Genomic DNA, 57,671 nt, shown 5'->3' with positions numbered 1-57,671 from the left:
TTACTTGAAAAAACGAATGAACAATTTTTTTGCAATCGCTTTATTTGCTTCATTTCTTTTAATGTTAGCTGGTTGTACCGAAAAAAAGGAAACGCAAACTCAAGATGAAAATATAAAAACCATTGAATTTGTATTGCAGAATAGTCTTACAGGTCCAAGTGATGAATTGATTCAAATATTGGATAAAGAAAGTGAAGAAAAGTATGAAGAGTTAAATCAATATGAAGAAAAGTTATTTAAAGATTATTTTGCAAATGAAACGTCTTACAGAGATTTCGTTAATAACTTCGGTTCAACATTAATGATTCAATCTTCCGTGAATGGTGAACAGCTCAATTATTACAATTTTAAGATAAAAAACATTGAATACGAAAAGATAGATGCAAAAGATAGCGTTTATAATTTCTCAGTAGAATTACAGCTCCAAAAAGAAGGCAGTGAAGAAATAAAAGTTGATATTGTCAAGGGGCAAGCGAATTTAACTGAAGAGCACAAAATTGAGGGAATGGTAATCCGTGATAGAGATTTATTGAATTCTATGGATTAGTTAAAGGTAAATTCTAAAGACCGTCATTTTTAATGCAGTGCTGGTTCCGCAAGGATAATAATTTAAATTAAAAAAACGCTCGGATTTTTATATCTGAGCGTTTTTACTTGCTATTTATATTGATAAAATGCTGTTGGAATATATGCTAATTATGTTGCTATTTGCAATGTTATTAGCATTTTTCTCCCCATCAACCGAACCCGTTAAGCTGCTTCGGCGGCTTTTTCTTGTTCCACTAACGAAGCAGGATAGTGAAAGAAGGAATAAATCCAGATAATGGAGAATTAACTAATAAACAAATTGGATTGTGGGGGGGGACGTATGAGGAAGAAACTACTGCCTAGATGGATAGTTCTCTTAGTTTTATTGGTGATTCTTATTATTTATTGTTGGGAACTTTTTTCAACTGATTGGAGCTATTCTTTAGCAAGACTTCCTTCCGTTATTTTGTTTTTACTTGCCAGTATATTAGGGCTATTCATTTACTTTCCAAAGAGGGATAATAGGAAATAATTTTTAATCTCTCTTAAAATTATAATATTGTGAAGAGTTTCACTCAAGCTAACGGGTGCTTTACTTTAATAAAGAGTTAAAGACCTTTTCTTCTTTAACTAAAGAGGGCTTATCTACAGTATCCTTATAACAAGGTTGATAGAATAGCTCTTTTATCTGATGAAACAACTGCTTCAGCCTTTCAAGACAAATCGTACCCCCAGAGGCTCCAAGTCAAGTCCTTAAATACCTTATCAATGCTCCAAATAGTCAACCTTTTTTTGTTTTCGCTGATTTCCTTTTGCCAGCACTTTCGTTTTGTCCAGGAACCAAACCAGCCCAGGAACACATATGAGTTGCACTTGGGAACTGTTTTTTTATCATCAGTCCCAATTTCGGATAGAATCTAATATAATATAATAGTTGATAAAATTTCCTCCCTCCAATTTTTTGCTACCCTATTTTTTTGTATTCCTCAATGAAATACATAGGAGAACTGTTCCTGTCCAAAGCATAATCTCATTATTATGTAAATATCATTAGTAATAAAGTCACCATGAAGGAGGTTAACCATTCAAAATCAGCCTCAATTACCTGGTCATGTAAGTATGAGCTGTATAATAAAATGTTAGCTGCACCCGAATGGTTTGCCGATAGACTGAGTCGCTTATAAAAACAGCTTTAAAATTTGGTGATGATTTTGAAACACATTTAAATCAAGCAAGAGATGTAGAATCGATGTTATATCACAAACAACCCACCTCCCCAATTTTAGGGAAAATGAACAAAGATAGTGAAAGTGCAGCTAAAGAAATTCGTGCATTTAAGCAAGCAGGGCTAGACCTAATTAAATCACTCAAACAATAAATTTAAGGAAAAGCAATTACAATAGTGATCTTAGCATTAGCCCGAAAAACATAATGCAAAATTGAAATTAATTTAAACTGGCATGCCCTCATATTACCTAATAGAGATGTATTTAAAAGTTAAGAATTTATTAGGAGAGAAAATTATGACATATACTTTTAAAGAGCATAACTTCTATCAAAGAGAATCTTATCTTGAAGCCATATCTACTGTATTAGAAAGAGGAATGGCTGCAAAAGAGGTGGTCTGCTCGATTACCACAGGTTTTCGATCCATCCCCTCCTTGAGAACAAAACCTGGTCTTAATCCTTACCATGCATCAGTTGCTGATATTGGTTATGGTTTTGATTCAGTACAGGGAACCATTAATCGGCTACGAATGGGAGAATTTATTTCCCTTGCATATGAAATGCTTGTTTTTGATCTTGATACATTGAGAATTAGTGAAAAACAATTAAGTCCGAATTTTGAATTAGCAGTAAATGGGGCATCGCAAGATGTATATTATTTAGTCGAGCAAAGCCGATATTTCAACAAACAAATAGGTGAAACGATAGGAGAAGCAATTAGATTAAGTCAAGAGTTACTGGGTGATAAATGGTATGAAATACATTCTCGTATCGAAAATATTCAAGCAATCCCACGACTTTGAGAGGAGAGGGAAAAGTGCTAAATAAACCATTGGTAATGGATACGGACGAGAGGCAGCGGTTGCTGGAATGGTGGCATACAATGGATGCGGCAAAACCAATGGTACGAAGATTAATGTCATTAATAACCGAACTACGATTAAATCCAGAATCAAGTCATGCAGATGGAATGATCTTATTTTACAGAGCTGCATCGGAGATTTCATATGGATACGCAGGTGTTAGAGGGTGTATAAGGAGAGCATTTGCAAACGAATATCGTGAGGCGCTTCGGATTAATATGGCAATGTGTCATAGTTTTGCGGAAAGATTCTCAGTTGATACCAAGGTTCTACTCGAAAGGGTAGCCCAACAAATTTCTGGTCAAAATGCCTTACTACTTATACAAAAAATTAGAGAAACGTTAGCTGAAAATGATGTAATGCTAAAAGAAATAAAAAGTAAAGCGGATGCTTTTTTTGGAAGAGATACGTTCAATTCGATCCAGAATAAAGTGAAACAATCCATCACATTGCCTAAATCCTAAGTTATATTTAAGGCTGGGTTAAAGAATTATGTTTGATAATTTATCAAAAAGCAAAGGACCCACATAAAGGTCCTTATTTCTTTAAAATTAAACCAACCAATAAGGCATTATTCCAAATGGCATTCTTAACATTTCCTCTGATTGATTAACTAATCTAATATATTTTCAGAAAAAGAAGCGTTTCTAGTTTAAGTGGAGACGCACTTTTCTTATTGAAGGAACGGAGCGTTAACTTAATAAGGAATCTTTAAATGATCTAAGCAAGTGAAGTGAACAAGTAGGTGTTCCGAAAGTATCGTAAATCCTACTTGGATCAAGACCCATGAAAGTAAGCAAGGGTCAGTAATAGGGCCATTGAATAGAGCGAACAGAAAATTTTAAAGGAATATCAATTATGAAAGGATTTACTAAACTCATGTAGATAGGTGAAGAAGGACTATGGATTGTTCTAATTTAACTAGAACAAATTTAATTGGTAGGGTGCAAAATGTTCGTTCGTCATTTTTTCTAAGATTTTGGACAACCTCTTAGTATGTAGATTACTAAGGAGGAAAGACGATGACGAAAGAAAATGAAGAGTAACCAGAAGTTATACTATCTATTTTTAGGATTACAGCATACTGGCACTCGGATGGAGGCGAAAAATGAAACGAATTTTGTATATCTTCTTATCTGTATTTTGTATCGTCTTATTAACCGCTTGTGGCGACCAAACAAATGAAACAGATAATAATACAGATCAAAAAAATGTTACACAGAATAATATTGGTAAAACAACCAATGTTAATTATTCCAATAATCTTCAAAATATACAAGTTCAATATGAAATGAAGTCGCAACTGGAAAAATTGGATTTCACTGAAATTGATTTAAAGGTATCTTACGGCGAGCAAAAAGAGTATGAAGCGAAGATTAATCACGACAACTCAGGTTTTATTGGAGGAGAAGTTGATGATGAAATAAATAATGAACACCTGAGCGGGGAAGCTGCATTCGATAGTATTTATCCAAAAGTTAAAAAACTGACTATTTCTAAAGACACGAACAAAAAGGATGCTATAAATCAAATTCTAAACTCATTTGACCTCCCTGCAGACTATACCCAATTCATGTGTGAAATAATTTTTAATAATGGTACTGAATTGAAATATGTTGATTAAAAAGAGACAGCCGAGGAAAAGTTCCTTAGTTGTTTGTTTATAAGGCTTCTGACCTTCCCAAAGTTCTAAATTAACGGGAGCTCCTCTCGAATTGAACTTAGCTCATAAGAAAATTTATTGGTTAACACTGTTCTTATCATGCTTTCTTTTATATAATAGAGAACTTTAAATGCCCCCTCATTAATGAAGGGGTCTTTCAAAAATAATCTCAAAAAATGAAGATGAACCGTTTCCAGATGTAACAGGGGCAAATAATTGGACGAATCTCCAACCATCCTTCGCATGGTTGGCAATGATTTCATGATAATTTTCTTTCGGTGCGTTGTTCCATTTACTAAGTTTAATTTGAACAAATTTATATTCGTACATAATTCAAACCTCCATTTTCAGAATAATAGTTATTAAAGTGATATTAAATTTAGGTAATAGTCCGGAAAATTAACAAATGAGTTGGGAATTGATTTGTTTGAAATGATACACCCTTTAATCATTACTTTTTATCAACCATTCACCGAGCGTCCAATGTATTCCGCAAAAACACTTTATGGTTTAGCCCGCTTCTATTCTGTATACTTAAAATGCGTATTGAATAACAAAATTGCTAAAAAACAGAAGGGCAATCAAATAAAGTGCAGGGTGAACTTCCCTTCCTTTCCCCATTAAAAGCTTCAACAATGGATATAGAACAAAGCCGATTGCCATACCATCTGCAATGCTATAGGTTAAAGGAATTAATACAATAATGAGAAGTGCTGGTAAGCTCTCTGTCAGATCATCGATGGAAATATTAACAATGTTTTGCAACATAAGAACCCCTATTAATATCAGAATAGGCGAAACCGCACTTGTCGGAACCATTTTAATAACTGGAATGAACAATATCGAAACAAGAAACAATAGTCCTGTCACGATGCTGGTTAACCCTGTTCTTCCGCCGGCTGTTATTCCAGCTGCTGATTCCACAGATGCTACAGTGGGACTCGTACCAAATATTCCTGATGATAATACCGAAATCGCTGTAGCCTGTAGTGATGTCTTATCACTCTCATAACGATTTAACATCTTGCTATGACCATGAATCAAACCAATATTTTCAAAGACAATCACCATTGCAAAAGAGATGGAAGTCAGCCAGAAGACCAAGTTCCCTGCTTGTGCCCACGATAATTGTCCAAAAACGCCAATGTATTCTTGTAAAGATGGAATCGTAAGAGATATCCCTTCGAAGGTAGCTCCTCCAAACCAAATCGATAGCAACGATGTAATTAAAATACTTAGAAGAAGGTTTCCCGGTATATTTTTAACAAATAATATAACCGTAATGATCAAACCAATAAATGTAGTGACAGCTTGGGGACTGCTTAAATCTCCGATTGCAAGCAAGGTGTGCTCAGAACCCGTAATAATACCAGCATTGTCAAACCCAATTAATATCAATAAGATTCCGATCCCAATGGTTATGGCTTCCTTTAAGGAATTAGGAATCGAGGACGTAATCACTTTTGCAAGGGGTGTAAAGGCAATTACAATGAAAATCAGCCCTGCAACGAAAACCATCGCCAACGCCTCCTGCCAAGTAAATCCCCCAGATTGAACGATTGTATAAGTGAACATCGCATTGAGCCCCATACCTGGAATAAGGAGTATAGGGGTATTACTCCAAAAGCCAATTATTAAACATCCCATAAAACTAGTTAATATGGTTGCAATGATTCCTGCCTCCAAGGGAATACCAGCTGCAGCCAAAATCGTAGCATTGACAATAATAATGTAGACCACGGTTATGTAAGAAATAAAACCTGCAGAAAATTCTTTTGTAAGTGTCGTACCATGTTGCGTTAACTTAAATAGACGATCCATGTCAGTCTCCCTTCTAGTTCGTTCGTTATCGTATCATGGACAAGGGGTATATTAGAAATATATAATTTATATAAAAACCATATATTTTTTAAATAGAAGGAGAAATTTATGGACATTAAAAAATTGCGGTATTTTATCGCTATTGCTGAAGAAAAGAATATAACTGCCGCTGCTAATAGGCTTCATTTGTCGCAGCCACCTCTAAGCATACAATTGAAACAAATGGAGGATGAATTAGGTGTTAAATTAATCGAGAGAAATGGGAAGAGTATGGAGTTAACCGATAAGGGAAAGCTACTCTATCAACGGGCTTTGCATCTCGTCAATAGTTTTGAAGAAATGAAAAATGAAATACAGGATACGGAGGAGGGAAAAAAGGGCGCACTCAATATAGGAATAAATACCTTATCTGTTTCGGGATTTTCAGAAATGCTCCAAACCTTCCACAGAAACTATCCCCATGTATCGTTAAAAATTGTCCAAAATGATTCATTTTATTTAGCAGAAATGGTTAAAACCAGAGCGATTGAAATGGCATTTGTACGTCTTCCGCTTGAACATCGAGGTTTGGTTTACCATCATCTTATAAATGAGCCTTTTATTTTCGTCAGTAATAGGGAAGTTCACACTATATCCTTAGAAGAGGTTGCACAAATGCCCCTTATTTTACCTAGTACAGAGGGGCTGGGTATATATAATACGATTCTTGAAGCATTTACTAGTCAAAAGCTTCAACTAAAAAATATTGCGGAATGCTCTGATATGCATGTATTAATGGAATTGGTGAAGGGGGGAACAGGGGTAACAATTGTGCCAAAATCTGTTTTTGATGTCTACGGGACAAAAAGTCTTTACTCGGCACCTTTAAGCAATGCCAATATGACATCTTCTTTAGGAGTCATTTTGCTTGAACATCATTATGTCTCAACACCAGCCAAAAATTTTATGGATCTAGTAAAGGGATATTATAGACATTCACAACTTTAACATTGTCTTTAATTGAAATAGCCTAGTAACGAGAGCATAGTAAAACAGCGGGGTTGTTGTGGCAACCCTTTTTTATTGAACTAAACCTAAATTGCGTCACAACAGAAGAAAAATAGAAGCGTCTCTTGACACTTCTATCTAGTTAGATTGGTGTTTGTTTTGATGTAATTTGAGTAGTTAACTTTCAGGACATTCTGGACAATCTTCACAATCATCAACCAGGGTTGAGCCAGTTGATGGAATAACAAGATCCTCACATGTTTGATCTGCTGGAATGCATCGTCTTATTGTTATACCGCAAATTTCATATTCGCAACAACGCATTTTTCTTATTCCCACATCATTCACCTCGATTCTATATATTATTATTGTGTTCACTATATAGTACATGCAGTAAGAGAAGGAAAGAAACGGCGGTTTCATCAAAAATAAAAAATTATTTTTCAGTATTTAACGGGGGGCATTGGTGAAAAGGCAGCGTATTGCAAATCACCAGTAACATAGACAAATAATCCAAATATGGTATTCTTTTGGTATATTGAAAGATTGAAAGGTTGAATGTGATGTACAAGAAACAAGATTTATTAAAGCAACTTAAAGAATTGGGGATCGACGAAAATGGATCATTACTTGTTCATTCATCCATGAAAAGTATGGGACAAGTAGAGGGTGGGGCGGATACTGTCCTTGATGCACTTTCAGAATATATGAAAAATGGTCTTTTGGTTTTTCCTACCCATACATGGTCGTATATTAATGCGGAGAATCCTCGATTTAATGTCAATGACTCACCATCATGTGTTGGATTATTAACGGAACTGTTTCGAAAACGTCCGGGTGTTGTTCGCTCATGGCATCCAACGCATTCGGTAGCTGCCCTGGGGAAAGAAGCAGATGAATTTATTGCGGGAAATGAACAATTCGACACACCTTGTGCACGCGAATCGAGCTGGGGGAAATTACTCGATCAGAAGGCAACCATCTTGTTAATCGGAGTCGATTTACGAAGATGTACATATATTCATGGAGTCGAGGAATGGCTTGATATACCAGGTCGATTGACTGATGATCACGAAATGCTTTACACAATCTTACCGGATAAAACGGAAATTTCCATACCGCAAAGAAGGCATATTGGTCATACCTCTGAAAAATACAATCGAGTGGAAGATATTTTTCTAAATAACCAAGTTATGTACAAAGGACAATTTGGTGATGCAACAGTAAGAGTATGTGACACAGTAAATATGACAGACTTGCTAAATCACTTACTAATAGAAAAACCAGATTTATTTTCTTGATTTATTGGGGACAACGTCAAATCCAATCCTGTAAGAGTGCATAATTGTAAAAATTATGCACTCCATTACGTTTATTTCAAAAATCATCAATATAAATCAGTAAACCCATTCCTTTATATTGATGATTATCCTCTAGGTAAATAGATTGGAAAGACAGGGAACGAGATGGAGAAAGTTTTTGCGGTGAAAGGAAATAAAGATTTAATAGCCGAAAAGGGCTTATGAGTGTACCTACTTATTTTAAAGTGACTAAGGGTCCTAGTTTTTTATTAAGCTCTTACGAAAAGGAATGACCTCACAGGAAGAAACGAATACTAGAACTTGCATATATATTTCGGAAAAGGGAGTGCTATTCATGCGTGCAGTTGTCATCAATGAATATGGCAATAAAGATGTGTTGGTAGAGCAGGAGCTGCCAAAACCAGAAATAAAAGCAAACCAAGTACTTGTTGAGGTTTATGCAACCTCCATTAATCCGATTGATTGGAAGCTTCGTGTAGGTTACTTAAAGCAGATGCTTGATTGGAAATTCCCCATAATCCTTGGCTGGGATGTTGCTGGTAAAATCGTTGAAGTGGGGAGTGAAGTGAAGGAATATCATGTCGGGGATGAGGTTTTTGCGCGACCGGATACTACCGCTAAAGGTACTTATGCGGAATTTACAGCTGTTGATGAGGAATTGCTTGCGAAAAAGCCTAGCAACCTGACATTTGAAGAAGCTGCCTCTATTCCATTAGCAGGTTTAACAGCTTGGCAGTGTCTTGTGGATAATGCAAAAGTTAACCAAGGAGATAAAGTGCTCATCCATGCTGGAGCTGGTGGTGTAGGAAGTTTGGCCATTCAAATGGCAAAACATTTAGGTGCCTATGTTGCTACAACAGCGAGTGAACAAAATGAAGCATATGTAAAAGAGCTAGGTGCAGATGAAGTTATAAATTACCGTACACAACAATTTGAAGAAGAATTAAGTGATTATGATGTAGTTATTGATACAATGGGCGGCGATATTTTAAATAAAAACTTCCAGGTATTAAAGCCTGGTGGCAGACTAGTAACGATTGCCGGACAGCCCGATTCCGCATTAGCAGAAAAGTATCAAGTAACGGTAAGCTCCTATTGGTTAACGCCAAATGGTAAACAGCTAGGTGAATTAGGCGAATTACTTGAGAAAGGTATACTTAAGCCTCAAGTGGGAAGTATATTTGGTTTTTCAGCAGAGGCGTTACAAAAAGCACATGAATTAAGTGAGACACATCATGCCAAAGGGAAAATTGTAATTAAAGTTAAATAATCAGTACACAGTCCCCACTTATTAATTGTTTCATTTCCAATAAATACCCAATACTGAAATCGATTTTTTAATCACACCGAAATTAATTGATAAGCCACTCTTAAACGTTGATATATCAATGTTTAAGAGTGGCTGTTATTTTTTTATTAATGGGGTAAACACACATAGTCTTTATATCTTTTTGATCAATAAAAATTTTTGGTTAGTCGAAAAGATATAAGTGAATTATAATGAAAACAATGAATGTATTAGAATATGGAGGAAAAACGAATGAAATTCCCAAATGATGCTGATGGAGATGCCTTACATAGTCTATATAAAGATGGATTAAATTTAAAAAAACAACACTCAGTGGACTTTTTTGTTGCCGTGCCTGATAAAGCAATAGGTGAAGTATTATCGCAAGTACTAAAGAAAGAAGGATTCAATTGTTTCTTAGAGCAAGACGACGAAACGGAAGAGTGGGCATGTTGCTGCTCTAAAAGAATGTTATTAAATTATAATGAATTAATTAAAATACAGAATAAATTAAATAACTTAAGTAAACCACATGGTGGTTATTCTGACGGTTGGGGCGTTTTTGTAGAATAAAAGGATTGAAGGGAATCAAAAAGACGTCTCCGACTTCTTATCGGAGAATAAAATTAACAATCGATCAAGTACTAAAACCTTTGCAGCAATTGAAGGAGAAGTAGCGCAAATGGTTGAACAAGGTTAATGGGATAAGCTGCTTAGACTCTGAAGCTGATAAATCCTTGTGGTAGTGATTGCTTGTTATAATAAGCATATACTTTAATTTTGGCAAATGGAGGGAAATTTGTGATTCGTTTTGGAGTTATCGGTACCAACTTTATTACAGATGCATTTTTAGAAGCAACAAATGGGATTGAAGATTTTTCATTAACTGCTGTTTATTCACGTACTGAGGAACGCGCAAAGGAATTTTCTGAGAAATATCAAGTACCATTTACCTTTACTTCAATTGAAGAATTAGCTCAATCTAATGAATTGGATGCTGTATATATAGCAAGCCCCACTTCCTTTCACGCTTCTCAAGCAATCATTTTATTAAATCATGGCAAACATGTTCTTTGTGAAAAGCCGATTGCCTCAAATTCGAGGGAACTTAAAGAAATGATTCAAGCCGCAAAAGATAATAAGGTGCTCCTAATGGAGGCTTTGAAGTCAGGATTTCTACCTTCCTTCTCAAGTATTCGTGAGAATTTACATAAAATTGGTTTAGTACGCCGCTATTTTGCGAGTTATTGCCAATATTCATCCCGCTACGATGCTTATAAGGAAGGAACTATTTTAAATGCCTTCAAACCTGAATTTTCAAATGGCTCGATAATGGATATTGGAGTGTATTGTGTTTATCCAATGGTGCAACTATTTGGAAAGCCAGATCTAATCAAAGCAAGTGGACTGATGCTTGAATCAGGAGCAGATGGTGAAGGTAGTATTCTTGCCCACTACAAGGATATGGAGGGAATGGTTATGTTTTCGAAGATTACAGACTCCTATATCCCGTCTGAAATTCAAGGGGAAAATGGCAGTATACTTATTGATAGAATCTCAGTACCTGAAAAAGTAGAAATTCACTATCGGGATGGGACAGTAGAAGATATCTCCATTTATCCTGAGCACCACACGATGTATTACGAGGCAAAGGAATTTATAGAACTTATTAAAAGTGGTTCCTTAGAATCAAATGTAAATACATATGAAAACTCGATTTCGGTTATGGAAATTCTTGATGAAGCCCGAAACCAAATGGGGGTAGTGTTTCCCGCAGATCGATAAGTAATAACACTTTCGACAATCTTCGGAAGGCAAGAAATTATAGATATAAAGAATCATCATCTTTTAAAAATAATAATTGCTTCTAACATAAAAAAGGATAGGGCAATGCAGAAGTGCAACTTGTATCGGATTTCAACCATTCCCTAAAATAGAAAAAGTATAAAAAGTTAATAGACACCACAAGTAGTTAATATGGTGTCTATTTTTTATGAAACTAACTTTCCCTGTTGCTCTTATTCTATAAATCGTTATTTCATGAGGGTAGTCATATTTATGAATGAACTTAAGAGGGTGAGAAAAATGTTAATCCAATGTACGAAATCCTTGCTTGATCAGCTTGGAATAAAGAATAGTGAGCTGTATTCTCCAGAAGGACATGAGCAGTTCCCTAATAGCTTCATGGCATGGCATGCTAATATTGCCACGATTGATAGAAAAAAAGCGATTGTTTTGATGAATAATGAAACAAGGTATTCGATCGTTATCTACAGACCAAGTAAAAAGGATTATTCCAAAATAAATGAATTAATTCGTGAGGCAATCAGTACGGCTTTACGTATGGAAGGTGTCCGTAAAGAAGTCATTGAAGCATATATGGAAACTGCGGGTGAAATCACATTTTCGAAAACGGCAAGTAGAAGCATGGTCGCAAAGATGAATAATGCGGTGCGTGAAATTGAGTTTATGCAAGAATATTTAGATGAAAAGATAAGAATTCAGCGATATATCAGCATTATTACCGGTAGATTTATCCAATTGTCTGGTAACGATCCAGGGTTTTATCCGATTGAAAAAATGCTCAAATGCCTCAGCCTTATTTTGGGTCAGGAAGATCATGAAATTGTGGAAGATGTTCTTGAAATCGAGCTGTATCAACTGAAAATAAACATCAATCTAAAGGGTCATGAAATTTGGCGACGGGTTTTAGTGCCTTCGACTTATTCCTTTAGACATCTACATAATATTATTCAAACCGTTTTTGATTGGCATAACGCTCATTTACATGAATTTGTTGTGGAAAGAGAGGATAGGAAGGACCTCAAAATTGTAATGGATGACGACCCCGAGACGATGGAATATTTGGATTTTGATGCATTTGAGATTCGTCAGGAACGATTTGTTGGTCTTGAAGAAATTTTTACAACCTATGGTGAAGTCGTATATGAATATGATTTTGGCGATTCCTGGGAACATACGATAACATTGGAAAAAGTCGTAAAATCAAATGAGTTTCGTGCAACATTTGTTGAAGGAATCGGAGAGAGACCTCCTGAAGATGTAGGAGGAGAAGGGGGTTATGAGGAATATCTGCGAATTATAGCAGATGCAAACCATCCAGAACATGAGGACATGAATACATGGGCTGATAATCAAAAGGAAAGAAACATAAGCCAGGAAAAGATTAATCATAGACTTAAACAAGTAATCAAAGGCTATCATTATTCGTATTTTTTGTGATTTGATAGAAAAATAGGGGATTTACCAATCGGAATCAGCCAGGAGATCATATTCGCTATTAGCACACAGAGTTTGGGAAAAAATTGCGGCTAATCCAGGTAGTTCGCTTGTAAACAAGTGAACTATTATTTTAGGGGATAATTGGAAAAAATATGATATCCTTAATTTAAGGGGGGATTTACCTGAGAAAAAGAACGAAGAAATTTTTTGCAACTACTTTCTTTAATTTACTTCTATTAATGTTATTTGGATGTACCGAAAAAAAGGAAACTCAAGATGAGAATATAAAGACCATTGAAGCTGTATTACAGAATAGCCTTACAGGTCCAAGTGATGAATTAATACAAATATTGGATAAAGAAAGTGAAGAAAAGTTTGAAGCGTTAAATCAATATGAAGAAAAGCTATTTAAAGATTATTTTGCAAATGAAACGTCCTACAGAGATTTTGTTAATAGCTACGGTTCGTTAGTAATGAATCATCCGAATAGTGATTATTACAATTTTAAGATAAAGAAAATTGAATATGAAGAAGTAGATGCAAAAGATAGCGTTTATAATTTCACAGTAGAATTGCAGTTCCAAAAAGAAGGCAGCGAAAAATCAGAAGCTGGGATCGTAACTGGGCAAGCGAATTTAACTGAAGAGCACAAAATAGAAGGAATGATAATTCGCACTAAAGATTTTTGGAGCTCAAGGAGTAAAGAAATTAAAGAAATTAGAGATATATATGTAAAAGATGGGGAAGTGTTATTGTTAGTTGCCCCAGACCCATCTCTTTCAGCAGGAAAACCTTATGGATACCTATTTGATTTCACGGCACCATTTGAGACTTTTAAAGGGAAAGAATTAGCTATTTATGCTTACCATAAAGAAACCGGAGAAAAAATTACAGGATTGTCCCCGGAAACAATTAAAGAGCCGTCAACAGGCTATTCCACTTTAGAACGCTTCACTGCTACCTTTGCGGTTCCAAAAAGCGGCTTGTGGCGTTATGAAGTGGTAGTAGATGGCGAATTTTATGCTGATGTTGTTTTAGCTGTTAAAGAATAATCAGTGTGTTTCCATATTTTTAATAAAAAGGCTGTGTTAAAGGTAAATGTAGATTTTAGATTTCACTCAATTTGAAAAATAGGCGGAGAAATTCCGTTTATTTCAGGAAATTCCCATATTTCCCTTAAAATAAGCGGAGTTTTTCCGGTTATACGTTCCAAAACGATGGCTTTTGTCTTATTGTGAACAGTTAGTCGGAATATCTCCGCTTATATCTGCTCCTTAAGCCTCCATTATCGACATTAGCCGGAAATTCTCCGCTTAAAAATTTTTCTACACGAAAATCAACAATGAATAATAACAGAGCTAATAAAAAAAAAGCAACTGAGCGAATTCAGTTGCTTTTTATATGCTTTTTTACTGTTAAAAGATGTTCTGATTAAGGTACTAATTAAGTTGTTAATTTGAGTTTTCTCCCCAATAAACAAACCAGCTAGGTTGTGTGAGCGAATGTTATTCTCCATTTATTTGGATTGTAACATTCGCTTTTGTTTTTTAGTGTTATGGTTAAAGTTACTAGTATATTATTTTTGACAATTCGGTTTGATTTGGTTAAGTTAACTTAGGTACTGGAAAAATAGTGTGGTAGTCTCTTTTATTACATTTTTCATGATAGGGTTAAAAACTTTTACTATAAGAATTTTTGAGATATAGTATTCTAGCATTATTAGGAGGAATTGTTATGGCAAACTTACAAACTTTAGAAAAACTTGAACAGCAAATGTTCCTAGATGTTATTCGTGATCGTCGATCAGTTCGTGAATATGATCCAACAGTGCAGATTTCACGCGAAGAAATGACCGAAATGCTGGAGCTAGCAACGTTAGCTCCTTCGTCTTCGAATCTGCAGCCATGGCGTTTTCTAGTCATCGATAAACCGGAGTTGAAGGAAAAGCTTTTGCCAATTGCATTTAATCAACAACAAGTAGTCAAAGCATCTGCGGTTATTGCTGTGCTTGGCGATGTGGAAAGCTACAAGAAAGCTGAAAAAATTTATGGACAGGCTGTTGAAGCTGGCTTTATGCCAACTGATACGGCTAAATCATTCATCGAACGAACAGTGGGCATGTACTCAAACCTGCCGCCTGAAGTGGCTCGCCAAATCGTATTTACGGATGGCGGACTAATCTCGATGCAGTTCATGTTAGTCGCTCGCTCCAAAGGTTATGACACTGTTCCAATGGGAGGATACGATAAAGCGAAGTTCATTGAAGCTTTCGGAATTTCCGAGCAGTTTGTCCCGGTTATGCTCATTGCTATCGGTAAAGCAACGAAACCAGGACATCCTACTACACGTCTTCCTATTGAAGATGTAGCATTCTTTAACGAATTGCCATCTGAATAAGCATGGTATAAGACAAAAATTAGATAAAAAAATATTGCTAATAAAAGCTGACAGGTATTAATTTACACCTGTCAGTTTTTGTTACAAAAAGTAAGTATTTTATCAAAATTGGTTTTTCCGACCCATACATGGTCGTTTATTAATGCGGAGAATCCTCGATTTTATGTCAATGACTCACCATCTTGTGTTGGATTATTAACGGAACTGTTTCGAAAACGTCCGGGTGTTGTTCGCTCATGGCATCCAACGCATTCGGTTGCTGCCCTAGGAAAAGAAGCAGATGAATTTATTATTAATCCAATCCTGAAGTATGTCATAATTGTAAAAATAGTCAAAATTTAATATAGTTAATCTGAAGGTTCTTTTCTAATTAACCAGGGAGGTATGATTTCGATGAAATACAGACGTTTAGGGAATAGTGGGTTAAAGGTAAGTGAAATAAGTTTAGGCAGCTGGTTAACCTACGGGAAAACGGTTGAAGATAACACGGCTGAGAAAACAATACATAAAGCATATGAACTGGGGATTAACTTCTTTGATTCTGCCAATGTTTACGAGCGTGGTGAAGGTGAACGAGTTATGGCTGGAGCTTTAAAGGAATATCCGCGTGAATCCTATGTCATTACGACAAAAGCGTTCTGGCCAATGGGTGAAGGTCCGAATGATCGCGGATTATCGAGGAAGCATGTGATTGAACAAGCCAATGCGAGCTTGAAGCGAATGAACTTAGATTATGTTGATATTTTTTACTGTCACCGTTATGATCCACAAACGCCAGTGGAAGAAACGTTGAGAGCCATTGATGATTTAATTCGTCAAGGGAAGATTCTTTATGCGGGCGTAAGTGAATGGAGTGCGGCTCAGATTGAAGAGGCAGTCCGTGTGGCGGATAAATTCCTTTTAGATCGAATTGTCGTGAACCAGCCTGTATATAACATGTTAAACCGCTATATTGAAAAGGAAGTAATTCCGGTGAGTTCAAAGCATGGGATCGGACAAGTGGTTTTTTCTCCACTTGCTCAGGGGATTTTAACAGGAAAATATAAAGGAAATACCATTCCAGAGGATAGCCGTGCCTCAAATACAGAAATCAACAACTTCATAAAGGGTATGTTGACTGAGACTACCTTTACGAAGGTGGAACAGTTAGAGAAGATCGCCAAGGAATTAGAAATCACTCTACCTAGCCTTGCGTTAGCATGGATTTTACGTCAGCCAAATGTTTCAAGCGCATTAATTGGTGCAAGTAGACCAAGCCAAGTAGAAGAAAATGTCAAAGCCATTGAAATTGAACTTACGGGTGAAGTTATTGAAAAAATTGAGGGGATTTTGGCATAGAAACAATTTTAGATCAGACCCTTGAAAAGTAAGTAGTTCAATTAAACAAGAGACATTGATCTTAAAAATCAATGTCTCTTTATTTATTATCTGAGTAGTAGATAGTATGAAAATTTTGATTTTAGGTGCAACAGGTCAAATAGTCCGTATGCTGACAAATGGTTTACTCCATAAACCTACCATTCCTGGATCCAACAAATGTTGCAAAAGATGAAACTATTATTAAAATAAACAGTATATATGTAGAGGTATATAAGGGGGATTGAACTTGAGTATTCTTTCAAAATTTACTGATATTATGGAACGTAAAATCAACTCATTATTAGATAAGGCTGAAGATCCGGAGAAAATAATTAAGCAGTATTTAAAAGAACTTAACAGCGATTTGGGAAAAATCAAAGCGGAAACAGCAGCAGTGATGGCTGAAGAGCAGCGGACACAAAGAGCATTAAATGAGTGCCGCGATGATATGGAAAAAATGGAGCGCTATCGCCTCAAAGCATTAGAAACAGGTAATGAAAGGGATGCGAGGAGGTTTCTCGAAAAGAAGGCTTCTTTGGCGGTAGAATTATCGCAATTTGAAGTCTCATACCAGTTGGCATCATCAAAGGCTCAGCAAATGAAACAAATGCATGACAAACTGACCGTGGAGATTAATCAACTAGCCGCGGACTAGTGGACAAGGTGCCTGTCCCAATTCGATAAATAGAAAGAAAGTCGGACAAGGTTCTTGACCCCATGTCCCAAAAAGAGGAGATGAAAGTATGATTCTTCATTATAAGTGTCCCGGTTGTGGGAATGATATGAGCTTTGATGCTGAGTCAGGCGAGTTATCGTGTCAAGCCTGCGGCAGACACGATAGGATTGAAAATTATCCTGAAGAATTGAAGTCGGTAAGATTTTCGGAGAACGAGGCGAACGAATACCATTGTGAGAATTGCGGGGCTGTTCTGATGACAGATGCAGACACGGCCGCAACAAACTGTAGTTTCTGCGGAGCGGGTGTTGTCATTGCCGACAGATTATCGGGAATTCTTGCGCCGGCAAAAGTCATTCCATTTATGATCAGTAAGGAAGAGGCGAGGAAGGCGTTTCAAAAATGGTGCAGAAAAGGGCTGCTTACCCCGAAAGGATTCATGACGGCGGACCGGATTAAGAGTATTACTGGGATGTATGTCCCGTTTTGGTTATTTGATTTAAATAGTAAAGTTCAAGTAAATGCTACGTGCACAAAGGTTAGAACCTATACACAGGGTGATTATATTTATACGGAAACGAAATATTTTGATGCCTTCCGTGATATCAATCTCGATTATGTCAAGATCCCGGTTGATGCATCCGCAAAAATGAACGATGGATTAATGGATAAATTGGAACCATACCCATACGATCAATTAAAAGATTTTAAAACACCGTATTTGGCAGGATTTATTGCCGAGAAATACAATTATACTGACGAAGAACTGCTTCCACGGGCGAAAGACAAAATCAGCGGCTATATTGATTCCTATATTCGTTCTACATTAACAGGCTATCATTCTGTCAATTATACAAATAAATTTATTGATACGAGAAATGTTAACACTGATTATGTTTTATTGCCGGTATGGATGGTCAACTACGATTATAACAATACGGTGTATACGTTTGCGATGAATGGTGAAACGGGAAAAATTGTCGGCAAACCACCAATCAGTGCCTCTAAAGTAGCGATGTGGTTTAGCGGCATCGCTGCAGGATCCTTCTTTGCGTTAAAATGTGTCTCTTATCTGATGGGAGGAGGTTTCTGGTGAGAGGGAACTATCTGCAAAGACGAGGAATCATTGTCTTTATGATCGCGCTACTGTTGCTGCCATGGGGAATGCCGGCTAAAGCAGAAAGCTTTGACCAGGCCCAGTATATTTATGATTATGCCCATTTACTAACGGATCAAGAGGCGGCAAATCTGCAAAATTTGGCAAAGGAACTGGGCGAAGAGAGGGAGACCGCTTTTATTATCATCACGCTAAATGGTACGGATGGAAAGGATATTGTTCAATATGTGGAGGATTTCTATGATGATAAGGCTCCCGGCTATGACCAGTCGCATGGAAATACCGCGATCCTCGCCATCGACATGCAAGAACGGGATATTTATTTAGCGGGCTTTAAAAAAGCGGAGCAGTATTTGGATGATGGCAGGCTTGATCAGATTCGCGATAATATTACCCCCGATTTATCAGAGAGCCGTTATTTTCAAGCATTTTCACTTTTTTTAACAACTTCTTATGAGTATATGGGCTATGAGCCGACTGACGGCAACAGCTCGGATGGGTATTCGGGCTATGGTCCCGGTGGAAGTTCGGAAGGGTATAATCGCTATGAATCAGGGGTTGGTCATGAGAATCTATTTTTTCAATGGTGGTTCCAATTAATTGCTTCGCTCCTTGTAGCGGCTGTGGTTGTCGGGATGATGGCCTATCGTTCTGGGGGCAGGGTTACGGTTAATGAGCAAACATATATGAATAATGAGCGATCAAAAGTACTAAACCAATATGATAACTATGTCAGACAAACTGTGACGAGACAGAGGAAACCGTCTAATGATACAAAAAGCGGCGGTGGTGGAGGAATCACTGGTGGCGGTCACTCACATAGCGGTAGTAGAGGTAAATTTTAATAGAGGAAGGGAGCAGCTAAGCGATGTCTTTTTTTAAAAATCAATTTGCAAATGTAGTCGAATGGCAAGAATTTAGAGATGATATGATTTTCTATAAATGGAGCAATCGTGAAATCAAAAAGGGGAGCAAACTGATCATTCGTCCTGGTCAAGATGCGATCTTTTTTAACAATGGAAAAATTGAAGGGGTGTTTCGTGATGATGGCGAGTACGATATCGAGTCTCAGATCATTCCTTTCTTATCGACCTTAAAGGGATTCAAATTTGGCTTCAATAGCGGCATGCGCGTAGAAGTGCTGTTTGTGAATACGAAAGAATTTGTGGTGAAATGGGGCACGCAAAATGCGATTAATATCCCGACCCTTGGACTCCCTGGCGGCATGCCGATTCGTGCGAACGGAACCTTTAATTTTAAAGTACAGGATTATATTGCTTTAATTGATCAAATTGCCGGAGTGAAGGACCAATATTTCGTGGAGGATGTCAAAATTCGCATCACGTCGATCCTTGATCAGCTCCTGATGAAATGGATTACACAGGAAGGAAAGGATATGTACAATTTGCAGGCTAACTCCTTCGACATTTCAAAAGGAATTCAAGAGGATTTAGATATGCAGATGATCAAGAGCGGTATCACCATCACGGGTTTTAATGTGATGAGCTTCAGCTATCCAAAAGAGATACAAGACATGATCACCAAAAATGCTTCACACGGTATGGTAAGTGATGTTGGCAGGTACCAGCAAATCTCGATCACAGATGGCATGGCTTCTGGAAAAATGAGCGGAGGCGGAACGGCATCCGATATGGCCGGAATGATGATGGGGATGAATATTGCGGGCAAATTGATGAATCAAATGAATCAAGAGACGCAAAATCAACCTGCATCTCCGCAAAATACACAACCTCCTGTCCAACCAAATGGGAGTGGCCAAAAGAGGCCAAACTTTTGCCCAAATTGCGGTGAAAAAACCGGCGCAGCCAACTTCTGCCCTAATTGTGGGGAAAAACTTATTTAGGCCAGTGGGTCAGCCCCCAGGCGTGCTAACGCTTTAGCGCGCTGGGGTCTGACCTTTTTTCTGAAAAAAAGTCAACAAATATCAATAACTAATCGGTAAAACTACATACAATAATCATCCAAATTTCTATGCGATTGGCTAGCGGGTGGGATGATTACTGGCGGTTTGCAGCTAGCTTTTATTGAAGGAATTTTCAAACTCTATAATATGAGTAAACCCATTCCTTTATATTGATGATTATCCTCTAAGTAAACAGATCGGGAAGACCGGGAACGAGATGGAGAGAGTTTTTGCGGTGAAAGGAAATAAAGATTTAATAGCCGTAAGGGGCTTTATGAGTGTACCTACTTATTTTAAAGTTACTAAGGATCCCGACTAGAATCCTTGATTTAAGGTCATGTTTCAACTTATTATTTATCAAAGCTTATACCAATAAGAGTGTCAAGCACCTTCCAAATTTGGTTGGTACCTGGCACTTTTTTCTATGGGAGGAGCGGATATAAGGGAAATCTTAACAGTTTTACGAAAAACTTTTCAAGTATATGCATCTCCCATATTATAATAAAAAAAAGTACATAGATTTGGAGGATGAAGAAAACAATACGGGTTCGTGAAATAGAGGAGAGGGACAATCAAAGAATGGAGCAAATTATCAAACGCTCATTAGTATCTTTTAAGTTAGACATTCCAGGAACTGCCTATTTTGATCCCCAACTAAGCAATCTAGCACAATTTTACACGGAACAATAAAATGCAAAGTATTGGGTTGTGGTGAATGAACGAGATGAAGTGGTAGGTGGTGTGGGGATTGCACCATTTGGTCAGCAGACGGGGTTTTGTGAGTTGCAATAGCTATATCTTACACCTGAAGTCCAAGGTATGGGTTTGTCGAAGGAACTCATGAAAGTAGCACTCGACTTTGCCAAGGAACATTATACACACTGTTACTTAGAAACCGTGAAGATTCTCCAAACTGCCAATCTCCTTTATAGCAAATTAGGTTTCCAGCAACTTGATAGAGCGCTAGATGGTTCAGAACATAACGTAATGGATGTATGGTATATGAAAGAATTATCATAATAGCTGGTCTTATTTTTCAAACTGAATGTTGATTACACTCAGTTTGAAAAATAAGCGGAGAAATTCCGTTTATTTTGGGAAATACTCATATTTCCCATAAAATAAGGGGAGTTTTTCCGGTTATACGTTCCAAACCGAAGGATTTTGTCTTATTTAGAGCAGCTAAGCGGAAAATCTCCGTTTATATTTGCTTCTAAAGCCTCCACTACACACAATAGCCGGAAATTCTCCGCCTATGAATCCTAATATCTTATGTGCAGACAATAGTAAGAAGCTAACCATCTACATATTGTAGATGGTTAGCTTCTTTTTCTCATTAGATGGTCTTTTTCAGTGGCTTCGAACCGTCCCCATGGTCTCCAATTTCTGTAAGGCCTTAATTACTTTGAAAAGAGTAGCATTATTTTTACAGAATTTACAAAGAATATGTTTAACACATTTCAAGGGGTCCAGTGATGAAATATATGGGGTTTAGGAAAAAAGGGGGGGATATTCCAAATATACAATTGAATGAATCGTTGAATTCAATGCCGGAAATTCCTCTAAATCCAAGATTAAATAAAAATATAGACATACTGAAATCTGCCTATAAAGATTGCTCCGACGTGGTATTTCGTGACTTTAGTATTGGCAACGAGATCAATGCTGTTCTTCTTTACATAGATGGCCTGTCAAATACCGAAGAAGTCGACCAGCACGTGCTTATGCCGCTTATCCAGCTGAAAAGCCCGGAAAACGGTCCGATATTTGAGCGAGCGAAAAAGGAAATATCGGTATCAGATATCAAGGAAATCTACACGATACCTGATATTTTCAAACAGATTTCCATGGGCAACCCCATCATTTTAATTGAAGAACAAGCAAAGGGAATTTCGGTGGGCCTGCCGAAGTGGGAAAAACGCAGTATTAAGGAACCTGACGCGGAATCCGTCATTCGCGGTCCCAGGGAAGGCTTTGTTGAAACATTACGAGTGAACACCTCCCTTTTACGCAGGAAAATTCGTCATCCATTATTAAAAATGAAACCAATCAATATTGGTGATTACACTGAAACGCAAGTCATCGTGGCGTATATCGAAGGAGTAGCCGATACCGCTTTAGTGGATGAGGTTACTCATCGACTAAAGCGAATTAAGATGGATGGTATTTTAGAAAGTGGCTATATTGAGGAAATGATTCAAGATAGCCCATTTTCTCCTTTCCCGCAGGTATTAAACACAGAACGTCCGGATGTCGCTGCGGCCTGTTTATTAGAAGGCCGTGTGATCATTTTGATTGACGGCACCCCTTTTAGCCTTATTGCTCCCTGTACGTTTACAAGTTTATTACAGGCACCTGAGGATTACTATAATCCATTTTACGTCAGCACATTGATCCGTTGGCTGCGCTATCTATTCTTTTTTATCGCTTTGCTTGCACCATCAGCGTATGTGGCGATTTTAACATTTCATCAAGAAATGCTTCCAACCTCACTGCTTTTAACGATTGCCCAAAGTCGTGAACAAATTCCCTTTCCAGCTTTGGTTGAGGCCTTTATGATGGAAATCACTTTTGAGGCACTAAGAGAAGCAGGTGTGAGACTACCAAAACAAGTTGGAGCTGCTGTTAGTATTGTCGGTGCCCTCGTGATCGGACAAGCAGCGACGGCGGCGGGATTGGTTTCATCACCGATGGTTATGGTGGTCGCCATTACAGGTATTGCCTCATTTCTAATGCCAAGATATGCGGCCGGCATCTCGATTCGACTACTCCGCTTTCCGATCATGATTTTATCCGGAATGTTGGGACTATTGGGCGTCATGCTTGGAATTACTACCATTGTTGCGCACCTGTGTACACTTAACTCCTTTGGTGTACCCTATCTCAATCCGGCAGCCGTACTAAAGCTTAGTAATTTAAAGGATGTCTTGGTTCGTGCCCCGTGGTGGGCCATGGATACACGTCCTGATTTTTATTCAAAAGATACTAGTAACCTAAGACGTGAAGCCGAGAATCAAAGGCCCAGTCCAAGCAAAGGTGATGGTGGAAGTTGATGTGTAAGATTCGATCTATAAAGAGGACTTTCACTTTATTCCTTTTGATTTGCCTAACCTTGATCGTCCTTACAGGATGTTGGGATCGAACCGAAATAAATGACTTAGCTTTTATTCTCGCGGCAGGTATGGATAAAGGGAAAAATAATAATATCGAACTCTCAGTCCTTATCTATATACCACAATCCCAGCAAAGTGGACAAGGATCTGGGATGTCAGGTGGTAATAGCAGCGGCCAATCCTTTGTGAGATCAGCTGAGGGAGAAACCGTTGCGGATGCGATGGCACGGCTTCAGGAAGCACTTACCAGGAAGATTTTTTGGGGGCAAAATGAAGTGCTCCTTATTGGGGATAAATTAGCCAAGAAAGGAATAAGCGAACAAATTGATTTTTGGATGCGGCATTCGGAACCTCGGATACATGCCGATGTATTTGTTTCGAGGGGAAAGGCAAAGACTGTTTTGAAGGCCATGCCGGAATTAGAAAAAGACGCCTCACAACAACTTCGTAAAATAGTTAAAACAAATATTGGGGTAAAAATAACGGTGAAGGATTTATTGCAAATGCTATCTGGTGAATCTATTGCAGCCGTATTGCCATGGGTGGAAAACCTATCCCCAACACATATGGATAAAAAAAAGGCGATTCCAACCATTAACGGAGCAGCGATTTTTAAGGATGGAAAAATGGTAGGAAGATTAAGTGATAAAGAAACAAGGGGAATTCTTTGGCCAAGAAATGAGATTAAATCCGGGGTGTTTACGATTTCGTTTAAAGATGAAACAGGCTATATCTCCTTAAATCTGTTAAGGAGTCATAATGAATTGATTCCTTCCATTAAAAACGGCAAATGGGGCATGCACATCAAAACAAACGCAGATCTAGAAGTCATTCAAAATACGACAAAATTCAACTTATTCGATCCAAACGTCATAAAAAAAGTTGAGCAAAAGGTTGAATATGAAATTGAACAAAGGGAACGGTTCGTTTTTACGGAAGTACAGAAAAAGTTACATGCTGATATTTTCGGCTTTGCGGATGAATTCGAGAAAAAATATCCACAAATATGGAAACAAAAAAAAGACCAGTGGAATGAAGTTTTTCCGGATGTAGCCGTTTCTTTTGAAACGAAGGTGAATATCCAAAGAACCGGTTTAGCAGATGGAAAACCTAAGCGAGGTGTCGAGCGATGAAGGTTGTTGGAATCTTAGGGATAACGGTTATATTGGTGTTTATTTTTTTGATCCAGGGGCCGGGATTGAAGAGAAGTGGCAAAAGGGTAAAGATGGCATTTTTTTCGATCATGATGGTGAATTGGATCCTTGCTGTTTTACTTGTGATGTTTCCAGAAATGTCGGGCCCTGGGCAAATGGTCGATTTCATCTATCAGTCATTTAAGCCGTTTTGGTAAAGAAACTCCTGTTAGTAAAGGAAGGAACAAACATGATTGAAAAAGGTAGAATTTCTGGTTTGGAGCTTGCCCTCATTATGTATGCAACAGTTACCGCAACAGCGATTCTTTATATTCCATATGTCACAGCACAGCATGCCAAGCGTGATTTGTGGCTGTCTCCCATATGGGGTTCTTTGAGCGGCTTTCTGATCGTCGTTATTATTGTCATACTCTCTAGGTTTTTTCCAGGGAAAACTCTAATCGAATATTGTGAACTTATACTTGGCCGGGCCATTGGAAAGATAATCGCGTTCATTTACCTATTTTTTATTTTACATGATACAGCCATTGCATTTAGAGAGTACGGTGAGTTTGTCGAAAGTGCTTTTTTGTATAAAACACCTATGCTTTTTGTGACCGGAAGTATTGCCATATCTTGCGCCGTTGCTGTCCATGGGGGCATTCAAACGATTGGACGATGTGCTGTGCTTTTTTTGCCGATTGCTTTAACGTTCTATGGATTGATTTATTTCTTTCTTATTCCTGATTTGAATGTGAAAAATATGCTGCCGATTCTGTCAGATGGAGTAATGCCCTCGATTAAAGGGTCACTGGCACCACACGCCTGGTTAAGTCAATTTTCATTGATGTCGCTTCTACTGCCGTTAGTAACGAATCAACAAAAGGTGATGAAATGGGGAATGTTTTCAGTCATTGCGAGTGTTTTAACGATGGTCTTTATGAACCTTGGGAACCTATTTTTATTTGGGGACATTATTATCAATATACAATTTCCAGTGTTTGAGGCAGCAAGATATGTTAGTATCGGATCTTTCTTTGAACATATTGAGTCCATCATCATCGCAGTTTGGGTTCTTGGCGGCTTCATCCAGCTATCCGCCTTTTTTTATATGCTTGTTCTTGGTACGTCACAATGGCTGAAATTGCCAAGTTATAAACCAATTGTGTTACCAATTGGTTTTTTAATTATTCTCTTTTCGGCCTGGTCCATCCCTTCATTTGAGGACATGATTCGAGGAATGGGTACAACTGTGCCTTTTTATTTCTTAACCGTTCAGCTGATCATTCCCATTTTACTCCTATGTGTTGCGGTCATACGTCGGAAAAGACCGAAATCGTTCTTGCAGTAAGTTTTATCCGGGGGGAGATGTGTTAGGTGTAAAAACCTCTACAGGCTTTAAGTAAATTACAAGGTGAAACTAAAATTGAACGTGGAAATCAATCAATTTTAATGTGGGTTATTAAGTAAGAAACTAATCGGAAATTTCCGGTTAGTTTTTTTGTTTTTTCTAGGCAAATTAGTAAGAATGTAGCCTAGTAATTGATTGTATTCCTTATTGTAATAAAAATTTTTGGTTAGTCGAAAAGATATAAGTGAATTATAATGAAAACAATGAATGTATTAAAAAAATATGGAGGAAAGTAGAAGAAAATGTCAAAGCCATTGTAATTGAACTTACGGGTGAAGTTATTGAAAAAATTGAGGGGATTTTGGCATAGAAACAATTTTTGATCAGACTCTTGAAACATAAGTAGTTCAATTTTTGAGAAGAAAATAACATAACATTAATAATAGAGTGCTAAACTTCAAAGGTTTTAGCACTCTATTTTTTGTTGTTTTATTACAATAATCCCGACGGTGTATTGGAACCAGCTCGGCCAAAAGACCTGTTACGACAAATTACCAATTCTCTCATGGGACTTTTTAATTAAAAACCATGAAAGATAAGGATTTTTGAAAGAATTAGCAGGATTTTTAGCATGAATAAAGAAATATATTATATACAAATTACGAGTCAATGGACCATAGAAGTTATTTTGACAGATTACGAGAAGAACTGCGCTATAAAAAAGATAATGAGTAGATCACCCTGGTTGTTTTTCCATAATGAAAATAGCTGCAGATAGATTTAGATTAAGCCATTTTATTCAGCAAATTTATCAAGGTATGGAAGAAGGGATAAGATATGATTGAAAATTTCTTTGCTGACTATAAAAAATTTGTTGTTATACCGGAAGATGAAAGCCAAGTTAATAATGAAGTATTTGATCCCAAAAAGTATGCTGGATATTATATACTAACATTGTCCATTTTTGATTCCCGTTTATCAACCTGGAAAGATGCAAGTAAATTTGAAATTGATATTGAGAAAAGTATCAAAACGGTTCTAAGGGATTTTAATCAAATGCAGCGTGAGAAGTACCATCTTCAATTACTAGAATTAGATAAGTTTAAAAACTATTTTATCTTGGCCCTTTCTACTAAAACAAGATTTAATCCAGGGGAAGAAGATGACCGTATAGCATATGTTATGGATAAAATACTAACGAATCCTTTTTATGTTGGACAAAGTTGGTTCAACTTAATTCGTGATAAAGGAAGAGTGGCCCGTAAACTCTTTTGCTACTCCTTTAAGGAATATGTAGCGGCGGACTTAAACCAGTCAAAAAGGGAAGAAAAATTTGAAAACATCAGTGAATTAATCCCTAAAAATGGAGAGATTAAGCTGATTAAAAGTGCTCAGAAAAGGGAAGTTCTCTAAATACACAGGTAACTGTTGCATAGTCCTAGGCGTGTCAGATAGGGCTATTGTCGACATTTTACGAGTTTAGAAAAGTCTGTAAACTCATTTTCATTCCTTTTCCTCATTTCTCTCTGACATCACAAGGGCAAAAAAGCCGTGAGCAAGTTAAACCTGCCCACGGCTTTTAATTTAAAGTAAAGAATGGGTTTAGAACATCCTAGTCAAACACAGAAATTTGTTTATGCCCATTTTCTTTTTGTTAGTTTTTATCTGGGCTGTTTACCTAAGATATCGTATGAAGTTAGTAAAAATGTGTGAATGCCCAGAAAGTAAAATAATCAAACTTGATACAGTTAAAGTATTGATTTTTCGACAAATTTAGAAAATACCTAAAAAAAGTATAAAAAAATCTAAAATTAGCACGGTTTCCTAAATCGATGAAAGCATTTACAATTAGTTAAGTAAGCACTTTCATTTTCTAAATGGTAAGCACAAAGAAGGAAGGGGGAGCTATTTATGAATGGGCTTAAACGGGGATTTCTATTTTTGGATAGTCTTTTTGAAAAAGTGGCGCTTGGCTCGCTTGTAATCATGATTATTATTGTAACGCTTCAAGTTTTTACTCGGAAATTGTTTAATTTTGTTTTATTTTGGTCAGAAGAAGTTACTCTTTTATTGTTATGCTGGTTTTCGTTTATGGGAATTGCCATTGGCGTTCGAGAAAAACTGCATTTAGCCATTGAATCTTTTACCGCAAAACTGCCTCCGGCAGCAATTCGTGTCCTTGATAAAGTGGTTGCACTTGGTTCCATGGCTTTTGCGGTGTACCTAATAAAATATGGTTGGGATTTTACGGTATTAATGATCGATTCAACACTGCCGGCAACAAAATTATCCAACGCCTGGGCATATGCTGTCATGCCGATTACAGGTTTTATGATGATTATTTACGCTTTCTTACAATTGATTGGTATTGATACGAGGAGACATAATGTTAAAGGAGGTGGCCACTAACGATGGATCAAACAACGGTTGCCATAATTATTTTGCTTACAAGCTTTGTTCTCATGCTGGTGCTGCGTTTTCCAGTGGCACTTACCTTGGCGGGTTCCACCATTCTCACAATGATATATTTAAGCATCCCGCTTGAGGTTATTGGGCAAAGGATGATTCAAGGAGTTAATTCCTTCGCATTGTTAACAATCCCGTTCTTCATTCTGGCGGGCCAGTTAATGAATGAGGGGGGCTTGGCCGCACGTTTAATCAACTTCGCTATGCTTGCGGTCGGCCGGGTCCGTGGCGGTTTGGCAATGGTGAACGTCCTTGCCTGTCTATTGTTCGGGAATATCTCTGGATCTGCTGCTGCGGATGTATCGTCAATCGGATCAGTTATGATTCCGATGATGAAGAAAAAGGGATATAGTAAGGAATTTGCAACTGGTTTAACTTCGGCCGCTGCGATTCAGGGTGTTGTCGTCCCTCCAAGCCATAACTTAATTTTGTACTCTCTGGCTTCAGGCGGCGTATCGATTGCAACCTTGTTTATGGCTGGTGTCGTACCGGGAATCTTACTTTGTGTAACTCTTATGATTTTTGCACGCTTTTTGGCCATTCGCAAAGGCTTCACACAAACACAAGTCATTGACAAAAAAGATGTTCCAAAGGTTGTTAAAGATGGGCTGATTTCGCTTATGCCAATTGTTATCATCCTGGGCGGGATATTCTCGGGCTGGTTTACTGCTTCGGAATCAGGCGCTATCGCTGTTCTGTATGCTATTATTGTTACTTTCTTTGTCTTCAAGGAAATTCCGTTCAGCCGGATGGGGATGATCCTAATCCGAACATTCCGGACGGTTTCCATGGTATTGTTTTTGATTGCGTCTTCAAGTGCTTTAGGTTATTTACTTGCATTCCTGCAAATACCTTCGATGGTAACAGATGCCTTGTTAAATATCTCTAATAATCCGGTTATTATTCTATTAATAATCAACGTTTTGCTTCTTGTCCTTGGATGTGGAATGGATATGGCACCGCTTATCCTGATTATGACTCCTATTCTGCTTCCTGTTGTCACATCATTGGGAATGGATCCGGTGCATTTCGGTATCATTTTAATGTTGAACTTAGGGATTGGGCTTTTGACACCTCCGGTTGGAACGGTCTTATTCATTGGTTCCGCCATCGGCGAAATACCGATAATGACGGCCGCCAAGGCAATGGCGCCGTTTGGATTGATACTTGTTGCAGCTTTGATGCTTTTAACTTATGTACCACAAATCACGTTGTGGCTGCCACATTTGTTAGGCCATTAAAAAGGGTATTGTTAAAATTTATATAACAAAACAAATTTTAAAATTTGAAAGGGGATTTACTATGAAGAAGTCAACAAAACGTTTATCCGTCATGCTAAGTGCAATTCTTGGGACAAGTTTGGTTCTTTCCGCATGTGGTGGAGCGGGAGATACTACCAAAAAAACTGATGGGTCAAAATCGGCCACAGAAGAAAAAACTTATAATTTCCGTTTGGCTGATAATCAGCCAGATAACTACCCAACAGTATTGGGGGATAAGAAATTTGCCGAGCTTGTTGAGAAAAAATCTGATGGCCGTATCAAAATTAGTGTTTTCCCGAATGGGCAGCTTGGGGATGAAAAATCGGTCATTGAACAAGTTCAATTAGGGGCTGTTGAATTTACTCGCGTAAGTACAGGTCCATTGGCCGAGTTCAGTAAGCCGCTTGGCGTTTTCGCTCTTCCATATATCTTTGACAATTCTGAACACCAATGGAATTTCTTAAACAGTGATAAGGGGAAGGAATTGTTAAAAGGTTTAGAAGCGTCTAAACTGTTGGGACTTGCTTATTATGATTCCGGTTCCCGAAACTTCTATACAAATAAACCAGTCAAGAGTGTCGAAGACTTAAAAGGTCATAAAATTCGTGTACAACAAAGTCAGATTAACATTGATCTAATCGATGCACTTGGTGGCAGTGCCACTCCAATGCCTTACGGAGAAGTATTCAGTTCCTTGCAAACTGGCGTTATTGATGGTGCAGAGAACAATTTACCAAGTTACGTATCTGCTAACCACTACCAAGCAGCGAAAAATATCATTCTTGACGGCCACCAACGGGTACCTGAAGTTGTGATGGTGAGTAAGGTTATTTGGGATAAATTAAGTGATAAGGATCAAAAGATTATCCAGGAAGCAGCAACTGAATCTGTAGCCACTGAACGCGAGGAATGGACTAAGATGGAAAAAGATTCTGAAGCAAAAATGAAAGAGGCTGGGGTAACCATTGTTAAGGTAGATGATGTTAAACCTTGGCAGGATAAAGTTAAACCTGTAATCGACAAGTATCGTGCAGATTATAAAGACGTTCTTGATGCAATCGATAAAGCAAGAAAATAAAATCATTCTTTTCTTGAAATAGGTAAAAATAACAGGAAAGACTGTGCTACTATTATGCATAGTCTTTCTTTTTTCATCTTTTAAAGAAACAAGGTGTGTTATGCAACGTTATAAAAGAAATGTGTTTAAGCGGCTGATGCATGTCATGCTTATGAAAGATCAGTCACTAGTTCGCAAGCTGTTTGTTTTTTGTGCGCTGCTTGTTGTTGTTCCGATTGGTTTTATTGGTTTTTTTACTTACGAGAATTCCGTTGAAGTGTTTGAGAATGAAGCGCGATCTAATAGCTGGCAAATCATAAGACAGGTAAATACGCATATTGAGTATTATGTGGGCGATTTTGAGATTGAGGTATTAAAAATTTTAAACAACCAGACGATTACTCATTTTCTTCAAATGGATAGCCAAGAAGAATTTGAGTCAAGTGGAATGGAAAGTAATGTCAAGCGAATCCTGCAAAATGAAGCCTACTCGAGATCAGACATAACCAATATTACGATATCCTTAAATAATGTCGCTACGGAGGATGCACTGGATGTCCGCTTCAATCGTTTCCATCCGATTGAGTCTTTTCAGACAGAGCTTTTTCAAAAAATTCTTCCGAACACTGGTGAAACTGTTATTGTTCCACGGACACTTACGGATGGTGAGAATAAAGAGTATGTTATTTCCATTGCGAGAAGGTTGTTTAGTCAGAAGACACTGAAACCAATCGGTTTTATTGTGATGGATGTGAACTTTAAGCGATTTAAGGAAATTGCCAGCCAAGTCAATATCGGGCATTCGGGGGTTATGTATATCGTTGATGCACAGGGGAATTACGTCTATAACCCAAGTTTCTCCGAACTTGGGAAAAAGGCTTCTCTTCAAGGTATGAGGGAAATTCTTCAAGGGGAAAGCGGATCATTTGTCACAAGTGGTAAGGAGAAAGATTTACTTACATATAGTCATTCCGGATTTCTTGGTTGGACCGTCATTACATCCATTCCCTATAAAGAACTAATTAAAAGTTCCGTCTATATCAGAAATACCATTTTTATTACGACTCTTCTTACCTTACTGGCTGCCGCCATTCTCGGAGTAGGTTTGGCGAGCAGTATCATTAAGCCAGTAAGAGGACTGCAAAAGACGATGAAGCGAGTGGAAAAAGGTGATTTCAGCGGACAAGTTAAGGTCTTATCGAAAGATGAGATTGGTGACCTGACAAATGGGTTTAATAAAATGCTCATCCGTTTAAATGAACTTGTCAATGAAGTTTATCTTTCTAAAATTCGGGAAACCGAAATGATGTTCCGGCAAAAAGAAATGGAATTAAATGCACTTCAGGCGCAAATAAATCCTCATTTCTTGTTTAATTCCCTGGAGACCATTCGTGGAATGGCGTTGGAATACGGAATGGAAGACATATCGGATATTTCTGCGTCATTGGCTAAATTATTGCGTTATAATATAAATAATAATTCGAAAACAGTTACATTGGCGGAAGAAATTCTCCAAACGAAAGTATACCTTAGAATTCAGAAATACCGTTTTGATGAAAAATTGGAGTATGAATTCTTCATCCCGGAATGGGCAAAAAACCAAACGATTGCTAAATTCTCTATTCAGCCAATTGTCGAAAATTCGTTTAAGCATGGGATTGAACTGTCAGGCGGAATATCAAGAATCAGCATAACGGCTTTGCAAGAATCGGATGATACTTATGTAATCAGGATTAAGGACAATGGGATAGGGATTTCTCAGGAGAGGTTGGAGGAAATTCGCCGAAATTTAAGACAAAAGGATGTAATAGATGAAGGGCAAGGGATTGGTATGGTGAACGTACACCGAAGAATTGTACACCTTTTTGGAGATAAATATGGGATTAGTATCCATAGCAGTAAAGGGAACGGTGCTACTTTAAGTATACGTTTACCAATGTACTAGCACACTGGTTAACCAATTTATTTTAGTGGCTGTACGCTAACCAATATGTTTTTCATTTTTTTGGGGAGGTGATACCATGTACAAGATACTTCTAATCGATGACGAGAAATGGGTTCGAATTGCACTTCGGCATACAATTGCTAAGACAGGGCTACCCTTTAAGGTTATTGCCGAATGCACCAATGGCTTAGAGGCTCTGGATATTTTAAAAGAACATCCTATTGATTTGGTAATGACAGATGTACGGATGCCCGTATTAGACGGGTTATCCTTCGTAACGTCATTGGAAAATGAAGAACACCGCTGTGACTGTATTATGATCAGCGGCTACGATGATTTTAAGTATGTACAGCATGCCTTGCGTTCAGGAGTGTTTGACTATCTTCTTAAGCCTGTCGAGGTGGAGGATATGAAGGAATCCCTGGAAAAATGGACGCAGCAGCGCAGGAAAGAGGAACAAAATAATCATTCGGCAGAGGCTTTCGTGAAAGAAGCAGATCCATCCGAATTATCTACTGTCGAGAAAGTGATTAAGTATGTCAAGAGCAAAGTTCCGGGAGAAGTCACTTTATCAGAAGCAGCATCCATAGTGCATTTGAATCCAAGTTATCTAAGTAAGCTTTTTAAAGACAAAACGGAACAAAACTTCGTAGACTTCGTTTTAGATATTCGCATGAACGAAGCAAAGAAACTGCTTGAGCGGACCTCCTTAAGGGTTACTGAAATAGCTGACCGACTAGGCTATTCCGATATTACGTATTTTAGTAACGTATTTAAGCGTAAAACTGGAGTGACCCCATCCGAATATCGAAAACGCGTCCGGACAAATTAAATTGGGAGCGAAATACTCCCATATACATGATAGAGAATTCAAAAATGAGGTGAATGATTTGTTTTTCTTTGGAAATAATGAAGAATTTGTTAGTACAGGAGAAGGTGCCAAGAGGAAACTTTTGGGAAGGGGTGGGAGCCTAATGATGGCAGAAGTAAGCTTCCAAAAGGATGCAATTGGTGCTATTCACTCTCACCCACATGAACAGGTTAGTTATATTGTTCAAGGAAGTTTTGAGTTTCAATTGGATGGAAAAGTACAACGAGTGGTAAAAGGGGACAGCATTTACATCCCATCAAACACCTTGCATGGGGTAAAATCGCTTGAAGATAACTCGATTATATTGGATGTTTTTACACCCCAGCGTGAAGATTTTCTTTGATTTAAGGTAAGTATAAGAACTGTCTTCATTTGAAATTTAACTATAAAAGGATCGATACATATGAACAAAAACAATGGAAAAATTCTAGAGGTTAAACGTTCCCCTCTCCTAACCCAAGTGTAAAATTAAAGGAAATTACCTACCATTCAAATGGATTAAGACTGAAAGGGATGTTTGCGGCCCCAATCGGTGATGAACCAATGGATCCCGACAACCAAAATGATAGTAAACAGTTGTTTATTTCCTATTAACGGAATCTAGTACTCATATAAAAAGAGCCCAAAAGGCTCTTTTTTCTAATGATAAATCAAGATGTATTTTGGAAGATAAAGTATAGAAGAATGCTAGGAAAAATACACAAGCTTGCCAGCCTTCATCTGAATATTCATTTTTGTCTAGAAAGTGCGTGTGTTACTCTAAAACTATCCCCTGTAATTCCTTTTCTGTGAATTACTAAAAATAAAGAGTTGATAAAACGTCAAAAAGGGTTTAAACAGCGATAAAAGTGCATGGTATCTCCCAAACTTTGAGGAGCACCCCAAAGGTTAGATTTCACTCTAACTTTCGGGGTGCTCCTCATTTTTGGTTGGTCACTGGCACTTTTTTGTTCCCAACGAGTGTTAGACATCTTTACTTATCAAAAATTTCTAAAAAAATCCATGAAAACCATCCCCATACATGTCCTTTTTTATCATTTTTCTATATATAGTCTATGAAAACATTTTTTAGGAGAAGGGCTGTGTTGTTGATGGCAAAGTTTAGAAAGGTGCGTTTTGATTTTTGGGTGGATCCGATTATTTCTGAGATGACACCGGAGGACAGGTATTTTTATTTATATCTTTTAACGAATCAATGTACGACTCAAATTGGAATCTATAAGATTACCAAGAGGCAAATAGCTTTTGATATGGGCTATTCGATTGAAAGTGTTCATTCATTAATGGAACGATTTATCCATCATCACCAGTTGATTCGCTACAATCCTGAAACGAGAGAGCTTGCGATAAAAAACTGGGGAGAAACTAACTTTGATAAAGCCGGGAAACCAATGATAGATTGTATTGTTTCTGAATTAAAAGAAGTCAAAGATACCTCATTGCTTCAATTTGTTTTGGAATCAATTAAAAAACATGAATTTCGCAGCCTATATGAATCTTTTTTTAAAAAAGACAAGGGAGTCAGTGGCCGGGATGAAAATGATACATATCTAGCACCTAAATGGGAAGAACCCGACGATACGTTAACGAATCGTAATACGATACGTGGACAAGAAGAAGATAAAGAAGAAGATAAAGAAGAAGATAAAGAAGAAGATAAAGAAAAAGAAAAACAACAAGAAGTTTCTCATCCAATAATAGATCGTAATCCAAATAGTGAGCAACACTTGATGAATAACCAAAAACTTGTTGGTGTTAAAGAAATTGTTGAATTTTGGGACAACAATGGATTTGGTTTTACAAACGAGAATGCAAAAGAGCAGCTGTTAGCCTGGTTAGATGATTCTCGCTTTTTACAACCCAAAGCCGTGATCTTAAAGGCGTTGAATATCGCATGTGCCAATAACAAGCGAAGACTAAATTATGTAGTTGGGATCCTAAGGAATTGGGAAAATGAATCTTTACTGTCGGTAGAAGAAATTAATTCGTATCAAGAGAACCAAAAGTCTGGATCAAAGTATGGGAAACCAACGGAATCGGTTCCTAGTGGAAGAGCAATTCCACGTGGATTTGACCTTGATATTTCAGCAGGTGAAGATTGGTGAGCATGGCGGAAAAAGCGTTTTTAGGCAGCCTGATGAAAGCAGAGTACTTACTCAAGGATACCGAGATTAAGCCTGAACAGCTAGAAAGTATCCGGCATCAAGAATTAATGCGGAAAATGGTAGAGTTAACCCGGTCAGGCATGAATATAGATTTGATCTCGTTAACAACCTTGACCGATCTTGAAAACTTCGGTGGAATGTCCTATCTCTCTGAACTGTTATCGTATGCAGATCTTGAGAAATTCGAAAGTTCGGAAAAGCTCATTCTTAATCAGTGGAAGGAACGGGAAAAAAGGAACATCTTAACAGTGGCAGCTGTTAATGATTGGGAGATTACTAAAGTTATTACACACTTGGATAAAATTAATCTAGTAAAAATGGAGGATTATACTCCTTTAACACAGGCATTGGCAGATATATATGAGGCCCCGTGGGAAGATCAAATCGAACGGAAAACGGCAACCACGGGGATCCAAAAGCTCGATGAGATAACCGGAGGCTTTCAGAATGGAGAAGTAATTATTCTAGCTGCGAGACCCTCAATGGGGAAAACCGATGTCATGCTTCATTTTGCAAAAATGGCGGGGTGGACTGGGTATCTGTCGCTGGTATTTTCTTTAGAAATGCCTGAAAAGCTGATTACCTCTCGACTCATTGCTTCGGTCGGGAACATTAACCGGAGAAAAATGCGCGATCCGAAAAGAATGCTTACTGAAGACCAAAAGAATACCTGGTCAGATGTGATAGGACAATTATCTGAAACCAAAATGCAAATTTTTGATGGAGCTGGACAAACAATTGCTGAAATGAGAGCGAAAACGCGAAAAATGATGCATCAATTTCCAAACAAAAAACCGATCATTTTTATCGATTACTTAACATTAATCCATTCAAGTCAAGTTTACGGAGGGAATTCCCATCAACAGGTAACAGAAATATCCAAATCTCTTAAAACGATGGCGAAGGATTTTGATTGTCCTGTGATTTGTTTGGCGCAGCTTAACCGATCGGTGGAATCAAGAGCAGATAAACGGCCGATGATGTCTGATATACGGGAATCGGGCAGTGTGGAGCAGGATGCTGACGTCATTTTGTTCTTATATCGTGAACAGTATTATCAAAAGGAATCGGAGAATCCTTCCCTGGAAATCATCATCTCGAAAAACCGAAATGGACCTACCGGATCAGTTCTTGTCCAGTACAACGTCCATACAGGGAGGATCGATGGCCAAAAGGAAGGCAATCTCCTACGTGTATAGTCTTTCATCAGCAAAGACCAAATAGGATAAAAAAACAGAGAAAAGGGTGTTATGACATGTTAATAAGAGACGCTTACCTTGATAGTTTACGGTATGAAGAATCTTCATTGGCCCATTATATACATCATTTACTGCAAGAGAAGAAAATTTCATTGGATGATGACATAACCAAACTAAATTTTGATCTAGCAAATCACGAGAAAGTGGCTGAAATGATTCGAAACAATGTCTTAGGTATTAATAAGGTTCGAGTCTACTCACTAAAGATGAACCAGAAAGATTTTGTTTTTATCTTTGCACTCTGCGACGAAGAGGCAATCCAGTATTATACAAAAATATTTCTTCAAAGACCATGGAACTGCCATGAACAATTACTAGATTATCAGTTTTATAGAGGAAATGAGGGGATTTCGTTTTGGGATTTGAGAAGGGAATGCGAGTGTTTTCCAGCAATTGCGGGATATTATACACGGGGTGATGATTATTTGATAGTAAAGGGGTGATATTCATGAAAAAACCGGGTGGTGTAGCCGTCATTACAGCAGCTACCCTTCTAGCATTCTATCCATTATCGGAACTGAATGAACAACTGGTAAAAGAGAGCAGCCTCCTAGTAATGGAGAATCCAGAAAGTGAAGGAATGAAGGGGAAGAACTTTGTCTATCCAGATGAACATGTACCAGTTATGTTAGTCGAAACCATCGATGGCGATACGATAAAAGTATGGGTAAACGGAAAAATGGAAACAGTCCTATTTATTGATCGATACACCAGAGTCAAAAAATCCAAACATGTGTGTTCAACTCTATGCAACGGAAGCGTTCTTACGGAATAGCGAGCTAGTAAAAAGCGGAAGGTTAACATTGGAGTTTGAACAGGGAAACACAAGAGATTCGTACGGACGACTGTTAGCCTATGTGTATGTCGATGGAGAATCGATTCAAGGAACGCTGCTAAAAGAGGGATACGCACGAGTGGCTTATATTATGAATCCACCTTATAAATACCTTGAATCATTTAGGAATGAGGAAAATCTAGCAAAAAGGAAAAAAATCAATATTTGGAGCAGATTTAATTTTGTAACGAACTGGGGATTTAATGGGTGTTTGCAATAAGGTAGAGACAATTATCGTTTTGCAGACATTAGATCTAGGTAAATAAGTCTGTGTTATTCGTTTCTATAAAGGAAATGGAAAAAAACAAAAAAGAAATAGAAGATTTCATTGTTTTTTTAGGATGCTATTTAATTTTTTAATCTTTTATTCATTCAATTTTAAGTTTGCTGGTTTACTATTAGGCTGTAACATCAATGGAATTGGTGAAGGAGATGGTATGGAGATGAATGAAACAAGAGGTCAGCAGATGCTAAATAAAGTTCCAGAGAGAAGCTAAACTAAAATAACCCAACTAATTCTTATTTACTTTGAAAAAGTAAATAAGAATAATATCAAAAGATTTTTACAAGAAAAGTGCTAGGGGTATCCCTTTGATGATGGTCACTTGCACTATTTTTTTCTTATTATTCCCACCAATAACAAAAATCAGAAAATTGACATTTCTAATTAACGTGCTAATATTAACCATGTAAGGTAATTATTTCAAATGAATAGATGAATCAAATCCGCTAGAGGTGCCTTTTTAAAAGGCTGAGATTGAAGTGCTACTTCGGGACTCTATGAACCTGATCTGGGTAATACCAGCGTAGGGAAGTGGGAAATTCGATATTTGGAGAGCAAATGCGTTATTTCAAATTTTTCGACCACTTTCTTACTATAGGAAGTGGTTTTTTGTAGTTACTTGATTTCAAAGATAAGTAGAATCTTCAAATAGGGGGGGACTTATATTTTAACGAGTGTTAAAGGGAAAGAGTTACATATTATATCCAATGGTAAAATGGCAATCGAACAGTTAGGGGAAATTGTTAAGGATATTCATCCATATATAACTGCAATTCATTTACGAGAAAAACAAAAAACGGCTAGGGAACTATTTCAAACAGTCGAACTTTTAACAAAAAATAACATACCATTGTCAAAAATCATGATTAATGACCGGGTAGATGTTGCATTCGTAACAGGGGCCAGAGGCGTTCAATTAGCCTTTCATAGTTTAGGTGCAGCAAGTGTAAAAGAAAACTTTCCTCAGCTTAGGATAGGGAGTTCTATCCATTCCTATCCGGAAGGTCTAAAAGCAAAAGAGAAGGGTGCAGATTACGTTCTATACGGACATGTTTTCCATTCTCAATCAAAACCAGATAAGATTCCAAAAGGTCTTGAGGAATTAAAAAAGCTATCAAATTTAGATATTGATGTTATTGCCATTGGTGGGATAACACCTGATAATACGGAGCAGGTTCTACAAGAAGGGGCAAATGGGATTGCTGTCATGTCAGGTGTTTTAGAAGCGCGTGACCCATCATTGGCAGTAAAGGCTTATAGTAAGGCATTAAATAATGGAGGTGGATAAATTGGGAAATTCATTTGATGTTGCCATAATCGGAGGAGGAATTAACGGAGCCTCGATTGCCTATCAGCTATCAAAAATAGGAAGAAAAGTAATCATTATTGAGAAGAATCAATTGGCTTGCCAAGCTTCAAGTGCAGCTGCGGGAATGCTGGCAGCACAAGCGGAGCTGGAACAAGACGGTCCCTTATACCAGATGGCTTTAAAAAGTCAGAAGATGTTTTCTGATCTCTCTAGTGAGTTATTGGAATACAGCGGAGTCGATATCGAGTATGTGAATAAAGGATTGTTAAAAATTGCAGAATCCGAAGAAATCGCATTAGAAGTGAAAAAACAGGTAACCTTTCAAAGGAATTGGAATCCAGCAATAAAATGGCTGGATACAAAAGAATTAATAGAAATGGAGCCATCCCTGTCACCGAGTTTAGCTGGTGGTATGTATCTCCCTAATGATGGTCATGTGCAGCCAGCAAAGTTAACACAAGCTTTTGCAAAAGCGGCTGTCAATTTTGGCGCGGAAATACGTCAAAATACGGAGGTCCTTTCTTTTAAATTTGAAAACAGTCAGGTGAAAGGCGTTATAACCTCCAATGGCATCGTAAACTGTGATCAAGCTGTCGTTGCCACTGGAGCTTGGTCTGCAAAATTAATGCGTGAATCAGGAATTGATATTCGTGTGTATCCAGTGAAAGGCGAGTGCTTTTCCGTTAGGACGGAAAAGCCGATTATCAACACTACGATTTTTTCAGATAAACGATGTTACCTCGTACCAAAACGTAATGGGGAAATTTATATCGGTGCAACCATGATTGAAAATACATATGATAACTCCGTTACACCTAAGGGTATCGCAAGATTGATAGAAAGAGCCACTCAACTGGTTCCGCAGATCAAGGATGCTGCATGGGAGCGAGTGTGGTCTGGAATTCGACCTCAGACAGGAGATGGGCTTCCTTATATTGGTGAGCATCCAAGATGGCAGGGGTTATTTCTGGCTGCTGGGCATTTTAGAAATGGGATTTTATTAAGCCCTATTACAGGGAAACTAGTAGCTGATTTAGTAGAAGGCAATTTGCTAAATGATGATCTACTCTCAGCTTTTCACTTAGAAAGACACAAAGAAACAGTACGAGGAGGTATAACATGAGGGTAATATTAAATGGGGAGTTAATCCAATTACCAGAACATGTAGTATATATTTCAGATGTTCTGGAACATTATGAAATCCATAATAGGGTCGTTATTGTGGAAGTAAACGGTGAAATCGTAAACAAGGTAGAGCACCAAAGTACTAGATTATCAGATAAAGATCGAATCGAAATAGTCCATTTTGTAGGAGGCGGTTGATATGTTAAAAATAGGTTCATTATCCATTCAATCTCGTTTGTTACTTGGAACGGGAAAGTATCCAAGCTTTGAAATCCAAAAGGAAGCGGTGGAAGTTTCCGAAGCAGAAATTCTCACGTTTGCGGTTAGACGAATGAATATTTTTGAAGCAAGCCAGCCGAATTTTTTAGAACAGCTAGATACCAATAAATATAGGCTGCTGCCAAATACTGCAGGAGCGAAAACAGCAGCAGAGGCTGTCCGGATCGCAAAACTAGCGAAAGCTTCAGGCCTATGCGATATGATTAAAGTGGAAGTGATTGGCTGTGATAAAACCTTACTTCCTGACCCGATTGAAACCCTAAAGGCAACGGAAGAATTGGTGAAGGAAGGCTTTATTGTCCTTCCCTATACCTCCGACGATGTAGTTTTAACCAGGAAACTTCAAGAAGCAGGCTGTCATGCTATCATGCCAGGGGCCTCACCGATAGGTTCGGGTCAAGGTATCATCAATCCTGTCAACCTTAGCTTTATTATCGAACAAGCGGTTGTACCAGTTATCGTGGACGCTGGTATTGGCTCACCAGCTGATGCTGCATTGGCTATGGAAATAGGAGCTGATGGTGTGTTATTAAATACGGCTGTATCAGCAGCCAAGGATCCGGTAAAAATGGCAAAAGCAATGAGATTAGCGATTGAAGCTGGACGATTGGGCTATGAAGCCGGTCGAATCGAGAAAAAGAGATATGCTGCAGCAAGCAGTCCAAAGGAAGGAATGAGTATCGGGTGAATAATCGGTACTCACGACAAGAACTATTTTCACCTATTGGAAAAGAGGGGCAACAACGAATTTTCAATAAGCATGTACTCATAATAGGAGCTGGGGCACTTGGAACAGCAAGTGCCGAAGCACTCGTCCGTGCTGGAATTGGTAAACTAACCATTGTTGATCGTGATTATGTAGAATGGTCTAATTTACAGCGGCAGCAATTATATACAGAGAATGATGCAAATAATCGAATTCCAAAAGTAATCGCTGCTAAAAATCGTTTAACAGACATTAACTCTACTGTGGACATTGAGGCAATCATTGCGGATGCCTCAGTCGTAGAGCTTGAAACTTTGGCTGAAAAAGTGAATCTTATCATTGATGCTACTGATAATTTCGAAACAAGAATGATCATTAACGATGTTTCACAAAAGTATGGAGTCCCATGGATCTACGGTGCTTGCGTTGGAAGCTACGGAATATCCTACACCATTATTCCAGAAAAAACCCCTTGCCTATCTTGTATACTAGAAACAGTTCCGCTAGGAGGATTAACGTGTGATACAGCAGGAATTATTAATCCAGCGGTTAGCATGGTTGTTTCTCATCAAATAAGTGAAGCATTAAAAATTTTGGTCGGTGATTGGGATTCATTAAGAGACAAACTAGTTTCTTTTGATTTATGGAAAAACCATTATACTTCCATAAATGTAGATAAACTGAAAAATGAGGATTGCCCTACTTGTGGAGTAAAACGCTCTTATCCATTTTTATCCTTTGAAAATCAAACAAAGTCAGCTGTACTTTGTGGAAGAGATTCTGTCCAGATACGACCTTCCGTTCCTGTTGTACGTAATTTGGAAGCTTTAGAAAAACTATTCATAAATCAAGGGGGAACGGTACAGCGAAATCCTTACCTATTATCTTATACAGTGGATACTCACCGATTAGTCATTTTTAAAGACGGAAGGGTTTTAGTGCACGGAACAAAGGATATTACTGAAGCAAAGTCGCTATACCATAAATACTTGGGTTAATTAGAATGAACAACCATGCCTTTGGATCGTAGTCATTTTTCTATAGTTGATATGTACAGCAATGATCGAAATTCTACTCTCGTCCTAAATGTAAGAACAGAAATAAAAGTGCCAGGCGCATTTGAGGTGCACCCCAAAGGTTAGATTTCACTCTAACTTTCGGGGTGCACCTCATTCTTTGGTTGGTCACTGGCACTTTTTTATTGCCAACTAACTTTTTTGCGGATATTTAAGAGTGGTAGTGACCTTTTTTAAATCAAAATATTCCAAAATGTGTTATCGGAACCGTCCCCATGGGTACCCCAAAATTCCTTTGTCATAAAACATTCACAATTTTATGAAATAACTATGACCTTTTCCTACCTTTTTCAATATATAGAGGATGAATGTATTTTACTAGGGGAAGGGCAGTGTTGTGGATGGCAAATTTTAGAAAAGTACGTTTTAATTTTTGGATGGATCCGATTGTTTCAGAGGAGATGACACCATAGGACAGATATTTTTATTTATATCTTTTAACGAATCAACGTACGACTCAAATTGGAATCTATAAGATTACGAAAAAGCAAATGGCTTTTGATTCGGGCTATTCCATTGAAAGCGTTCATTCATTAATGGAACGATTTATCCTGCATCACCAGCTGATTCGCTACAATCCTGAAACGAGAGAGCTTGCGATAGGAAACTGTGGGGAAAATAACTTTGATAAAGCCGGGAAACCTGGTAAACGGTAACATGGAAACAGTACGCAATTTATTAATTGATACACCAGAGTCGAAAAATCCAAAAACATGTGTCCAACTCTATGCAAAGGAAGCAATCTTACGGAATAGCGAGCTAGTAAAAAGCGAAAGGTTAACATTGGAGTTTGAACAGGGAAACAAAAGAGACTCCTACGGACGACTGTTAGCCTATGTGTATGTCGATGGAGAATCGATTCAAGGAACGCTGCTAAAAGAGGGGTACGCACGAGTGGCTTATATTATGGATCCTCCATATAAATTTCTAAATCAATATAAGGAAGATGAGAGTCTAGCAAAAAGGAGCCAAGTGAATATATGGAGCCGCACGGGGTATGTAACGAATAGGGGATTTGTTGGGTGTGTTTCTTTTGGTGGTTGATACAGTTTGAATAAGATATCCGAAAATGCACTGGGATACATAAGTGAAAAAAACAATTGTGGTTCCTGAAACCCCCGGTCGAGTAAGGAGTTCATTTCCGGGGTCAGGAGCCTTATCTCTCAATGCATTTCATTAATGAAATGCAATATCGAAAATTTAATATTGAAGGCAAAGAAAGCGTCGTTATAATTTGCTAATCGATAATCGTAATTATCGGTGGCCTTTCTAAGTATTGAAAAAAGTTCTGCCCATCTTCTTCTGCTAGTTTTGCTTCTGGACTTGCAAATGCTTCTTGTAGCTTCTCCATATTTTCAAATTCTAAAATAGTTATAAGGTATAAGTTTAAGTGAGTATTTTGCGAGCCAACTACTCGATGCACAGAATCTTTAATAATATTTGGGATATTCCTGCCAAGTGGTACATGCACATTAAAATAATGCTCGTCAAATTTTTCCTTATCCTTCGGTTCCTCATACATAATCACCATTTTTGCCAAATCATATCACTCCTTCAATTGAATACCTATTAAAATATATTACTGAACAATCAATATATTCCACTTGGGGATGGCAATTTACATCTATTTCGATGATCATGAACCGCCACATTTTCATATCAGAGGTCAGGAAAAAACGAGAATCAACATAGTAACAGGTGAGTATCTTAAAGGTGATAACTCTCTTACCAAAAATAAAGAACGTGATATACAAATTTGGACTCATTAAGAACGAGCGCAAACGGTGAGACTTATTCCATTTAATAGAGGAGTTTTGGCAGTGTTTGTCGAATAAAAAACATACCTTTAACAGGGTTTTTTATGAGTTACTTCACATTTTAAATATTTAGGCAAAATGAATAGTACTGTAACGAAGGAAAAGCAGACCGGTGGCGTAAAGTGATGATAGATTTTGGGAGGAAGTGACAATAAATGATATTTTTCAATTTAATAGAATGATTGTGAACTCTGGAAAAGATATGTATTAAAGTTTTGGGTAATAAAGAGCGGGAGAGTGAGGAAGTGTCGAACCAGCAAAATAAATTAAAGGAAGAAACGGAAAACACCATGGTAGTCGGTGGATCCAAATTACATAATGAAACACAACAAAATGAAAATGAGGAGACAGGTTCGATCAAGACAAGAGGTAAAGAAAGAAGCTTAGAGGATGAACAAAAGGCATTGTCAGTTTTGTCCAAAGTCATCGAAAAGGTTGAGGAATATGTAAATGAACTAAACCTAAAAAAACATGCAGCAAACAAACAAACTGCTAATATGGTGCTTCCAGAAAATATGTTTCGAACAATTTGGGAATGGTTACAAATGCTAGTAAAATGGAGAACGCTGTTCCTGTTATTATTTTCCATTGCACTATTTTTCTTGTTGGATACTACAATAGCTGATTTTAAGAAAAATATTATCGATGCATTTGTAAATAATTCAGTATTGGTATTATCAGTGCTTCTGTTTTTATCAATTATCGGGAATGTTGCATTAAAAACCATAATGGACATGACGGATATGAGAAACACTAAGTTTCATTATGATATGTATGTAAAACGGAGAAGTAGGGAATTTGAGGTATTTGGACCTTTTATGAAGGAATCTGCAAACAATGGGGAAGGAAAAGAGCCAGAGTTCATTATTAAGACTTTAGATGAATTAAAAGAGAATCTTGGCAAAGACACATACATTGAGAAGTTTTTAAAATGGGAAGATGAGAGAAGTCAGTATAATACGACTATTGATTATTTGAGGACTCAAGTACATGAAGTGACGGAGGATAAAAAAGATGTCATTTCTAAATTAGAAAGGAAAATTAATGACCTAGAAGAGATTTTTGGGTACCTAGAGAAAATTGTAATTTCAGAATTAAAAGAAGAATTCTCACCAAGGTTGCTCCACTTTCCATATGGATATGATGTTTATTGCCTGAAGGAAGGGGTACTTTGTAATAAAGATTCCCTCTGGAAAACTGGAATGCAGAGCAGGGATTTGAAGGTCGATGACAATACTTTACAGGAAGATCCTCGTATTAGCGTTTTACAAGATGAACAGTATCTGGCGCATAATGAGGATATGGTCACAATGAAATTTGATATTGCAGGAGAAGCTTGGGTGTTCGCTTTGTATTTAACAGGGGACAAAATTGAAATGTACAATCCTAAGTCAAATTATGGTATGATGAATTTAAATACGTTATATGGAACTCTGATGGCGTATTGTTACTATTTTAAGAGATATAAAGAGCTGAAGGAAAAAATCATAGAGGCAAATATCTCATAAGGAGGCAGATGCTATGCCTGGACAAACGACTGAATTAGTGAAAATAAGAAGACAGTATTCTTCTAAAAGCTTCCTAGATGAACTCAAAAAAGAGGAAGAAGAAAAAGACAAAAAAAGAGAAGATGAGATAAAAAAGCATTTAGCTAAACTTAATTATAGACGCTGGGGCGGGTAAATGTAATTTACTCGTCTTTTTTTAATTTTTTAATCCGTTCATTGATCTCCTTAAGACGTTTCGCATCTTTAGTATTTTCCTCCATCCGTATTTCAGCTAAAAACTTTTTCGTTGTATAGGAAGTTATTTGAGGTCTTTGGTTATTAACATGTGTCATTTGATATCCTCCTCATAATTGAATTGTTAATATAAGCTATGTTTAACTTTCAAATGATATGAAATAAATAATTAAATGATAAGTAGAATCATTTCATCAATAGTGTAGCCAGAAAAATATAAAAGCAACCCTTCAGGAAAGGTAATCCGTTTAATTTGGAGTACCCACAGGTATAAAAACGCAGCTAAGCAGAGTATCTTTTTCAATCTAATTTTCGTCTCATTAAGTTTTGCCTCAGAAAAATCGCTTTATTTTTTATATCTACTCTCCCCTAAAATTAATATGATTATATCCACTTTATTTATTTTAGAAACCACAAGAACCATCCCTTTGGCCCCAGCTTGCACTCTCAATAAAAAAGCCATTAGAACCGTCTCCTTGGTCTCAAAAGGTCAATTAATACCGATTTGTAGGATGCTGCCTTTCTATTTGATTTCCATACTCATAATACCCATATTCTGTTAATATAATAATAGGAACGATTGACTAGGTTAGGTGGGATATCATGGCTGTTGATACGTCTAAAGTATCGAGGATTTTTGAATATTTGCTTGCTGTAAAAAATTTGAATGAGAAAATTTATCGCAATGTCAATGAGTATGAGAAGGTTTTCTGGCAAAAGGATATTCCCCATGTCGATGGTTTTTTTGTTGGGGGAAAGGGTACAAATGATGATGCCTGGTTCGAAGTCCATAAGCAAGAGATTCCCTCTGCCCCACCGGTTCCACCTAAACTGAAAAATTGGATTGTTAAGTATGATGATCCTGACATAACTCCCATAACACATCCACTTTTAGTTACCAGAATTGATGTTGATGGAAATGAAATCGTTGAGTATTTTGAAGATGATTACAAACGAGTGAACCTATATCGTAGTTGGTTGAATCACGAATGGACAGTATGGGCGGGGATAGCATCCCAGAAACGGAAAATCCAGCAACTTTATACAGAGTTATTTACCTTATTCCAACGTTTTCAACGAGAAGGTGAGGAATTAGAACTTGCCTGCGGACATGGTCTTTTACAATGGGATATTGATGGTAAGCAAATCTCCCAGCATGTATTGGTTACGAAATTAGAGATAATTTTTGATGCGAAAAAGGGGATATTCCACCTCGTTCCAACCAGTAAAGGGACTGCCATGGAAACAGATATGTTATTACATATTGATTTTCCAAATGCAACTCGGTTTATGCAGATGGAGAGTCAGATTCTGAACCTGGATTTTTCGCCAAATGAAACGAATCAGATTAGGACTTTTATGATGGAAATTGTTCAAACCATTAGTCCTTCAGGGTCATTAATTACAGATAAAAAGGATAGTAGTAAGAATGTAAAAACTCCTATTATATCATTTAGTCCAGCTCTCTTTTTAAGAAACACCGGAGGCAGGTTATGGCAGCAGGAGTTAACGAATGCGATTGAAAAAATTAAAGAAGGCTTTCCAGTTCCAGAAACAATAAAAAAACTGATTACCACGAAAAATACCACTGATATTGATTCCCAAGCCATCTCAAAGGAGTGGGAAGCTATTGGTGAAAATTTGCTTTTTCCGTTGGAGACTAATAAAGAGCAGCAATTGATCGCCCAGAAATTAGCAACGAATAGTGCAGTAGTTATTCAAGGGCCACCCGGAACCGGGAAGAGCCATACGATTGCCAATTTAATTAGTCATTTACTCGCTCACGGTAAAAGGGTTCTAGTTACAAGCGAAAAAGAACGAGCACTAAAGGTCTTGAAAAACAAGATACCAGAAGAAATTCGCCCTCTCTGTGTAAGTGTATTAGGAGGCGATTCAAAATCTGTAAAAGAAATTGAAGAGTCCATCCGTGTTATTGCTGAAAATATTGACACAAAACAACCAGAACTATTGCAAGAGAATATTGATAGATTAACCACTGATTTAAAAACTACAAAAAATAGTATTGCACGAATCGATAAGCTAATCAATGAAGCAGCAGCAAGGGAAAATACAGCCAGAAAGTTTGGCGATTTACAATTAACTCCATTAGAAGCAGCCAAATGGCTTAACGAGCATAAAGCGTACTCCTGGTTGCCCGATAAAATTAAACCGGATAAAGAGTTTCCACTTTCAGATGAAGAATTAACAAGATTTTTTGAACTATTAGGTATTTTAACTAAAGCTGACTTAGAGGCTCTTTCCTTAAAACGTCCCAATTTAACTCTTTTACCGCAACCACAGGTTCTTTCAGAGAAAATTGATGAGATTCAAAAGTTAGAAGGCTATGTCAATCAAACAGAGAAGCATATTGTAGGTTGGAAACTTGATGATTATTTAAATCTTAATTATGAAAAGTGGATTAAAAAAACCATCAATACAATTGAGAATTTAAAGCAGCTTCAAAATCCAAAATGGTTATTTACAATAATAAAGGATTGTGTACGTGATAACGGCCAAACAACCTATTGGAATCAATTTATCGATGAAGTAGAAAATAAGTTAACCGATATTCAAGCACTTGAAAATGAACTAATTGAGCATAAAATCGTTCTAACTAACAAGAGAATCCTTCCTGATATAAAGGAAGACCTATTACTTCTAAAAGAAAAGCTAACTACAAACCCGAAAATTGGCTGGATGTATAAAAACATATCCGGTAGAAAAATAAGATATCTCTTTGACGAGATTAAGGTGGATAATTTTCCCCTAAGAAAACTTGAAGATGTTGATCTTGTAATTAAACAAATTGAGTTAATCACAAGGAAACAAATGTTATCTATAAAATGGAACAAAGTTTTGGATGAAATTGGAGGAACCATAATGGAAGAAAGTCAAAAGCGATTCGTTCTCATAATTAAAGATAAATGCAGTTCCATCCGCAAGGCTGCCAATTTTGTTAAAAATACAGAACAGGACTTTCAGGATTTGCTACCACTAATCGGGAAACAAGAAAACCCAGCATTCTATGATGAACAATGGTTGAATGATCTACACAATGGTCTTCTAGCGTTTAACTACAAAAAATTGCTAAATGAAGCCGAAGAGTATTTTGATTTACTTCGTACTTATGTAAACGATGGAATAGACCAATCTTCTTCGTATCCCATTTGGAATCAATTATCTGCAGCACTCCAAAAACGGGATAAATCACTTTGGGAAACAAGTATAGGAGAACTTGCAAGGATTGAAAGTTTGGTAGAAGATTATGAACAATTTTTGAAATTAAAAGAATCATTGAATAAAGTAACGCCTAATTGGACGATAGCGTTATTGGAAAAAGGCGGGCAAGGAATGCCGTTAATGCCACCAATTGATTTAGCTCATGCATGGTTCTGGAGACAGGTAGATAGTTGGATAGGAGAAATACACGCAAAAACCAAAATAGAAATGCTAGAAAGTCAGCGGAAAATGGCCAAGCATAAAGAACAAAAGATCATAAAGGAACTGATTGCGGAGTCCACCTGGAAGGAACAAATCTCGCGGACATCCAGAAAGCAAAAGATGAGTCTGATTGCCTGGTTAAAAGTATTCCAGCGTGCTAAAGGCCAGAGCAGATATTCAATCAAATACCGGAAGGATGCAAGCAGGGAAATGAAAGTTGCTAAGGATGCCATCCCCGTTTGGATTATGCCAATTCACCGAGTAATTGAGAATTTCGATTTAACCGAAGATTTATTTGACGTAATCATTATTGATGAAAGTAGTCAAAGTAATTTATTTTCACTAACTGCCCTTTTACGGGCTAAAAAGGCAATTGTTGTTGGAGATGAAAATCAAATAAGTCCTGAGAATGCATTTACTGATATAAGTGATATCCATGAATTAATTGAAAGATTTCTCTATGATGTTCCAAATCCTATGCAATTTGATATTCGCACTAGTTTATATGACACAGCAAACAGGGTTTTTGAAAGTAAAATAGTCTTGAAGGAGCACTTTCGGTGTGTTCCAGAAATCATAAAGTTTAGTGATAACCTTATGTATAATGGAAAGATTGACCCGTTAAGACTACCCTTAATCAAGGATTTGATTACTCCACCTGTAATTTCTATAAGGGTAAAAGGTGGTTCTCGTTTAATGAATACATCTAAAGTAATAAACATGCCCGAGGCAATGGCAATTGCTGACTATACTTCAAATTGCATAAATGATCCAAGATATAAGGACAAGACAATTGGGGTAATTACGTTACTAGGAAATGACCAACCAAGAATTTTAGAAACATTAATCCGTGAAAAAATCGGTGAAGAAGAAATGGTAAAAAGAAATATAGTAGTCGGAGATGCCTATGCCTTTCAGGGCGACGAACGTGATATCATTTTACTTTCATTGGTTATTGCACCAAATGTTCGCTACGCCTCACTTAGTAAAAAAGATGCAATGCAAAGGTTTAACGTAGCAGCCAGCCGGGCCAGAGACCAAATGATATTATTTCACTCTGTCGATTTGAATGACTTAAATCCAAATGATGTTCGTCATAAACTATTACTACACTGCAGCAACTATAAAGAGAAAAAGGTACAACCTGCTATAAATGAAAGCGAGTTCAATTCAGGTTTTGAAAAAGATATTTTTACGCATATCACTAAAAAGGGATATCATGTCGTTCCACAAGTTAAAGTAGGCAGCATAGGAAAACCGATTGATATGGTAATAGAAGGCGAACGTACACGGCTAGCCATCGAATGTGACGGTGATGTTGAATGGCAGGGTGTAGATAAATGGGAAGCAGAAATTGATCGCCAGCGTGTTCTAGAAAGAGTCGGTTGGACATTTTTGCGAATACGCGGCAGTGTGTTTTATTCAAATCCTGAAATAGCTATGAAACCATTATGGGCAAAGCTAAACGAAATTGGAATTTTTCCATTTACCCATCAAGAAGAAACTATGACGCAAGATTTTTCTGAAAAAATCATTATAGAAAAAAGCACCCTGAAAAAATCACATAAAGGAGAGGTAAAAGTTAAAGTGCCTTCTAAAGGGGAAAGGGCAATTAAAATACCTGCAAATTATGAAAAAAACAGTTCGGAACAAACAATGCTTTTTTCACCTGAATTAGAAGGATACAACAAACAAGTGGATTTAATGGATTTGTTAGAAGAAGAGCCTGAAAGTCTTTATGATTATTTTATCTCAAAAAAGTATGAGGTGATTGATAAGAGACCTAACCGAGGAAACCTTTGGGTCGTTGGTGGTATAGAAATAGAATCGGAAATGAACAAGCTAAAAGAAAAGGGGATTACCTTTAAGTTCACAAATAAAGGCAGCCGTGCAACTGGGAATAAACCTGCTTGGTATACGAAGAATCAAGGGTGAAGAAGGGGCTTTCTCGATGTGACCATGAGAACCGTCCCCAAGGTATTTCGCCACGATCCTATTTTGTTATTCAGCTAACTGGCAGTTTAATATAAAGAACCGTACAATCATATGGAAATGCATGTATACGGTTCTTTATTCTGCTTTATAAAATAATTTTTGTATTAATTTCTAACGGTTTTTAATGCAGTTGACCATGTCACAACATCGTCTAGGACTTTGTTTAGTGAATCTTCATGGTACGGCGCGGGGGTAAATACGCGCATATCTTGGAAATCAGTAAACAAACTCATTGCAACACTTGGTCCAACTACAGCTACTTTTGGAACACTTAGAATCAAACGTAAGTCATTTGTTGCTGTCACACCTAGAGTAGAACCATAACTTACTACACCAGCTACTTTGTTGTTCCACTCAACATATAAATAATCTATCGCATCTTTTAATCCAGAAGTAACACCTTTGTTGTATTCAGGTGTAACAAAGATGAACCCATCAAGTTCATTAATTTTTTTGGACCATGCATGTGCTTCAGGCGCTGTGTAATCTTGAGACATAATTGCAGGTATAGGCTCATTGAATCTTGGTAAATTATAATCTTTAATATCTACTAATTCATATTCTGCATCTCCACGTTTATCAGCGATTAATTTTACCCATTCTGCTACTTGAATATTTACTCGAGAGTCACGAGTGCTTCCTGTAAGAATACCGATTTTAATCATTTTTAATTCCTCCTATTATTTTGCTGCTTTCTAGTAAAGCCATATTTATTTTCCTTATAATTGTATTTTAAAAGATAACAAAAGAAAGCAAAACCAATAGTTCCATCAATGTGTTGGATATCCAACGCATTGATAGAATCGTTAAAAAAGTAGGGAAAAAAACAAAATTACTCAATTAAGAAGAGAGGACATTTTATTTCGCAAGTACTGTTAAAAAGAACCGATCATGAATATCCAGAAATACAAAAAGCAAGTGTAGAAAAATGGTCCCTTTTTCTACACTTGCTTTTTTAGGAACCTATCAGACAGCCCCTATTAAAGTCTTATTTATATTATTTCGTTTTTCGTAAATCCAAATACTGAACGGTCTTTCCATTTCGATCAATCTGAACGGTTAATTGGTTTTTATTAAAGCTATAAATGATTTGTTCACAAGTGGCACTTTCATAGCAGCTGACGATTTTAACTTCATTCGGGTTTCCATAGACATTGAGGATTTTGTTTTTCACAGTTGGGATCGAAGTTGTTTTCAAAAATTCTGGGTAGACTTGCAACTGCTCAATGGAATTATTGGCGGAATTAATGGTTACACGAACTCCGGCACCTTCATTTTTATAATAAAGAGACTTAGTATTCTTATCATCCTCTGTTTTGAGTGGTTGCCCGAATTTTTGAACAAGCAGATTGTATGATGTCCCTATTGTAAATCCATTAATATGAAGAGGCTTTTCAGTTAAAAAGAAAGCATCTTTTATACTGTTATTCTTTAACTTATTGACCATTTTCTCCGCTTTGGATTTTTCCGAAAAGGCACCTGCCTGAACGCGATAATACGTTTTACCATTTATTACTTTGTTAACAACAATCGATTCAATCCCATTCTTTTTCAAAAAAGATACTCGCTTATCGGCATTACTTTTCTTGCTAAAAGAACCTGCGACAACAACATACATGGGTTTGGTTTGCTCAAAATCTGGAATGATTACCGTTTGACCAGCAATTATCTTATTGCTTTTTAATTGGTTGTATTCCATTAAATCTTCGATGGAAATATTGTATTTCTTTGAAAGGCTATATAATGTATCACCTTTCTTTATCGTAATAGATTGCTCCTCGGCAAATGCCTTCCCATTACCGAAATAAAAAAAGGTCCCCATCAACATGGTACAGAGAACAACTTGCATGAAACGTTTTAATTTTTTCATGTTATTTAATCACCTCATTTATTTTGACGGGGTAATTACCGTTTCGATTCGACTAAATAAGCCCAATTATTGTTATAAAACAAAAACGGGCGGATTCTACTCGTTTTTTACTTTTACTGGGCATAAAAGTACAATGAATTGTACTGATATATGGGAGAACGAGAGGATAGATAATGACATTTTTAGAAAAAATTAAACCTTATTTGATAAGCGATGTTATTTTAATCCAGGAGGTAGTCCTGCATGCTCTGCATGATTATCCGCATGTCCCAGAAGCATGGACCAATGAATTACTGATAGAAGCATTAAAAAATAAAGACAAACAATCTTCGTTCTTCATCTAGGTAGATAATCAAACTATCTATCGCCACATGGAGAGCCGTTGCCTACAATATGCTAATGTGCACAGTCATTCATTGTTATTTGGAATGTATCGATGAAACATGTTGGTGCAGCAAAAGCGAACTTCTTCCGTTATTGTTCCAGCGGCTGCTACTGTGGCGGGTGCGTTATTCTTTAATGAACCGATTTGGGCAGCACAGATAGTTGGTGGAGTGGTCATTGTTCTTGGATTAGTTTGGATTGGTACGGAGAGAATAACGCCACCAGGAAAATAAAGGTCTCAAACTTTAATAGATAGTTTATTTTATAACCAAAAAACACTCTTCAAAGGTTGGATCATTCAATATTTGTGAGTGTTTTTTATTTTGGCTAATGACTAGATTATTTAATAGCTTAACAGGGTATTGACAGGTATCCTGAAATTCCATTGTCATAAAGCATTCACAATTTTATGAAATAACTATGACCTTTTCCTACTTTTTTCAATATATAGAGGATGAAAGTATTTTACAAGGAGAAGGGCAGTGGTGTTGATGGCTAAGTTTAGAAAAGTGCGTTTTGATTTTTGGGTGGATCCGATTATTTCTGAGATGACACCGGAGGACAGGTATTTTTATTTATATCTTTTAACGAATCAATGTACGACTCAAATTGGAATCTATAAGATTACCAAAAGGCAAATAGCTTTTGATATGGGCTATTCGATTGAAAGTGTTCATTCATTAATGGAACGATTTATCCAGCATCACCAGTTGATTCGCTACAATCCTGAAACGAGAGAGCTTGCGATAAAAAACTGGGGAGAAACTAACTTTGATAAAGCCGGGAAACCAATGATAGATTGTATTGTTTCTGAATTAAAAGATGTCAAAGATACCTCATTGCTTCAATTTGTTTTGGAATCAATTAAAAAACATGAATTCCGCAGCCTATATGAATCTTTTTTAAAAAAAGACAAGGAAGTAAGTGGCCGGGATGAAAATGATACATATCTAGCACCTAAATGGGAAGAAACAGACGATACGTTAACGAATCGTAATACGATACGTGGACAAGAAGAAGAAAAAGAAGAAGAAAAAGAAAAAGAAAAACAACAAGACGGTTTACAGCCAATAATAGATCGTAATCCAAATAGTAAGCATCACTTGCTAAATAACCAAAAACTTGTTGGTGTTAAAGAGATTGTTGAATTTTGGGACAACAATGGATTTGGTTTTACGAACGAGAATGCAAAAGATCAGCTGTTATCCTGGTTAGATGATTCTCGCTTTTTGCAGCCCGCAGCCGTGATCTTAAAGGCGTTGAATATCGCATGTGCCAATAACAAGCGAAGACTAAATTATGTAGTTGGGATCCTAAGGAATTGGGAAAACGAATCTTTACTGTCGGTAGAAGAAATTGATTCGTATCAAGAGAACCAAAAGTCTGGTTCAAAGTATGGGAAACAATCGGAATCGGTCTCTAGCGGAAGAGCAATTCCACGTGGATTTGACCTTGATATTACGGCAGGTGAAGACTGGTGAATATGGCGGAAAAAGCGTTTTTAGGCAGCTTGATAAAAGCAGAGTACTTACTCAAGGATACCGAGATTAAGCCTGAACAGCTGGAAAGTATACGGCACCAAGAATTAATGCGGAGAATGGTAGAGTTAACCCAGTCAGGCATGAATATTGATTTAATCTCTTTAACAACCTTGACCGATCTTGAATACTTCGGTGGAATGTCCTATCTCTCAGAACTGTTATCGTATGCCGATGTTGAGAAATTCGAAAATACGGAAAAGCTCATACTTAATCAGTGGAAGGAACGAGAAAAAAGGAACATCTTAACCTTGGCAGCTGTGAATGATTGGGAGATTACTAAAGTTATTACGCTCTTGGATAAAATTAACCTAGTAAAAATGGAGGATCATACTCCTTTAATACAGGCATTGGCAGACATATATGAGGCACCCTGGGAAGATCAAATCGAACTGAAAACTGCAACTACGGGTATCCAAAAGCTCGATGTCATAACCGGAGGCTTTCAAAGTGGAGAAGTAACCATTCTAGCTGCGAGACCCTCAATGGGGAAAACCGATGTCATGCTTCATTTTGCAAAAATGGCGGGCTGGGCCGGGTATCTGCCGCTGGTATTTTCTTTAGAAATGCCTGAAAAGCTGATTACCTCTCGACTCATTGCTTCAGTCGGGAACTTTAACCGGAGAAAAATGCGGGATCCGAAAAGAGAGCTTACGGAAGGCCAAAAGAATACCTGGTCAGATGTGCTTGGTCAACTATCGGAAACCAAGATGCAAATTTTTGATGGAGCAGGACAAACGATTGCTGAAATGAGAGCGAAAACGCGAAAGATGATGCATCAATTTCCAAACAAAAAACCGATCATTTTTATCGATTACCTAACATTAATCCGTTCAAGCGAAGTTTACGGAGGGAATTCCCATCAACAAGTAACGGAAATTTCCAAATCGCTTAAAACAATGGCGAAGGATTTTGATTGCCCGGTCGTTTGTTTGGCGCAGCTTAATCGATCTGTTGAATCAAGAGCAGATAAACGGCCAATGATGTCTGATATTCGGGAATCGGGCAGTGTGGAACAGGATGCTGATGTCATTTTGTTCTTATATCGTGAACAGTATTATAACAAGGAAACGGAAAATCCTTCATTGGAAATCATCATTTCGAAAAACCGAAATGGTCCTACTGGATCAGTCGATGTCCAGTACAACGTCCATACAGGTAAGATCGAGGACCAAAAGGAAGGCAGTCATACACGTGTATAATCTTTCATCAGCATAGACCAAATAGGATAAAAAACATAGAAAAGGGTGTTAGGACATGTTAATAAAAGAAGCTTACCTTGATAGTTTACGATATGAAGAATCTTCATTGGCACATTATATACATCATTTACTGGCAGAGAAGAAAATTTCATTGGAAGATAACATAACAAAATTAAATTTTGATCTAGCAAATCACGAGGAAGTTGCTGAAATGATTCGAAACAATGTCTTAGGTATATATAAGGTTCGAGTCTACTCACTAAAGATGAATCAGAAAGATTTCGTTTTTATCTTTGCACTCAGCGAGGAAGAGGCAATCCAGTATTATACAAAAACATTTCATAAAAGACCATGGAACTGCCATGAACATTTACTAGATTATCAGTTTTATAGAGGTAATGAGGGGATTTCGTTTTGGGACATAAGGAGGGAATGCGAGAGTTTTCCAGCAATTGCGGGATATTATACACGAGGTGATGATTGTTTGATAATAAAGGGGTGATATTATGAAAAAACGGATGGGTGGTGCAGCCGTCATTACAGCAGCTACCCTTCTAACATTCTATCCATTAACGGAACTGAAAGAACAAATGGTAAAAGAGGACAGCCTCCAAGTAATGGAGAATCCAGAAAGTGAAGGAATGAAGGGGAAGAACTTTGTCTATCCAGATGAACAAGTACCAGTAACGTTAGTCGAAACCATCGATGGCGATACGATAAAAGTATGGGTAAACGGAAAAATCGAAACAGTCCGCTATTTATTGATCGATACACCGGAGTCAAAAAGTCCAACCAAATGTGTTCAACTCTATGCTAAAGAAGCCTCAAGGAGGAATAGCGAGTTAGTTAAGAGTGGCAAGCTAACATTGGAATTAGAACAAGAAAACACAAAAGATTCCTACGGACGACTGTTAGCCTATGTGTATGTGGATGGGAAATCGGTTCAAGGAACGCTGTTAAAAGAAGGGTACGCACGAGTGGCTTATATCATGAATCCACCTTATAAATTTCTAAATCAATATAAGGAAGATG

Annotated in this window: 55 protein-coding genes, 6 pseudogenes and 1 riboswitch (1 of these 62 only partly in view); of the genes and pseudogenes, 54 read left to right on the top strand and 7 right to left on the bottom strand. The window is 37.4% G+C overall.

Translation table 11 applies throughout. The features are described 5' to 3' along the window. Positions 1-4 precede the first annotated feature (4 nt). On the top strand, positions 5-547 hold the full coding sequence (locus tag BLR86_RS22025; protein ID WP_090766795.1) for a hypothetical protein: 543 nt from the start codon (positions 5-7) through the stop codon (positions 545-547). 765 nt (positions 548-1,312) lie between these two features. Here the strand turns inward: BLR86_RS22025 and BLR86_RS22015 are convergent. Continuing rightward, a pseudogene (locus tag BLR86_RS22015) lies at positions 1,313-1,408 on the bottom strand (transposase); the annotation flags it as partial. 294 nt (positions 1,409-1,702) lie between these two features. Between BLR86_RS22015 and BLR86_RS22010 the strand changes: the two are divergent. From BLR86_RS22010 to BLR86_RS21995, 4 genes and pseudogenes are all read left to right on the top strand, one after another. After that, a pseudogene (locus tag BLR86_RS22010) lies at positions 1,703-1,900 on the top strand (DUF2935 domain-containing protein); the annotation flags it as partial. 151 nt (positions 1,901-2,051) lie between these two features. Next, positions 2,052-2,558 carry a hypothetical protein gene (locus BLR86_RS22005; RefSeq protein WP_090766785.1) on the top strand — a complete coding sequence of 169 codons (507 nt, stop codon included), beginning with the start codon at positions 2,052-2,054 and terminating at the stop codon, positions 2,556-2,558. Positions 2,559-2,572: 14 nt separating this feature from the next. After that, the gene (locus BLR86_RS22000; RefSeq protein ID WP_254782416.1) at positions 2,573-3,082 is read left to right on the top strand and encodes a hypothetical protein; all 510 of its coding nucleotides are present in this window, start codon (positions 2,573-2,575) and stop codon (positions 3,080-3,082) included. Positions 3,083-3,726: 644 nt separating this feature from the next. Beyond that, on the top strand, positions 3,727-4,242 hold the full coding sequence (locus BLR86_RS21995) for a YusW family protein (protein ID WP_090766782.1): 516 nt from the start codon (positions 3,727-3,729) through the stop codon (positions 4,240-4,242). A 180-nt stretch (positions 4,243-4,422) separates the two neighbouring features. Here the strand turns inward: BLR86_RS21995 and BLR86_RS21990 are convergent, their stop codons facing one another. Both BLR86_RS21990 and BLR86_RS21985 read right to left on the bottom strand, forming a co-directional pair. Further along, positions 4,423-4,611: a DUF4177 domain-containing protein gene (locus BLR86_RS21990; protein ID WP_090766777.1), complete on the bottom strand. Its 189-nt coding sequence runs from the start codon at positions 4,609-4,611 to the stop codon at positions 4,423-4,425. A 204-nt stretch (positions 4,612-4,815) separates the two neighbouring features. After that, positions 4,816-6,102: an NCS2 family permease gene (locus tag BLR86_RS21985; RefSeq protein WP_090766774.1), complete on the bottom strand. Its 1,287-nt coding sequence runs from the start codon at positions 6,100-6,102 to the stop codon at positions 4,816-4,818. A gap of 108 nt (positions 6,103-6,210) precedes the next feature. Here BLR86_RS21985 and BLR86_RS21980 point away from each other — a divergent pair, with 108 nt between their 5' ends. The 39 genes and pseudogenes from BLR86_RS21980 (at position 6,211) to BLR86_RS21800 (ending at position 43,694) form a co-directional block, all read left to right on the top strand. Continuing rightward, positions 6,211-7,089, top strand: coding sequence for a LysR family transcriptional regulator (locus BLR86_RS21980; RefSeq protein WP_090766771.1), 879 nt, complete (start codon positions 6,211-6,213; stop codon positions 7,087-7,089). A gap of 563 nt (positions 7,090-7,652) precedes the next feature. Then, positions 7,653-8,390 carry an AAC(3) family N-acetyltransferase gene (locus tag BLR86_RS21975; RefSeq protein WP_090766768.1) on the top strand — a complete coding sequence of 246 codons (738 nt, stop codon included), beginning with the start codon at positions 7,653-7,655 and terminating at the stop codon, positions 8,388-8,390. A gap of 355 nt (positions 8,391-8,745) precedes the next feature. Beyond that, entirely contained in the window at positions 8,746-9,681 is a 936-nt protein-coding gene (locus BLR86_RS21970) for an NADP-dependent oxidoreductase (protein ID WP_090766765.1), read from the top strand. 270 nt (positions 9,682-9,951) lie between these two features. Beyond that, positions 9,952-10,272 (top strand): ribonuclease E inhibitor RraB, encoded by a 321-nt coding sequence (locus BLR86_RS21965; RefSeq protein WP_254782415.1) that lies wholly within the window; start codon positions 9,952-9,954, stop codon positions 10,270-10,272. Between the two features lie 228 nt (positions 10,273-10,500). Then, positions 10,501-11,484, top strand: a complete 984-nt coding sequence (locus BLR86_RS21960; RefSeq protein ID WP_090766759.1) for a Gfo/Idh/MocA family protein — start codon at positions 10,501-10,503, stop codon at positions 11,482-11,484. 300 nt (positions 11,485-11,784) lie between these two features. Then, a complete protein-coding gene (locus BLR86_RS21955) occupies positions 11,785-12,942 on the top strand; it encodes a plasmid pRiA4b ORF-3 family protein (protein WP_175493011.1) in 1,158 nt (385 codons plus the stop codon). A gap of 239 nt (positions 12,943-13,181) precedes the next feature. Continuing rightward, complete coding sequence (locus tag BLR86_RS21950) at positions 13,182-13,994, top strand: hypothetical protein (RefSeq protein ID WP_090766754.1); 813 nt, start codon at positions 13,182-13,184, stop codon at positions 13,992-13,994. Positions 13,995-14,676: 682 nt separating this feature from the next. Continuing rightward, complete coding sequence (locus BLR86_RS21945) at positions 14,677-15,339, top strand: nitroreductase family protein (protein ID WP_090766751.1); 663 nt, start codon at positions 14,677-14,679, stop codon at positions 15,337-15,339. 60 nt (positions 15,340-15,399) lie between these two features. Next, a pseudogene (locus BLR86_RS21940) lies at positions 15,400-15,618 on the top strand (AAC(3) family N-acetyltransferase); the annotation flags it as partial. A gap of 114 nt (positions 15,619-15,732) precedes the next feature. Next, on the top strand, positions 15,733-16,677 hold the full coding sequence (locus BLR86_RS21935) for an aldo/keto reductase family protein (RefSeq protein ID WP_090766748.1): 945 nt from the start codon (positions 15,733-15,735) through the stop codon (positions 16,675-16,677). A gap of 268 nt (positions 16,678-16,945) precedes the next feature. Continuing rightward, positions 16,946-17,353: a PspA/IM30 family protein gene (locus BLR86_RS21930; protein WP_090766745.1), complete on the top strand. Its 408-nt coding sequence runs from the start codon at positions 16,946-16,948 to the stop codon at positions 17,351-17,353. An 88-nt stretch (positions 17,354-17,441) separates the two neighbouring features. Then, positions 17,442-18,470, top strand: coding sequence for a TFIIB-type zinc ribbon-containing protein (locus BLR86_RS21925; RefSeq protein ID WP_090766742.1), 1,029 nt, complete (start codon positions 17,442-17,444; stop codon positions 18,468-18,470). Further along, positions 18,467-19,336, top strand: a complete 870-nt coding sequence (locus BLR86_RS21920; RefSeq protein WP_254782414.1) for a TPM domain-containing protein — start codon at positions 18,467-18,469, stop codon at positions 19,334-19,336. The genes BLR86_RS21925 and BLR86_RS21920 overlap by 4 nt, the downstream gene beginning before the upstream one ends. Positions 19,337-19,359: 23 nt before the next feature. Further along, entirely contained in the window at positions 19,360-20,355 is a 996-nt protein-coding gene (locus tag BLR86_RS21915) for an SPFH domain-containing protein (protein ID WP_090766736.1), read from the top strand. A gap of 600 nt (positions 20,356-20,955) precedes the next feature. Next, positions 20,956-21,435 (top strand): annotated as a pseudogene (locus BLR86_RS21910) (GNAT family N-acetyltransferase). Positions 21,436-21,890: 455 nt separating this feature from the next. Then, the gene (locus BLR86_RS21905) at positions 21,891-23,468 is read left to right on the top strand and encodes a spore germination protein (protein WP_090766733.1); all 1,578 of its coding nucleotides are present in this window, start codon (positions 21,891-21,893) and stop codon (positions 23,466-23,468) included. After that, complete coding sequence (locus BLR86_RS21900) at positions 23,468-24,661, top strand: Ger(x)C family spore germination protein (RefSeq protein ID WP_090766730.1); 1,194 nt, start codon at positions 23,468-23,470, stop codon at positions 24,659-24,661. Before BLR86_RS21905 ends, BLR86_RS21900 begins: the two co-directional genes overlap by 1 nt. Then, positions 24,658-24,879 (top strand): hypothetical protein, encoded by a 222-nt coding sequence (locus tag BLR86_RS21895; RefSeq protein WP_090766727.1) that lies wholly within the window; start codon positions 24,658-24,660, stop codon positions 24,877-24,879. Before BLR86_RS21900 ends, BLR86_RS21895 begins: the two co-directional genes overlap by 4 nt. 32 nt (positions 24,880-24,911) lie before the next feature. Then, positions 24,912-26,012 (top strand): GerAB/ArcD/ProY family transporter, encoded by a 1,101-nt coding sequence (locus BLR86_RS21890; RefSeq protein WP_090766724.1) that lies wholly within the window; start codon positions 24,912-24,914, stop codon positions 26,010-26,012. Between the two features lie 244 nt (positions 26,013-26,256). Next, positions 26,257-26,382 carry a hypothetical protein gene (locus BLR86_RS26890; protein ID WP_302847243.1) on the top strand — a complete coding sequence of 42 codons (126 nt, stop codon included), beginning with the start codon at positions 26,257-26,259 and terminating at the stop codon, positions 26,380-26,382. A gap of 467 nt (positions 26,383-26,849) precedes the next feature. Next, complete coding sequence (locus BLR86_RS21885) at positions 26,850-27,425, top strand: hypothetical protein (protein WP_090766721.1); 576 nt, start codon at positions 26,850-26,852, stop codon at positions 27,423-27,425. Positions 27,426-27,923: 498 nt separating this feature from the next. Next, on the top strand, positions 27,924-28,421 hold the full coding sequence (locus BLR86_RS21880; RefSeq protein ID WP_090766718.1) for a TRAP transporter small permease: 498 nt from the start codon (positions 27,924-27,926) through the stop codon (positions 28,419-28,421). Between the two features lie 2 nt (positions 28,422-28,423). Continuing rightward, positions 28,424-29,719: a TRAP transporter large permease gene (locus BLR86_RS21875; RefSeq protein WP_090766715.1), complete on the top strand. Its 1,296-nt coding sequence runs from the start codon at positions 28,424-28,426 to the stop codon at positions 29,717-29,719. A 61-nt stretch (positions 29,720-29,780) separates the two neighbouring features. Further along, on the top strand, positions 29,781-30,818 hold the full coding sequence (locus BLR86_RS21870) for a TRAP transporter substrate-binding protein (protein ID WP_090766712.1): 1,038 nt from the start codon (positions 29,781-29,783) through the stop codon (positions 30,816-30,818). A gap of 100 nt (positions 30,819-30,918) precedes the next feature. Further along, positions 30,919-32,742: a sensor histidine kinase gene (locus tag BLR86_RS21865; RefSeq protein ID WP_090766709.1), complete on the top strand. Its 1,824-nt coding sequence runs from the start codon at positions 30,919-30,921 to the stop codon at positions 32,740-32,742. Between the two features lie 76 nt (positions 32,743-32,818). Then, positions 32,819-33,574, top strand: a complete 756-nt coding sequence (locus tag BLR86_RS21860; protein WP_090766706.1) for a response regulator transcription factor — start codon at positions 32,819-32,821, stop codon at positions 33,572-33,574. 142 nt (positions 33,575-33,716) lie between these two features. After that, on the top strand, positions 33,717-33,956 hold the full coding sequence (locus tag BLR86_RS21855) for a cupin domain-containing protein (protein ID WP_090766858.1): 240 nt from the start codon (positions 33,717-33,719) through the stop codon (positions 33,954-33,956). Positions 33,957-34,704: 748 nt separating this feature from the next. Next, the gene (locus BLR86_RS21850; RefSeq protein ID WP_090766855.1) at positions 34,705-35,718 is read left to right on the top strand and encodes a DnaD domain protein; all 1,014 of its coding nucleotides are present in this window, start codon (positions 34,705-34,707) and stop codon (positions 35,716-35,718) included. Positions 35,719-35,720: 2 nt separating this feature from the next. Then, a complete protein-coding gene (locus tag BLR86_RS21845) occupies positions 35,721-36,977 on the top strand; it encodes a replicative DNA helicase (protein ID WP_254782420.1) in 1,257 nt (418 codons plus the stop codon). Positions 36,978-37,033: 56 nt separating this feature from the next. Next, the gene (locus BLR86_RS21840; RefSeq protein ID WP_090766701.1) at positions 37,034-37,480 is read left to right on the top strand and encodes a hypothetical protein; all 447 of its coding nucleotides are present in this window, start codon (positions 37,034-37,036) and stop codon (positions 37,478-37,480) included. A gap of 197 nt (positions 37,481-37,677) precedes the next feature. After that, positions 37,678-38,092, top strand: a pseudogene (locus BLR86_RS21835) (thermonuclease family protein); the annotation flags it as partial. Positions 38,093-38,213: 121 nt separating this feature from the next. Then, the gene (locus BLR86_RS26525; protein WP_217642421.1) at positions 38,214-38,369 is read left to right on the top strand and encodes a hypothetical protein; all 156 of its coding nucleotides are present in this window, start codon (positions 38,214-38,216) and stop codon (positions 38,367-38,369) included. Positions 38,370-38,593: 224 nt separating this feature from the next. Further along, positions 38,594-38,702: riboswitch (TPP riboswitch) on the top strand. Between the two features lie 168 nt (positions 38,703-38,870). Continuing rightward, positions 38,871-39,443, top strand: coding sequence for a thiamine phosphate synthase (locus BLR86_RS21830; RefSeq protein ID WP_090766697.1), 573 nt, complete (start codon positions 38,871-38,873; stop codon positions 39,441-39,443). Position 39,444: 1 nt separating this feature from the next. Beyond that, entirely contained in the window at positions 39,445-40,587 is a 1,143-nt protein-coding gene (gene thiO / locus BLR86_RS21825; protein WP_090766695.1) for a glycine oxidase ThiO, read from the top strand. Then, positions 40,584-40,787: a sulfur carrier protein ThiS gene (thiS, locus tag BLR86_RS21820; protein ID WP_090766693.1), complete on the top strand. Its 204-nt coding sequence runs from the start codon at positions 40,584-40,586 to the stop codon at positions 40,785-40,787. The genes thiO and thiS overlap by 4 nt, the downstream gene beginning before the upstream one ends. A gap of 1 nt (position 40,788) precedes the next feature. Continuing rightward, complete coding sequence (locus BLR86_RS21815) at positions 40,789-41,556, top strand: thiazole synthase (protein ID WP_090766690.1); 768 nt, start codon at positions 40,789-40,791, stop codon at positions 41,554-41,556. Further along, positions 41,553-42,572 (top strand): thiazole biosynthesis adenylyltransferase ThiF, encoded by a 1,020-nt coding sequence (locus BLR86_RS21810; protein ID WP_090766687.1) that lies wholly within the window; start codon positions 41,553-41,555, stop codon positions 42,570-42,572. Before BLR86_RS21815 ends, BLR86_RS21810 begins: the two co-directional genes overlap by 4 nt. 419 nt (positions 42,573-42,991) lie before the next feature. Then, positions 42,992-43,294: pseudogene (locus BLR86_RS21805) on the top strand (DNA replication protein DnaD); the annotation flags it as partial. A gap of 13 nt (positions 43,295-43,307) precedes the next feature. After that, positions 43,308-43,694 carry a thermonuclease family protein gene (locus BLR86_RS21800; protein ID WP_090766684.1) on the top strand — a complete coding sequence of 129 codons (387 nt, stop codon included), beginning with the start codon at positions 43,308-43,310 and terminating at the stop codon, positions 43,692-43,694. 193 nt (positions 43,695-43,887) lie between these two features. Here the strand turns inward: BLR86_RS21800 and BLR86_RS21795 are convergent, their stop codons facing one another. Beyond that, positions 43,888-44,181, bottom strand: a complete 294-nt coding sequence (locus tag BLR86_RS21795; protein WP_254782419.1) for an EthD family reductase — start codon at positions 44,179-44,181, stop codon at positions 43,888-43,890. 79 nt (positions 44,182-44,260) lie between these two features. Here BLR86_RS21795 and BLR86_RS26980 point away from each other — a divergent pair, with 79 nt between their 5' ends. From BLR86_RS26980 to BLR86_RS26285, 3 genes are all read left to right on the top strand, one after another. Then, on the top strand, positions 44,261-44,419 hold the full coding sequence (locus tag BLR86_RS26980) for a DUF4160 domain-containing protein (protein ID WP_090766677.1): 159 nt from the start codon (positions 44,261-44,263) through the stop codon (positions 44,417-44,419). Between the two features lie 293 nt (positions 44,420-44,712). After that, positions 44,713-45,975: a hypothetical protein gene (locus BLR86_RS21785; RefSeq protein WP_090766675.1), complete on the top strand. Its 1,263-nt coding sequence runs from the start codon at positions 44,713-44,715 to the stop codon at positions 45,973-45,975. A gap of 13 nt (positions 45,976-45,988) precedes the next feature. Beyond that, on the top strand, positions 45,989-46,150 hold the full coding sequence (locus BLR86_RS26285) for a hypothetical protein (RefSeq protein WP_175493010.1): 162 nt from the start codon (positions 45,989-45,991) through the stop codon (positions 46,148-46,150). A gap of 7 nt (positions 46,151-46,157) precedes the next feature. Here the strand turns inward: BLR86_RS26285 and BLR86_RS26280 are convergent, their stop codons facing one another. Next, a complete protein-coding gene (locus BLR86_RS26280; RefSeq protein WP_175493009.1) occupies positions 46,158-46,307 on the bottom strand; it encodes a hypothetical protein in 150 nt (49 codons plus the stop codon). A 505-nt stretch (positions 46,308-46,812) separates the two neighbouring features. Here BLR86_RS26280 and BLR86_RS21780 point away from each other — a divergent pair. Beyond that, a complete protein-coding gene (locus BLR86_RS21780; RefSeq protein ID WP_090766672.1) occupies positions 46,813-51,585 on the top strand; it encodes an AAA domain-containing protein in 4,773 nt (1,590 codons plus the stop codon). A 164-nt stretch (positions 51,586-51,749) separates the two neighbouring features. Here the strand turns inward: BLR86_RS21780 and BLR86_RS21775 are convergent, their stop codons facing one another. After that, positions 51,750-52,310 (bottom strand): NADPH-dependent FMN reductase, encoded by a 561-nt coding sequence (locus tag BLR86_RS21775; protein ID WP_090766670.1) that lies wholly within the window; start codon positions 52,308-52,310, stop codon positions 51,750-51,752. A 332-nt stretch (positions 52,311-52,642) separates the two neighbouring features. Continuing rightward, on the bottom strand, positions 52,643-53,515 hold the full coding sequence (locus tag BLR86_RS21770; protein WP_090766667.1) for a LysM peptidoglycan-binding domain-containing protein: 873 nt from the start codon (positions 53,513-53,515) through the stop codon (positions 52,643-52,645). A gap of 173 nt (positions 53,516-53,688) precedes the next feature. On the opposite strand from BLR86_RS21770, the gene BLR86_RS25815 reads away from it, so the two are divergent. The 6 genes from BLR86_RS25815 to BLR86_RS21750 all read left to right on the top strand — a co-directional run. Further along, positions 53,689-53,859 (top strand): hypothetical protein, encoded by a 171-nt coding sequence (locus BLR86_RS25815; protein ID WP_175493008.1) that lies wholly within the window; start codon positions 53,689-53,691, stop codon positions 53,857-53,859. Between the two features lie 105 nt (positions 53,860-53,964). Next, on the top strand, positions 53,965-54,132 hold the full coding sequence (locus BLR86_RS26275) for a hypothetical protein (RefSeq protein WP_175493007.1): 168 nt from the start codon (positions 53,965-53,967) through the stop codon (positions 54,130-54,132). A gap of 258 nt (positions 54,133-54,390) precedes the next feature. After that, positions 54,391-55,380, top strand: a complete 990-nt coding sequence (locus tag BLR86_RS21765) for a DnaD domain-containing protein (protein WP_090766852.1) — start codon at positions 54,391-54,393, stop codon at positions 55,378-55,380. A gap of 2 nt (positions 55,381-55,382) precedes the next feature. Next, positions 55,383-56,639 (top strand): replicative DNA helicase, encoded by a 1,257-nt coding sequence (locus BLR86_RS21760; protein ID WP_254782418.1) that lies wholly within the window; start codon positions 55,383-55,385, stop codon positions 56,637-56,639. Between the two features lie 55 nt (positions 56,640-56,694). Then, complete coding sequence (locus tag BLR86_RS21755) at positions 56,695-57,141, top strand: hypothetical protein (RefSeq protein WP_090766661.1); 447 nt, start codon at positions 56,695-56,697, stop codon at positions 57,139-57,141. Between the two features lie 4 nt (positions 57,142-57,145). After that, positions 57,146-57,671, top strand: partial view of a thermonuclease family protein gene (locus tag BLR86_RS21750; protein WP_090766658.1) — the 5' portion only. Its footprint extends 95 nt past the window's final position; 526 of the gene's 621 nt are visible here — the first part of the coding sequence; it begins with the start codon at positions 57,146-57,148; its stop codon lies off the right edge, out of view.

The sequence above is a fragment of the Bacillus sp. OK048 genome, assembly GCF_900103525.1.
In the GTDB taxonomy this organism is placed as follows: Bacteria; Bacillota; Bacilli; order Bacillales; family Cytobacillaceae; genus Neobacillus.
Note: the sequence above shows the minus strand (reverse complement) of the source record. Positions and strands in the feature narration are given on the sequence as shown.

Excerpts from the sequence above, each read along its gene's own strand:
- BLR86_RS21995 (WP_090766782.1), top strand. The coding sequence starts at position 3,727 with ATGAAACGAATTTTGTATATCTTCTTATCTGTATTTTGTATCGTCTTA.
- BLR86_RS21830 (WP_090766697.1), top strand. The coding sequence starts at position 38,871 with ATGGCAATCGAACAGTTAGGGGAAATTGTTAAGGATATTCATCCATAT.
- BLR86_RS21755 (WP_090766661.1), top strand. The coding sequence starts at position 56,695 with ATGTTAATAAAAGAAGCTTACCTTGATAGTTTACGATATGAAGAATCT.
- BLR86_RS21780 (WP_090766672.1), top strand. The coding sequence starts at position 46,813 with ATGGCTGTTGATACGTCTAAAGTATCGAGGATTTTTGAATATTTGCTT.
- BLR86_RS21815 (WP_090766690.1), top strand. The coding sequence starts at position 40,789 with ATGTTAAAAATAGGTTCATTATCCATTCAATCTCGTTTGTTACTTGGA.
- BLR86_RS26280 (WP_175493009.1), bottom strand. The coding sequence starts at position 46,307 with ATGACACATGTTAATAACCAAAGACCTCAAATAACTTCCTATACAACG.
- BLR86_RS21880 (WP_090766718.1), top strand. The coding sequence starts at position 27,924 with ATGAATGGGCTTAAACGGGGATTTCTATTTTTGGATAGTCTTTTTGAA.
- BLR86_RS21895 (WP_090766727.1), top strand. The coding sequence starts at position 24,658 with ATGAAGGTTGTTGGAATCTTAGGGATAACGGTTATATTGGTGTTTATT.
- BLR86_RS21950 (WP_090766754.1), top strand. The coding sequence starts at position 13,182 with ATGTTATTTGGATGTACCGAAAAAAAGGAAACTCAAGATGAGAATATA.
- BLR86_RS26285 (WP_175493010.1), top strand. The coding sequence starts at position 45,989 with ATGCCTGGACAAACGACTGAATTAGTGAAAATAAGAAGACAGTATTCT.
- BLR86_RS21990 (WP_090766777.1), bottom strand. The coding sequence starts at position 4,611 with ATGTACGAATATAAATTTGTTCAAATTAAACTTAGTAAATGGAACAAC.
- BLR86_RS21850 (WP_090766855.1), top strand. The coding sequence starts at position 34,705 with ATGGCAAAGTTTAGAAAGGTGCGTTTTGATTTTTGGGTGGATCCGATT.
- BLR86_RS26980 (WP_090766677.1), top strand. The coding sequence starts at position 44,261 with ATGGCAATTTACATCTATTTCGATGATCATGAACCGCCACATTTTCAT.
- BLR86_RS21870 (WP_090766712.1), top strand. The coding sequence starts at position 29,781 with ATGAAGAAGTCAACAAAACGTTTATCCGTCATGCTAAGTGCAATTCTT.
- BLR86_RS21965 (WP_254782415.1), top strand. The coding sequence starts at position 9,952 with ATGAAATTCCCAAATGATGCTGATGGAGATGCCTTACATAGTCTATAT.
- BLR86_RS21905 (WP_090766733.1), top strand. The coding sequence starts at position 21,891 with ATGAAATATATGGGGTTTAGGAAAAAAGGGGGGGATATTCCAAATATA.
- BLR86_RS21980 (WP_090766771.1), top strand. The coding sequence starts at position 6,211 with ATGGACATTAAAAAATTGCGGTATTTTATCGCTATTGCTGAAGAAAAG.
- BLR86_RS21770 (WP_090766667.1), bottom strand. The coding sequence starts at position 53,515 with ATGAAAAAATTAAAACGTTTCATGCAAGTTGTTCTCTGTACCATGTTG.
- BLR86_RS21875 (WP_090766715.1), top strand. The coding sequence starts at position 28,424 with ATGGATCAAACAACGGTTGCCATAATTATTTTGCTTACAAGCTTTGTT.
- BLR86_RS21890 (WP_090766724.1), top strand. The coding sequence starts at position 24,912 with ATGATTGAAAAAGGTAGAATTTCTGGTTTGGAGCTTGCCCTCATTATG.
- BLR86_RS26525 (WP_217642421.1), top strand. The coding sequence starts at position 38,214 with ATGCTATTTAATTTTTTAATCTTTTATTCATTCAATTTTAAGTTTGCT.
- BLR86_RS21900 (WP_090766730.1), top strand. The coding sequence starts at position 23,468 with ATGTGTAAGATTCGATCTATAAAGAGGACTTTCACTTTATTCCTTTTG.
- BLR86_RS21775 (WP_090766670.1), bottom strand. The coding sequence starts at position 52,310 with ATGATTAAAATCGGTATTCTTACAGGAAGCACTCGTGACTCTCGAGTA.
- BLR86_RS21860 (WP_090766706.1), top strand. The coding sequence starts at position 32,819 with ATGTACAAGATACTTCTAATCGATGACGAGAAATGGGTTCGAATTGCA.
- BLR86_RS21955 (WP_175493011.1), top strand. The coding sequence starts at position 11,785 with ATGTTAATCCAATGTACGAAATCCTTGCTTGATCAGCTTGGAATAAAG.
- thiS (WP_090766693.1), top strand. The coding sequence starts at position 40,584 with ATGAGGGTAATATTAAATGGGGAGTTAATCCAATTACCAGAACATGTA.
- BLR86_RS21855 (WP_090766858.1), top strand. The coding sequence starts at position 33,717 with ATGATGGCAGAAGTAAGCTTCCAAAAGGATGCAATTGGTGCTATTCAC.
- BLR86_RS21840 (WP_090766701.1), top strand. The coding sequence starts at position 37,034 with ATGTTAATAAGAGACGCTTACCTTGATAGTTTACGGTATGAAGAATCT.
- BLR86_RS21845 (WP_254782420.1), top strand. The coding sequence starts at position 35,721 with ATGGCGGAAAAAGCGTTTTTAGGCAGCCTGATGAAAGCAGAGTACTTA.
- BLR86_RS21925 (WP_090766742.1), top strand. The coding sequence starts at position 17,442 with ATGATTCTTCATTATAAGTGTCCCGGTTGTGGGAATGATATGAGCTTT.
- BLR86_RS21765 (WP_090766852.1), top strand. The coding sequence starts at position 54,391 with ATGGCTAAGTTTAGAAAAGTGCGTTTTGATTTTTGGGTGGATCCGATT.
- BLR86_RS21945 (WP_090766751.1), top strand. The coding sequence starts at position 14,677 with ATGGCAAACTTACAAACTTTAGAAAAACTTGAACAGCAAATGTTCCTA.
- BLR86_RS22005 (WP_090766785.1), top strand. The coding sequence starts at position 2,052 with ATGACATATACTTTTAAAGAGCATAACTTCTATCAAAGAGAATCTTAT.
- BLR86_RS21935 (WP_090766748.1), top strand. The coding sequence starts at position 15,733 with ATGAAATACAGACGTTTAGGGAATAGTGGGTTAAAGGTAAGTGAAATA.
- BLR86_RS21975 (WP_090766768.1), top strand. The coding sequence starts at position 7,653 with ATGTACAAGAAACAAGATTTATTAAAGCAACTTAAAGAATTGGGGATC.
- BLR86_RS21885 (WP_090766721.1), top strand. The coding sequence starts at position 26,850 with ATGATTGAAAATTTCTTTGCTGACTATAAAAAATTTGTTGTTATACCG.
- BLR86_RS21970 (WP_090766765.1), top strand. The coding sequence starts at position 8,746 with ATGCGTGCAGTTGTCATCAATGAATATGGCAATAAAGATGTGTTGGTA.
- BLR86_RS21865 (WP_090766709.1), top strand. The coding sequence starts at position 30,919 with ATGCAACGTTATAAAAGAAATGTGTTTAAGCGGCTGATGCATGTCATG.
- BLR86_RS21985 (WP_090766774.1), bottom strand. The coding sequence starts at position 6,102 with ATGGATCGTCTATTTAAGTTAACGCAACATGGTACGACACTTACAAAA.
- BLR86_RS21760 (WP_254782418.1), top strand. The coding sequence starts at position 55,383 with ATGGCGGAAAAAGCGTTTTTAGGCAGCTTGATAAAAGCAGAGTACTTA.
- BLR86_RS21800 (WP_090766684.1), top strand. The coding sequence starts at position 43,308 with ATGGAAACAGTACGCAATTTATTAATTGATACACCAGAGTCGAAAAAT.
- BLR86_RS25815 (WP_175493008.1), top strand. The coding sequence starts at position 53,689 with ATGACATTTTTAGAAAAAATTAAACCTTATTTGATAAGCGATGTTATT.
- BLR86_RS21915 (WP_090766736.1), top strand. The coding sequence starts at position 19,360 with ATGTCTTTTTTTAAAAATCAATTTGCAAATGTAGTCGAATGGCAAGAA.
- BLR86_RS21795 (WP_254782419.1), bottom strand. The coding sequence starts at position 44,181 with ATGGTGATTATGTATGAGGAACCGAAGGATAAGGAAAAATTTGACGAG.